The sequence below is a fragment of the Bacteroidota bacterium genome (assembly GCA_013696965.1).
In the GTDB taxonomy this organism is placed as follows: domain Bacteria; phylum Bacteroidota; class Bacteroidia; order JACCXN01; family JACCXN01; genus JACCXN01.
In genome coordinates, this window is sequence record JACCXN010000094.1 from 57,672 (window position 1) to 101,433 (window position 43,762).

At 33.8% G+C, this 43,762-nt stretch carries 36 protein-coding genes and 1 riboswitch (1 of these 37 running past the window's edge); of the genes, 18 read left to right on the forward strand and 18 right to left on the reverse strand.

Annotation, left to right across the window (positions count from 1 at the left end; all coding sequences use genetic code 11):
* The 3 genes from H0V01_14770 to H0V01_14780 all read left to right on the forward strand — a co-directional run.
* Window positions 1–12, forward strand: partial view of a histidine phosphatase family protein gene (locus tag H0V01_14770; GenBank protein ID MBA2584633.1) — the final stretch only. 495 nt of this gene lie to the left of the window's left edge; 12 of the gene's 507 nt are visible here — the last part of the coding sequence; its start codon lies off the left edge, out of view; the stop codon is at window positions 10–12.
* Window positions 13–161: 149 nt separating this feature from the next.
* Complete coding sequence (gene ppk1 / locus H0V01_14775) at window positions 162–2,228, forward strand: polyphosphate kinase 1 (protein MBA2584634.1); 2,067 nt, start codon at window positions 162–164, stop codon at window positions 2,226–2,228.
* Window positions 2,229–2,257: 29 nt separating this feature from the next.
* Window positions 2,258–3,142 carry an ethanolamine ammonia-lyase reactivating factor EutA gene (locus tag H0V01_14780; GenBank protein MBA2584635.1) on the forward strand — a complete coding sequence of 295 codons (885 nt, stop codon included), beginning with the start codon at window positions 2,258–2,260 and terminating at the stop codon, window positions 3,140–3,142.
* 379 nt (window positions 3,143–3,521) lie between these two features.
* On the opposite strand, the gene H0V01_14785 is transcribed toward H0V01_14780, so the two are convergent.
* Window positions 3,522–4,169 (reverse strand): hypothetical protein, encoded by a 648-nt coding sequence (locus tag H0V01_14785; GenBank protein ID MBA2584636.1) that lies wholly within the window; start codon window positions 4,167–4,169, stop codon window positions 3,522–3,524.
* 93 nt (window positions 4,170–4,262) lie between these two features.
* On the opposite strand from H0V01_14785, the gene H0V01_14790 reads away from it, so the two are divergent.
* A complete protein-coding gene (locus H0V01_14790; GenBank protein ID MBA2584637.1) occupies window positions 4,263–7,964 on the forward strand; it encodes a GHKL domain-containing protein in 3,702 nt (1,233 codons plus the stop codon).
* Window positions 7,965–7,979: 15 nt separating this feature from the next.
* On the opposite strand, the gene H0V01_14795 is transcribed toward H0V01_14790, so the two are convergent.
* From H0V01_14795 to H0V01_14805, 3 genes are all read right to left on the reverse strand, one after another.
* On the reverse strand, window positions 7,980–8,360 hold the full coding sequence (locus H0V01_14795; GenBank protein MBA2584638.1) for a TM2 domain-containing protein: 381 nt from the start codon (window positions 8,358–8,360) through the stop codon (window positions 7,980–7,982).
* Between the two features lie 77 nt (window positions 8,361–8,437).
* Window positions 8,438–9,043, reverse strand: coding sequence for a superoxide dismutase (locus H0V01_14800; GenBank protein ID MBA2584639.1), 606 nt, complete (start codon window positions 9,041–9,043; stop codon window positions 8,438–8,440).
* Window positions 9,044–9,205: 162 nt separating this feature from the next.
* Window positions 9,206–9,580 carry a MerC domain-containing protein gene (locus H0V01_14805; GenBank protein MBA2584640.1) on the reverse strand — a complete coding sequence of 125 codons (375 nt, stop codon included), beginning with the start codon at window positions 9,578–9,580 and terminating at the stop codon, window positions 9,206–9,208.
* Window positions 9,581–10,052: 472 nt separating this feature from the next.
* Between H0V01_14805 and H0V01_14810 the strand changes: the two genes are divergently transcribed.
* The 5 genes from H0V01_14810 to H0V01_14830 all read left to right on the forward strand — a co-directional run bounded on the left by H0V01_14810 (window position 10,053) and on the right by H0V01_14830 (window position 13,149).
* The gene (locus H0V01_14810) at window positions 10,053–10,697 is read left to right on the forward strand and encodes an ATP-binding cassette domain-containing protein (GenBank protein MBA2584641.1); all 645 of its coding nucleotides are present in this window, start codon (window positions 10,053–10,055) and stop codon (window positions 10,695–10,697) included.
* On the forward strand, window positions 10,694–11,878 hold the full coding sequence (locus tag H0V01_14815; GenBank protein MBA2584642.1) for an FtsX-like permease family protein: 1,185 nt from the start codon (window positions 10,694–10,696) through the stop codon (window positions 11,876–11,878). Before H0V01_14810 ends, H0V01_14815 begins: the two co-directional genes overlap by 4 nt.
* Window positions 11,879–11,955: 77 nt before the next feature.
* The gene (locus H0V01_14820) at window positions 11,956–12,405 is read left to right on the forward strand and encodes a hypothetical protein (GenBank protein ID MBA2584643.1); all 450 of its coding nucleotides are present in this window, start codon (window positions 11,956–11,958) and stop codon (window positions 12,403–12,405) included.
* A gap of 17 nt (window positions 12,406–12,422) precedes the next feature.
* Entirely contained in the window at window positions 12,423–12,848 is a 426-nt protein-coding gene (locus tag H0V01_14825) for a transcriptional repressor (GenBank protein ID MBA2584644.1), read from the forward strand.
* Window positions 12,849–12,936: 88 nt separating this feature from the next.
* Window positions 12,937–13,149 (forward strand): hypothetical protein, encoded by a 213-nt coding sequence (locus H0V01_14830; GenBank protein ID MBA2584645.1) that lies wholly within the window; start codon window positions 12,937–12,939, stop codon window positions 13,147–13,149.
* 195 nt (window positions 13,150–13,344) lie between these two features.
* Here H0V01_14830 and H0V01_14835 read toward each other — a convergent pair whose 3' ends face one another.
* The 5 genes from H0V01_14835 to H0V01_14855 form a co-directional block, all read right to left on the reverse strand.
* Window positions 13,345–14,976 (reverse strand): S41 family peptidase, encoded by a 1,632-nt coding sequence (locus H0V01_14835; GenBank protein ID MBA2584646.1) that lies wholly within the window; start codon window positions 14,974–14,976, stop codon window positions 13,345–13,347.
* A 9-nt stretch (window positions 14,977–14,985) separates the two neighbouring features.
* Entirely contained in the window at window positions 14,986–15,471 is a 486-nt protein-coding gene (locus tag H0V01_14840; protein MBA2584647.1) for a dCMP deaminase family protein, read from the reverse strand.
* Between the two features lie 201 nt (window positions 15,472–15,672).
* Window positions 15,673–16,260 carry a riboflavin synthase gene (locus H0V01_14845; GenBank protein MBA2584648.1) on the reverse strand — a complete coding sequence of 196 codons (588 nt, stop codon included), beginning with the start codon at window positions 16,258–16,260 and terminating at the stop codon, window positions 15,673–15,675.
* Window positions 16,260–18,884: a gliding motility-associated C-terminal domain-containing protein gene (locus H0V01_14850; GenBank protein ID MBA2584649.1), complete on the reverse strand. Its 2,625-nt coding sequence runs from the start codon at window positions 18,882–18,884 to the stop codon at window positions 16,260–16,262. The genes H0V01_14845 and H0V01_14850 overlap by 1 nt, the downstream gene beginning before the upstream one ends.
* Window positions 18,885–19,050: 166 nt before the next feature.
* Window positions 19,051–20,175 (reverse strand): CofH family radical SAM protein, encoded by a 1,125-nt coding sequence (locus H0V01_14855; protein ID MBA2584650.1) that lies wholly within the window; start codon window positions 20,173–20,175, stop codon window positions 19,051–19,053.
* 93 nt (window positions 20,176–20,268) lie between these two features.
* Between H0V01_14855 and H0V01_14860 the strand changes: the two genes are divergently transcribed.
* The 3 genes from H0V01_14860 (at window position 20,269) to H0V01_14870 (ending at window position 24,984) form a co-directional block, all read left to right on the forward strand.
* Window positions 20,269–21,714 (forward strand): leucyl aminopeptidase family protein, encoded by a 1,446-nt coding sequence (locus H0V01_14860; protein MBA2584651.1) that lies wholly within the window; start codon window positions 20,269–20,271, stop codon window positions 21,712–21,714.
* A gap of 78 nt (window positions 21,715–21,792) precedes the next feature.
* Complete coding sequence (pdxA, locus tag H0V01_14865; protein MBA2584652.1) at window positions 21,793–22,848, forward strand: 4-hydroxythreonine-4-phosphate dehydrogenase PdxA; 1,056 nt, start codon at window positions 21,793–21,795, stop codon at window positions 22,846–22,848.
* A gap of 279 nt (window positions 22,849–23,127) precedes the next feature.
* Window positions 23,128–24,984 carry a DUF4154 domain-containing protein gene (locus tag H0V01_14870; GenBank protein MBA2584653.1) on the forward strand — a complete coding sequence of 619 codons (1,857 nt, stop codon included), beginning with the start codon at window positions 23,128–23,130 and terminating at the stop codon, window positions 24,982–24,984.
* Window positions 24,985–25,036: 52 nt separating this feature from the next.
* Here the strand turns inward: H0V01_14870 and H0V01_14875 are convergent, their stop codons facing one another.
* From H0V01_14875 to H0V01_14890, 4 genes are all read right to left on the reverse strand, one after another.
* Complete coding sequence (locus H0V01_14875; protein MBA2584654.1) at window positions 25,037–26,245, reverse strand: ABC transporter permease; 1,209 nt, start codon at window positions 26,243–26,245, stop codon at window positions 25,037–25,039.
* Window positions 26,246–26,338: 93 nt separating this feature from the next.
* Window positions 26,339–27,145 (reverse strand): class I SAM-dependent methyltransferase, encoded by an 807-nt coding sequence (locus tag H0V01_14880; protein ID MBA2584655.1) that lies wholly within the window; start codon window positions 27,143–27,145, stop codon window positions 26,339–26,341.
* Window positions 27,146–27,148: 3 nt separating this feature from the next.
* Window positions 27,149–27,487: a 30S ribosome-binding factor RbfA gene (gene rbfA / locus H0V01_14885; GenBank protein MBA2584656.1), complete on the reverse strand. Its 339-nt coding sequence runs from the start codon at window positions 27,485–27,487 to the stop codon at window positions 27,149–27,151.
* A gap of 8 nt (window positions 27,488–27,495) precedes the next feature.
* Window positions 27,496–28,314: a glycosyltransferase family 2 protein gene (locus tag H0V01_14890; protein MBA2584657.1), complete on the reverse strand. Its 819-nt coding sequence runs from the start codon at window positions 28,312–28,314 to the stop codon at window positions 27,496–27,498.
* A gap of 246 nt (window positions 28,315–28,560) precedes the next feature.
* On the opposite strand from H0V01_14890, the gene H0V01_14895 reads away from it, so the two are divergent.
* Entirely contained in the window at window positions 28,561–30,387 is a 1,827-nt protein-coding gene (locus H0V01_14895) for an ATP-binding cassette domain-containing protein (GenBank protein ID MBA2584658.1), read from the forward strand.
* 144 nt (window positions 30,388–30,531) lie between these two features.
* Here the strand turns inward: H0V01_14895 and H0V01_14900 are convergent, their stop codons facing one another.
* Window positions 30,532–31,044 carry an acyl-CoA thioesterase gene (locus tag H0V01_14900; GenBank protein ID MBA2584659.1) on the reverse strand — a complete coding sequence of 171 codons (513 nt, stop codon included), beginning with the start codon at window positions 31,042–31,044 and terminating at the stop codon, window positions 30,532–30,534.
* 83 nt (window positions 31,045–31,127) lie between these two features.
* Between H0V01_14900 and H0V01_14905 the strand changes: the two genes are divergently transcribed.
* Window positions 31,128–31,676 (forward strand): CopD family protein, encoded by a 549-nt coding sequence (locus H0V01_14905; GenBank protein ID MBA2584660.1) that lies wholly within the window; start codon window positions 31,128–31,130, stop codon window positions 31,674–31,676.
* Between the two features lie 29 nt (window positions 31,677–31,705).
* Here the strand turns inward: H0V01_14905 and H0V01_14910 are convergent, their stop codons facing one another.
* Genes H0V01_14910 through H0V01_14925 form a run of 4 tightly spaced genes read right to left on the reverse strand, consistent with a single transcriptional unit; the run spans window position 31,706 to window position 36,754 of the window.
* On the reverse strand, window positions 31,706–32,746 hold the full coding sequence (locus tag H0V01_14910) for a hypothetical protein (protein MBA2584661.1): 1,041 nt from the start codon (window positions 32,744–32,746) through the stop codon (window positions 31,706–31,708).
* Window positions 32,743–33,756 (reverse strand): T9SS C-terminal target domain-containing protein, encoded by a 1,014-nt coding sequence (locus tag H0V01_14915; GenBank protein MBA2584662.1) that lies wholly within the window; start codon window positions 33,754–33,756, stop codon window positions 32,743–32,745. Before H0V01_14915 ends, H0V01_14910 begins: the two co-directional genes overlap by 4 nt.
* 57 nt (window positions 33,757–33,813) lie before the next feature.
* On the reverse strand, window positions 33,814–34,827 hold the full coding sequence (locus H0V01_14920; GenBank protein ID MBA2584663.1) for a DUF4465 domain-containing protein: 1,014 nt from the start codon (window positions 34,825–34,827) through the stop codon (window positions 33,814–33,816).
* 10 nt (window positions 34,828–34,837) lie between these two features.
* Window positions 34,838–36,754 carry a TonB-dependent receptor gene (locus tag H0V01_14925; GenBank protein MBA2584664.1) on the reverse strand — a complete coding sequence of 639 codons (1,917 nt, stop codon included), beginning with the start codon at window positions 36,752–36,754 and terminating at the stop codon, window positions 34,838–34,840.
* 97 nt (window positions 36,755–36,851) lie between these two features.
* Window positions 36,852–37,042, reverse strand: a riboswitch (cobalamin riboswitch).
* Window positions 37,043–37,269: 227 nt separating this feature from the next.
* Here H0V01_14925 and H0V01_14930 point away from each other — a divergent pair.
* The 4 genes from H0V01_14930 (at window position 37,270) to H0V01_14945 (ending at window position 43,242) form a co-directional block, all read left to right on the forward strand.
* The gene (locus tag H0V01_14930) at window positions 37,270–39,276 is read left to right on the forward strand and encodes a PAS domain-containing sensor histidine kinase (protein ID MBA2584665.1); all 2,007 of its coding nucleotides are present in this window, start codon (window positions 37,270–37,272) and stop codon (window positions 39,274–39,276) included.
* Between the two features lie 24 nt (window positions 39,277–39,300).
* Window positions 39,301–39,660, forward strand: coding sequence for a response regulator (locus tag H0V01_14935; GenBank protein MBA2584666.1), 360 nt, complete (start codon window positions 39,301–39,303; stop codon window positions 39,658–39,660).
* 269 nt (window positions 39,661–39,929) lie between these two features.
* Window positions 39,930–42,158, forward strand: a complete 2,229-nt coding sequence (locus tag H0V01_14940) for a bifunctional alpha,alpha-trehalose-phosphate synthase (UDP-forming)/trehalose-phosphatase (GenBank protein ID MBA2584667.1) — start codon at window positions 39,930–39,932, stop codon at window positions 42,156–42,158.
* Between the two features lie 4 nt (window positions 42,159–42,162).
* Entirely contained in the window at window positions 42,163–43,242 is a 1,080-nt protein-coding gene (locus H0V01_14945) for a mechanosensitive ion channel (GenBank protein MBA2584668.1), read from the forward strand.
* Window positions 43,243–43,762 lie beyond the last annotated feature (520 nt).

Sequence of the window (43,762 nt, forward strand, 5' to 3'; positions counted from 1 at the left end):
ATTTCAAATTAAGCCTTCGTTTTTTCTTTTTTAGAATGGCAGAAAATAAAAATTCACCCCGGAATAAGCTATTCCCACAATACAAAGGGCTAATTTATTTTTGACAATAAGCTGTTTCATAAAAACAAATTTTTATCTTCCCCATAAATTACACTAAAATTATGTCAACTAAAAAAGTTGAAGTCATTAACAGAGAAATTAGCTGGTTATCATTTAATGAACGGGTATTGCAGGAAGCATGTGATCCTACAGTTCCATTGATTGAAAGAATTAAATTTTTGGGCATATTCTCTAATAACCGTGATGAGTTTTTTCAGGTAAGGGTTGCAACGATAAAAAGAATGGCCAAAATTGGGAAAAAAGCACAGGAAATTATTGGCGAAAACCCTTCAAAAGTTTTAAAAGAGATACAGGAAATTGTAATTAAGCAGCAAAAGCTCTTTGAGAGTACTTACAAAAATTTATTAAAGGAGTTCGAAAAGCAAAATATCTTTATCATAAATGAAAGTCAACTTTCAAAGAAACAAGGCGAATTTGTAAAGAATTATTTTCACCAGGTTGTAAGGCCAACACTTGTTCCAATTATGTTGGATGATTCCCTTGCATTTCCTTATCTTAAGGAAAAAGCAACACATTTATTGGTAAAGTTAAACAGCCATAAAAAATCAATAAAAGCAAAGCATGCAGTACTCGAAGTACCTTCTTCTGCACTATCTAGATTCGTGGTTTTGCCAAGTGAACAGAACAAGCATTACATCATTATTCTTGATGATGTAATACGGTATTGCCTGAATGATATTTTCTTGATTTTTGATTTTAAAAGTATTGAGGCACATACCATAAAACTGACCCGTGATGCGGAACTTGATATTGACAATGACATTAACAAAAGCCTGATAGAGAAAATCACAAAGAGTCTTAAGAAAAGAAAAACGGGAGCCCCGGTAAGGTTGGTTTATGATGGAGAAATGGCACCCGATCTTTTAAATTTATTGACTACAAAATTGAAACTAAATGAAAATGATAATTTAATACCAGGGGGGAGATACCATAATTTTAAGGACTTTATGAATTTCCCGGATATTGGCCTTGCAGAATTAAGATACCAGGCTATGCCCTGTTTTGCTCATCCGGATTTTGCTAAAAAACATAAAAACATGTTTGAAGTAATTAGGAAAAAAGATGTATTGCTAACCTACCCATACCAATCTTTTGGACATGTAATTGATTTGCTGCGCGAAGCGGCAATTGACCCTGATGTTTTAGCCATAAAAATTTCACTCTACAGGGTGGCTAAGAATTCAAATATCATTAATACCTTGGTTAATGCCCAAAAAAACGGAAAAAGCGTAACTGTTATCCTGGAATTGCAAGCCAGATTTGATGAAGAGGCAAATATATATTGGGCAAACAAACTCCAGGATGAAGGAGTAAAGGTAATTTTTGGCGTTCCCGGTCTTAAAATTCATGCAAAATTATTTCTCATCACTCGAAAAAATGGAAGCAAAACAGAAGAATATGCTCACATAGGAACCGGGAATTTCAACGAAAACACCTCCGGGATTTATTCTGATCATAGCCTGTTAACAGCAGATAAAAGAATTACTATGGAAGTAATAAAGCTGTTTAACTTTTTTACAAATAATTTCAAAACCAATACTTACCGACATCTGATTGTTTCTCCATTTTCAATGCGAAAAAGGTTTATACAACTAATTAACAATGAAATTAAGAATGCAAATGCAGGTAAAAAAGCATTTATTCATATCAAACTAAATAATATTACTGATGCAGTGCTTATTGAAAAATTATATGAAGCAAGCAAAGCGGGAGTTAAAATTAAGATGATGATAAGGGGTGTATGTTCTCTTATTCCCGGAATTAAAAAATTTAGTCAGAACATTGAAGTAATAAGTATTGTTGACCGATTTTTGGAACATTCCCGGATTTTTGCTTTTTGTAATGAGGGTGAAGAGCTGTATTTTTTATCCTCAGCAGATTGGATGGTAAGGAGCATGGATCACAGGGTTGAGGTTGCCTGTCCAATTTATGATAAACAAATACAAAAGGAGATTAAGGATTTTATGAATATACAATTCAAAGGAAACATTAAATCACGTGTAATTAATGGGGAAAGAAACAATTCCTACCGCAAAATTGATTCAGATAAACCAGTGAGGGCTCAATATGAGCTATATGAGTATTTTAGAAACAAGCTGCAAAATTAATTTCATTCATTTATTTAATCCTTTTTAATTTGGTATTTGCCGCAATAGATATTGGTTCAAATGCAGTTCGATTGCTTTTTTGTAATGTATATGAAAAAGAACCAGCTCCAATAATTAAAAAATCATCACTTATTAGAGTTCCCATACGCCTGGGAGAGGATGTTTTTAAAAATGGGCTGATATCTGATGAAAAGGCAGACAGATTGGTGCTTGCCATGCAGGCGTTTAAAAAACTTATGCTGGTATATAATGTTGTGACTTTTAGGGCATGTGCAACATCAGCGATGCGTGAGGCAGTAAATGGGCCACAGGTTGTAAAAAGAATAAAAAAGGAGGCAGAAATAGATATTGAAATTATTAAGGGAGATGTGGAAGCTGAAATAATATTTTCAACCCACCTTTCTGATAAATTTAACGATAAAAAATCCTATTTGTATATTGACGTTGGAGGAGGAAGCAGTGAAATTACTCTTTTTTCTAAAAACAAAAAAACAGCCTCCCGGTCTTTTAATATTGGAACAATTCGAATGCTTCAGCAAAAGGATAACAAAGATGAATTCAACCGGATGAAAAAATGGATTAAAGTGCATACCAAAGATATCAAAAACACTATTGCCATTGGAACAGGAGGGAATATCAACAAGCTTTCCAAATTGGCAAATAAAAAGGATATAAAAAACATCAGTATTGAAAAACTCATGGAATTGGATGCATACCTTAACAAATTCACTTACCAGGAAAGGATTGAAACACTTGGATTAAATCCAGACAGGGCTGATGTGATAGTACAAGCAACCGCTATTTTTATTGCCATAATGAAAACTGCAGGAACTAAGAAAATATTTATTCCCCAAACTGGGCTTTCTGATGGCATTATAAACTTGCTTTATAAGGATTTTCAAAAGAAGAAATGATTTTTTTAGCAAGATTGTTTTTTAATAATCTTTAATACATTTTTTCCTTGCTAACCCAAATTCCGGGTGCAATAACAGGGGCAAATTTGTTTGATACCACTAGGGAAGCAATTAAGCGATAATAACAGAACAAGGTTTTTTTTAAAACAAGCCCTAATACATAATAATACGGCTTGTTTCAATTGTTTCCTTATGGCAACCCACATTAATCAAGAAGAAACTCTCCCTGATTAATTAGAGGCCACTGAAAAAGCTAATCCCGAAGGGATGATGCAATTATAGATTAATATTTTTAATTCCGTCCAACCCTGGAGGGGTGAAATTATTGATTGTTTATTTTTATGCCACCCCTTCGGGCTTAGCTTTTTAAGTGGCCTGATTAATTACCCCCGGCTTTTCGAAAATCTGACCAAGTGTGACATTTTGGATTGTCCCATTTATTTAACAACTCCTTTTCTATAACAACTCCTTTGCAATCAAGATAATTTCCGGATTTATCCTTCTTTATAATTTTCATTTCCCCTTTTAAAAGGTATTCAATTACTTTAATTTTTAATTCCTCCTCGTTTAGCTGCTTATACTGTTTACCTAAGTAAATTCCTACCTTGTTGTTCCAGATATCCATTTCAAAAGAAGCCTTATCAGGTAATGAACCATCTTCTAGTATCCCTTTTTGATATTGAATGTAATTTGCCTTTTCATGGGCTTCTCCTAATTGGCGTGCCTTTTTAGCAGAAATGGATTGGGCTAAAAGCGCCATCCAATAGGAGTGTTTAAACGCATCTGCCTGGCCACCCATTAAATCATTATCAATTGGAAATTCAGAAGCAATTGTTTCTACACTCCTTAACGCTTTGTGGGTGATACGGCTGGTTTTTTTGGCAATAAAGGGATGTTTAATAACCCAGAATTTTTCAGGACTGCTCAACTTAAAATACATACTCATTAAGGACTCCTGGGCCTTAATTACCACGGGAAATAGGAGTAAGCCAAATAAAAAAACTATTGTTTTCGTTTGTATTGTCAATGTCAAGGGTTTTTAGAACTATAATATCTTGCATTCATTATTCAGGCAAGTGTTTTTTTATATTTGTAAAATTAATTAATCACTCAATTTAAGTTGAAAATACTTTTATTCCGTTATCGCTTTTTGCTCCTTGCATTGATTTCTTTAATAATAGCTATTGTTGTAAATAACAGTGCCCTGCCTTTTTATTCAAAAGAATTATGCACAAGTAAATTTAACAAGGAACTTCAGAATAAAGATATTGAACTTGAAAAAACGGTATCTTATTTTGCCAATTTCATTAAAAACGCTAAGCCCCAAAAGCTTTTTATTCAAGAAAAGGATCAACTCGAGAAATTATACAATGAACAAGGAATCTCCATTTTTGTTTTTGAAGATGATTCAATGGCATTTTGGTCTCATAATGCTGTTCCGGTACTTAATTCTTTTAACCTATCTGAGCTGAGCGCAACAATTGTTCGATTACAAACAGGTTGGTACAGGGTAAATATCCAAAAAGAAAAGAATTTAACAGTTGCCGGCCTGGCATTAATTAAAAGCGAATATACGCACCAAAACCAATATTTGCAGGATCATTTTCAGAAGGATTTTTCATTGCCAGAGAATACACAGTTGAATTTTAACCAGCGCGCCTCAGAAAATCATGTATTTGATTCAAAAGGAAAATTTCTTTTTACCTTAATATATGACAGTGCAATACATTTTAATCAACTAAAAAATTACTTTGTAATAACTCTTGTATTACTTGTTGTGCTGTTTCTTATATTGTTTTTTCAGAATGAAATTGTAAGGCGACTTAAACAAAATCAAGGATTTTACTTCCTGCTTTTTTCAATTACACTGATTGTTGGGCGTGTTTTAACCATTCAAACCCAGTTTCCTGGAATCATTTATTCCCTTGATTTGTTTTCTCCTGTGCATTATGCAACTTCCTGGGCATTCCCCTCAATGGGCGATTTTTTAGTTAATGCTCTTTTACTGTGCTATTTGTTTTATTTTATAAATCAAAAAATGCCCTTAAAAAGCGCTTTTGTCGATAGGTTAAGCATTGCTAAAAAAGATTACCTTGGCTTGCTTGTTGTATTGCTAGTTCTTGCCTTTGCTTTGTTAATTACAATGTGGCTTTCCGGCCTTGTCTTGCATTCTGATGTATTGTTTAACCTAAGCAATATTTTTGAACTGAATTATTTGAGTTTAACCGGGTATTTTATTGCTTCACTCTTGTTGTTTGCCTTTTACCTGCTTTGCGATAAGGCCATGGGAGTTTTATTACTTTTGAAGATTAAAAACACAAGAATTGCGCAACTTGTTTTATTTGCCTTTTTGCCATTTGCTCTGCTTTCATACCAGGAGTCAGGTTCCTTTGATTTGATATTGTTAATTTGGCCGCTTCCTGTGTTATTCACTATCTGGTGGATTAAGACAAAACAAAATAAAATTTATAACTTTTCAACTGTATTAATCATTGTTCTAGTATTTTCAATTTATGCCTCCCATGTATTTAATTCTTTTTCATCTTTTAAGGAAATAGAAAACAGGCGAGTATTAGTTCAAAAACTTGCACGGGAGAAGGATCCAATTGCAGAATATCTATTCAAGGAAATAGAAGAGAAAATAAGTGTGGATAAAAAAGCAAAGTCACTTTCTTCTGAATATTGGAAAAACAGGGAGGAATTGGACACTTACTTAAAAGAAAATTATTTTAATGGTTTTTGGGACAGATATGACCTGCAAGTAACAGTATGTAGGGAACAGGATTCATTGTTTGTTGCACCAATGGAGCAACGGGTTAATTGTGCCGCCTTTTTTGAAAACCTGATTAATGTAACAGGAGAAAAGGTAAATGGTTCCAATTTGTATTTTCTTGATAACAACTCTGGCAGGGTTAGCTATCTTGCTAAACTTACAATTCATTCTCATTATCCCAATAAAAACACCCAATATCTTTTCCTTGAAATAGATTCAAAATTCAAGCCCGAAGGAACAGGATATCCCGAACTTTTATTGGATGCATCTGAAATTGTTCAAAGCGCGGATATTTTAAATTATTCTTTTGCTAAGTATAAGGATGGTAAATTGGTAAGTAAATCAGGGCCTTACCAGTATACTATTTTTTCCTCTCCCTATTTAAAAACGGAGAATGATTTGCACTTTTTTAAGAAGGAAGGTTTCGATCATCTTGTGTACTCTCCCGAATCTTCCACATCCATTATTTTAAGCCTCCCCTCGAGAAATGGCATGCACAGGCTTACTGCCTTCTCTTATATTTTTGCCTTTTTTAGTCTTCTTTTGCTTTTGGTGCTTTTTTTCAAGAACTCTCCATCAGATTATACCCTGTTTTGGTTTGATTTTAAAACAAGGATTCAAAGTGTTTTAATTGGAACTGTTATCCTTTCAATACTTCTTTTTGGAGCTGGAACGGTATATTACATCCAAAAACAATACAATCAGAAAAACAGTAATTTAATTAGTGAGAAAATAAGTTCTATAATTAATGAATTGGAGGATAAAATTGGCCTGGAACCTAAGCTAAATAACGAAATGGAGCATTATTTAAGCCTGCACCTTGTTAAGCTATCCCATGTTTTTTATACTGATATTAATTTGTACAGCCCCAATGGAGATTTATTAGCCTCTTCTCAAAATGAAATTTTTAATCTTGGCCTAAGTGGCAGGAAAATGAATACAAATGCCTTTTTCAGGATGGCGATTGAAAACAATACAGAGTTTATACAGGAGGAAAACCTTGGTAAATTGAACTATATTTCTGCCTATATGCCCTTATTTAACACTAATGGGGAGCTGATTGCATACTTGAATTTGCCTTATTTTGCAAAACAGAATGAATTGGAAAAGGAAATATCCTTTTTTCTTGTAACATTAATAAACATATATGTTCTGTTGTTTGTGATGTCCGTTGTAATTGCTGTTTTTTTATCTGGATTCATAACAGGGCCTCTTCAATTGATTCGGACCAAGCTCCGGGATGTTAAGCTTGGTAAATCAAATGAATTGATTGCCTGGAAAGGCAATGATGAAATTGGCAGCCTGGTAAATGAATACAATCAAATGATAGTAAAAATAGCAGAAAGCGCAGAAAGACTTGCGCAATCTGAACGGGAATCTGCCTGGAGGGAAATGGCAAAGCAAGTGGCCCATGAAATCAAAAACCCATTAACACCAATGAAACTTAGTGTGCAGCACCTAGAAAGGGCCAGAAAAGACAAAGCCCCGGATTTTGATAAAAAACTGGAAAGATTTACACAAACTTTAGTTGAACAAATAGATACACTTGCAAATATTGCCAATGAATTTTCCAGTTTTGCCAAAATGCCTGGTCAAATTCCAGAACCACTGGATATTAGCGAGCTTGTGCAAGGTTCGGTTAATTTATTTAAAGGCTCAGAAGAGGCCATAATTGAATTGGAAATATTAACGGAAATTGAATTGACTGTAAAAGCCGATAAAAATCAATTGTTAAGAGTATTTAATAATCTAATAAAGAATGCAATTCAATCTATTCCTTATGAACGGCAGGGTAAAATTGAAATCAAAATAGATTTGGAATCAAAAGCAAACAAGGTTTTGATTTCTATTAAGGATAATGGCTCAGGAATAAGTGCCGAGCAGAAAGAAAAAATATTCACTCCGAATTTTACAACAAAAACAAATGGAACAGGACTTGGACTTGCAATAGTAAAGAATATTGTGGAGGATTCAGGTGGTGAAATATGGTTTGAAACAAAAGAGATGATTGGAACAGTTTTTTATATCAAGCTACCTTTGTTGAATTAAAAATTATCATGGGATTTACTCCATATCTATCCACATGAAATACTTAGAGTTGTTTTCAAACTTCCCCAAATCTTTGGTAGCTAGTATCATTATTGCGTCAATTAAAGGAATAAATCCGAATCCACCACCCATTGTTAGAACGTATGTGATTGGAACGATTGGCTTAGTTCCTAAATAAAGCCTGTGAACCCCAAAATGACCTAGGAAAATGGCAAGTCCAAAAGCTGTTATTCTTTTATTTTCCTGGGTTTTTAAGCGGAACATTTCTATGTGTTCCGGATTATTAAAATCAAAACGGAAAAGCTTTATTTTCTTTTCGGAATTTACCAGGGAATTTATTTCTGGTATGCTATCTGAAAGAATAAAAAAGACGGGCTCATTAGCAAGTTTTGCCATTGAGTCCGTCTTTAAAAAAACAAGCTGGATTAAAAGAACTGCAAAAAATTTCAAAAAATAATTTTGCATAATTTTAATTAAGCGCTTTTAAATCTTCTGTTTACTTCATTCCAATTTACTACATTCCAAAAAGCTCCTATATAATCAGGTCTTCTATTCTGGTAATTAAGGTAATATGCATGTTCCCATACATCCAGGCATAAAACAGGAGTGCCTTTTACATCAGCCACATCCATTAAAGGATTATCCTGGTTAGGAGTTGAACTAATAACTAGTTTTCCATTTTGCACTACAAGCCATGCCCAACCTGAACCGAAACGTGTGGTAGCAGCCTTAGCAAATTCATCCTTAAACTCTTGAAAAGAACCAAAGCTTTCATTGATTGCCTTGGCAATTTCTCCCATTGGTTGGCCACCTGCATTAGGTGCCAAAATTTCCCAAAAAAGATTGTGGTTGTAAAATCCACCCCCGTTATTTCTTACTGCAGCACTTTGAGTCGAAATATTTTTCAAGATTTCTTCTATAGATTTTGATTCCACAGGCGTACCTGCAATAGCGTTATTTAGATTGGTTGTATATGCCTGATGATGCTTGCTGTGATGTATTTCCATTGTACGCGCATCAATATGCGGTTCAAGAGCATCATAAGCATAAGGCAGTTTTGGTAATTCAAAAGCCATTATATATAATATTTAAAGGTTAAACAATGGTTTCAAAAGTAAGAAAAAATTACATGTATAACCTGAGTAATCCAAATTAGCTTACATTACATTAGGGAATAATAGGTAGAACTGCTAAATATTAGTTGGAAAATACGGAAATAAGAAGCAGGCAGTACTTGCAAATTAACAGCAATGCTGTTTGTTGTAACGGATATTTAATACATGGCTAATTATTAATCCTGCTGAGCCAATGTACATGATATATTGAATAAAAGGGGAATAATCATGGAATATTATTGCGAACGTGCAAATAAGAAGGAATATCCATAATGAGAATTTAATGAAAGTAGAACTGGTTTTTTTAGTAGTAAAAAAAACGGCTACAATGGCAATGGACAAAAACAGGTAATCATAATTAAATCCGCCATGGCCATGGCTATGGCCCGCACTACTATCGCCTATATATAGAAATGCTGCAGGCAAAGCCAAACAATGAACCAGACACAAACCCGAACTTAATATTCCTATGATGTCAGAATTAGGAGTTTTTTTCAACATGAAGCAAAGATAGAAAAAATATGCAACATTGTTGCAAGAAATATTATTCTGCTTTTATTTCTGATTTTTTTCAAATTAAGCTCAAAAAAATTCCGGCATTTTTTTTGTAACAACATCGTTTTTAATTATTTAAGCAGAATAATAGAATTTAAGGAGCAAAGAACAAAAATATTTTTCTTTTATTGAAGTTCTATTTCAAGAGTTAAATTCAAAGGTCCTGAAGAATAAACGGAGAACAATTTTAAAACCGGAATTTGTATTAGTAATTTCAAATCAACTATTACTCCTTGCGAAAAAACCCTGCATTCTTTGGATTAAATTTCAATTCTGCTTTTTTCCCTCACAAAGAAAGAATAATTAGAAAAGACGCAAAGAAAAAAATGACTTAATATGAATCCAAATTGAATTAATCGGATAATATCAACAAAGCCTTTTTTGTATTTGTTATATTTGTCACCTTAAGTAAAAATAAATGATTGAATTCCGCTCTCTTAAGCATCAATACGCTAATTCAGCAAGCATTGAATTTAGTGATACCCGAATTGATTCTGGAGACCAGGTTTTAATAACTGGGAAATCAGGCAGTGGAAAAACTTCTTTGCTTCATATAACCGGAGGATTATTAAAACCAACCTTTGGAGAGGTAATAATGGAAACTACATCTATTTACAAACTTAGTCCCAGAAAACTTGACTCATATAGGGGAAAAAACATTGGAATAGTTTTTCAAAGACCTTACCTAATCAAAAGCCTAACAGTAATAGAAAACATTTTAGCGGCATTGTATTTCTCAGGTAAAAAAGTAGATAATGCAAAAGCCTTACTTCAATTAAGAGCTTTAAATATAGAAGAATTAAAAGATAAAAGACCTTTTGAATTAAGCCATGGACAAGCTCAAAGGGTTTCTGTTGCCCGTGCAGTAATTAACTGTCCAGAAATAATTCTTGCAGATGAACCAACCTCCAGCCTTGATGATGAAAACTGCTTTTCTGTTATAAAGCTGCTTCAGCAAACGGCAAAAGGAATCAATGCTTCCCTTTTGGTAACAAGTCATGATAACAGGTTGAAAGCTTGCTTTGAAAAAGGAATCCATTTGGAAATGCAAAAAACGCTATGAACCTTATTTCAATTGCCTGGAAGAATATAGTTTCCCAAGGAGGAAAAAAAACGTTAAATGTTATTTTATTGGCAAGTGGTTTGGCAATAATCAATATAATACTGCTTGTAGATTTTCAAATAAAAGAAAAGCTTGAAAATCATGCAGGAAAAGTTGATTTGGTAATAGGGGCAAAAGGAAGTCCCTTACAATTAATATTATCAGGAATTTACCACATTGATTTTCCAACCGGAAATATTAATTTAAAAGAAGTACAGCAACTTATTGAGCACCCCTACGTGCAAAATTCAGTGCCTCTTGCAATGGGAGATAGTTACAATGGATTCAGAATTATTGGTACAAATCACAATTACCTGAAATTTTATGATCTACCCTTAGCGGAGGGAGTAATATGGAAAAAAGAATTTGAAGCAATTGCGGGATCAAATGCTGCAAGGGTTTTGAATTTGAAAACGGGTGATGTTTTTTATTCCTCACATGGGTTAACACCCGGGGGAAATGTACATGCAGATAAATTCAAATTAACCGGAGTTTTAAAACCAAGTGGTACGGCATCTGATAATATAATTCTAACCGCTCTGGAAACAATATGGCATTTGCATGAGCATTCGGATCAACAAAACATTCAATCCACTGAAGAAAGAGAAATAACAGCATTGCTGATTAAATATAAAACACCCCTTGCGGTTGCCATTTTCCCGCAAACAGTAAATAATATTGGTGCTTTGCAGGCTGCATCCCCTGCTCTTGAAACCGCACGATTGTATGCATTAATTGGATCAGGTTTTGATCTTATTAAGGCTTTTGGCGTTTTAATTATACTGCTTGCCGGTTTTAGTGTATTTATTGTTCTTTATTCTTCGTTATCTGAAAGAAAGACTGAAATCGCAATATTAAGAACAATGGGAGCAAGCGCTTCCAAAATATTTTTATTAATTCTTTCAGAAGGAATTATAATTACATCAATTGGCACTAGCTTAGGTTTACTTTTATCACATTTAATATTACAGGGGGCCGGAATTTTCCTGTCGCTTAGTAGTATTTCATTAACAGGAATTGTTTTTATTCCTCAAGAATTAATGGTTTTAGCATTTGGAATAATTGTTGGAATTGCCGCCTCTGTAATACCTGCAATGCAGGCATACCGTACAAATATTTCAACAATATTGGCTAAAGTTTAAGGCTTTTTGGAATAATTGCTAATGCATGGTAATTAGAAATTAATAGATTTAATTAAATTCAGGATTTGAGTAGAGAAATGAAAAAAATACTTTGGACTGTTATCTTTTTATCGTTTTTCTCGCTTGTTCAAGCACAGGAACATGAAATAATTCACAATCGAATTACTTCAGAAGTATGGGATAAAATAGCAGGTATTAAACACAGGGTAGTGGATGATTATGAATATTATCCGATATTTGAAGAAAAGTTAAAAGCTTTGGATGGAAAGGTAGTAACACTTAAAGGTTACATTGTTCCTATAAAGGAAGGAGTTGAACATTCCTCTTTTTTGCTTTCGGTACTCCCAATTAATCAATGTTTTTATTGTGGGAAGAATGGCATACCAATGATGGTTGAGGTAAATACAAAAAAACCAGTTCGTTATACTGAAAACATAGTAAACGTAAAAGGCACATTGAAGCTTTACAATGTAAATGCTGCTTTTGCCTGTCCGGTTGTTTTACAACAAGCTTTAGTATCAGAATAAATTCAAGTTATAAATTAATGGAAAAAACAATAGAAATTACAAAGCTTTTAGAAAAATACAAATTGCAAAAAACTCCTTGTAGAAAGAGTATATTAAATTTATTTCTTAACACGGCCCATGCACTTTCTCACCAGGACATTGTAAATGGGTTAAAAACTGAATTTGATAGAGTAACCATTTACCGCACCTTTAACTCTTTTGAGGGAAAAGGAATGATTCATAAAGTTATTGATAGTGAAGGCACTGCAAAATATGCTTTATGTGCACATGATTGCACTTCCGAAATTCATAATGACAGTCATTTACACTTTAGTTGCTCGAAATGTCAAAAAACCATATGTATTGAAAATTGCAAAATACCTGAAATAAAAATTCCGGAAGGTTTTCAATTGCAAAAACTTAGTTTATTGGCCGAAGGCATATGTAAAAGCTGTAAAAAATAAAAAAATACAATATTGTATTGATTATTAGGATGATTAATTGTACCTTTGTTTCCTTTAAAATAATATTAACCAATAAAATCACACAAAAATGAAAAAGTTTTTAACATTATTTGCAGCTGCTGCTATGTTTTCTTTAGTAGCTTGCGGACCATCTGCAGAAGAAAAAGCAAAAGCAGAAGCTGAAGCACAAGCTGAAGTTGATGCTTTATTTCAGGAATTAGAAACTGAAATGGAAGAAGTTGTTGAAGAAGTTGCTGAAGAGCCAGCTGTTGAAGCAACTGAAGAAACAAAAGCTAATTAATTCTTTTTAATCAGTATTTTATAAAGGAAGCCCAAAAGGCTTCCTTTATTTTTTTATAGCATTTACTCTTAAAATCAGGGTTTGATTAGCTGAAGAATTCAACTAATAATTTAGCATTAAAGGTTTGACAAAAGAGAATTTATTGCTGTTTTTGTAAAAATTCACAAGCTGTTTTTTGAAACCCCAAAAAGGATATTATTTTGGCTGTTCAGCCAATACTCCTTTATTTGAGAGAACGGATAAAGCTTTTTGGAATGTATGGTCTAAATCATTAATAATAGGATAAAAGCCTTCGTTTTTCCATTGCTGCCTGGCAATATGTGCTTTTAATCTTGTCCGAATTAATTTTCCTGATTTTTTCAAACCTGTGAAATCAGTTTTAACTCCATTTTTTTCGGTAAAATCCAAAAACTCATTAAAAAGCTTTTCAGATATACTAAAGGTTTTGTTGAAGTGTTCAAAATTTCTGTACTGCTTCATTCTTTCCCTGTTAGAATCAACATATTCAAAAGCAAACTGACTCACCAGGCTTAGCTGAAATAATTCAGTTAAAAACAAAGAAGCCTCTGTTGTATCAAGAGGTATGAAATAATCAGGCATAATGCCACCACCCCCGTATACTATTCGTCCTGCGGAGGTGTAGTACTTTAGTGAGTCAGGGAAGTGAATACTATCTTTTTCCATTAATTCACCTCTTTCAAACCTGCCATAAGTTTCCTTATAATAATCTTGCTTTCCATTGCTATAGGTTTTCTGTATGCTTCTGCCGGTGGGAGTATAATATCTTGCAATAGTAAGTCGGATAGCGGACTTATCAGGCCATAAAACCTGTTCTTGAACTAATCCTTTTCCAAAGGTTCTTCTGCCAATGATAACTCCTTTGTCATTATCCTGAATTGCTCCTGCTAAAATTTCACTGGCAGATGCAGAATTTTCATCTACCAATATTGCCAATCCAGTGTTTTTGAAGTTCCCTTCTTTTGTAGCATAATAAGTGGTTCTTGGGCGCGCTTTCCCTTCGGTATAAACGATTAACTGTTCTTTTTCAAGAAATTCATCTGCCAGTTTTATTGCTGAATTTAAGTATCCACCACCATTTGCTCTCAAATCCATAATTAAATTTTCCATTCCCATACTCTTTAATTTTAGTGCATGATCTAAAAATTCCGAGTGTGTGTTTTTAGAAAATCTGCTGATTTTTACATACCCTGTGGTTTTGTTTACCATATAAGAAACTTCAACACTTTTAATTGGAATGGTTGCTCTTTTAACATTAAAATCGATGAGCTTTTCACTTGATCTTCTTAAAACACTTATGGTAACCATTGTTCCTTTCCTGCCTTTTAATTTGGAAACAATATCTTCATTTGCAATATTTATTCCGGCAATTGTTACTCCATCAACTTTAATAAAACGGTCTCCTGCAATAATTCCTGCAGCTTCGGAAGGCCCTCCGGCAATGGGAGTAATTACGGTAACGGTATCCTTTTGCACACTGAATTCTATACCAATACCTTCAAAGTTGCCCTCCAGAGGATCATTGTGTGCAGCTAATTCTTTTGGTGAAATGTAATTGGAGTGGGGGTCAAGACCTTCAAGTAAACTGTTAATTGCTTTTTCAACCAACTCCTCCTTACTCACTTCGTCCACATATTCTTGTTCAATAAAATTTATGAGTTCATTTAGTTTATTGAAATTTTTGGATGGCATAGCAAAAAGTTGCCTTCCTTCTGTAACATAATCCAATTTCAAACCAATCCAAATCCCTAGTATTACAAGCAATGCAAATATCAATGGCAAAAATGCCGGCAATCCCCTTTTCTCCATAATAAAATCTCAAACGTTTTTAATTCTGCAATATTTTGCTATTTCAACTCCAAATTTCTGAAGGAATACTAATCCCTCATCAATTTCTATTCCTTTATAAGCAGCATAGGAATTCAGATAAAAAACTTTTTTAATACCCATAGTAAAGATAATCCTGGCACAAGCAAGACAAGGAGAAAGTGTTACGTACAATGTTCCTCCCTCAAGTGAAACCTTGTTTTTTGCGGCATACAATATGGCATTTTCTTCCGCATGAAGGGCAAGTGAGCAACCTCCTCTTTCACTTCTTGGACATCCCACTCCAGGCCATACTTCATCGCAATTATGAGTTCCTGCAGGCGGACCATTATATCCTAGGGAAACTATACGTGTATCTTTAGTTATTACTGCCCCAACTTTCATTTTTACACAATGTGATCTTCGGGCAAGGTTTTCTGCCAGATCCATGTAAATGTCATCAAAACTTGGTTTTATATCTTTTTTTATGGAATGCATTTTAAATGTGTTAATTCACAAAGATCGAAAAACATTGCAACTCATGGCCAGTATTCACAAGAAAATAATAACCAATTGTTTGTTATTAACATCCATGTAAAGAATGAAAATTCATGCCTTAGCAAAAATTGTTCTGAAAAGAAAACAGTTTGTATATAACTTGCCTATAAACAGTAAATTCTCCTGTATTTAAATTGAATACTATTTATTTTCAATTAATTTGGCAATGTATTTACCAATAATGTCAAACTCAATGTTAACATAATCACCTGCTTTAAGCGTATGAAAGTTGGTGTGTTCAAAGGTATAAGGGATTATTGCAACTGAAAACAATCCTTTTTCTGAATTAACAACAGTTAAGCTTACCCCATTTACACATACAGAACCTTTGGTTACAGTAATATTTCCTTTTTCAGGATCATATTCAAAAAAGAACATCCAACTTCCGTTTTCTTCTTTTATTTGAGTACATCTGGCAGTTAAATCAACATGTCCTTGTACAATATGTCCATCAAGCCTATCATTTAGTTTAAGACACCTTTCCAGGTTAACAAAATCACCTTTTTTTAAATGCCCCAAATTTGTTTTTGATAAAGTCTCTTTTATAGCAGTAACTGTATACGTATCCTTGTGTATTTCAACAACAGTAAGACAAACGCCATTGTGGGCAATGCTTTGGTCGATCTCCAGTTCATTTGTGAATGGAGCATTAAAAGTTAAATGAAGATTTGACCCGGCTTGTTCTAAATTTGCAACTTTGGCTAATTGCTCAATAATTCCTGTAAACATTAATCTTGTGTTTGTGGGATGACATTGGCATTCCTGAAAAGATGAAAAAAGCCTTTTAATACACGGGGTTCAATGCCGCTTAACCTAATTTCGTTAACTGTGCAAATGTAATAATATACGCCCTCAGAACAAGGCTTATTGGTAGTAACGTTTACTCCGTTCCAGTTAATTCCTGGTTTATTGGTTTCAAACATCAACTGCCCCCAACGGTTCATGATTTTTAAATCGATTGATTCCACAAATCGATAAGGAAAGGGCTGAAAATAATCGTTTATATTATCACCGTCCGGGGAGAAAACATTCGGAAGTTCATACACAGGGCAATTGTCTACACAAATTGAATCGATATACTGGCTTTCATTGTTGTACTCATCTGTGGCAGTAATAAAATAACAACCAGCAATACTGTTTGACCTTTCATGAATAAATTCAACGGGAATATTTCCTTCTATTGTTTTTATTTTCTCAAAAGGTCCCTCTAAAAAGGGCTTAAAATAAACTGTATAGGAAACAGCGTCATTTAAACAATCTCCTTCAATTAATTTCCAATTCAATGTGTTTTTTATAAGATCACAATCACCAATAACTGTGTATGCGGGAGAACAAGGAGGTTCAGTGTCCTTGGGTTGTCCGCAATTTTCCTGAGATAAATTTATTAAGGGCTTATTTATGCCATCAATAGAATATTCACCCCTTGATTTGATATAATAACAATATGATCTATTGTTAATTAAACCAGTATCGATATAACTTGTTGCGGTAGTTGTGCCAATAGAATCAAAAGACAAAGAGCTTTCATTGTATTTAAATATATCATAGCTATAATTTAGCCAGGGAACATTAACTTGCCAACTTAAATTTAAGGCATTTCCTGTAGAAACTGGAGTAACCTCAAGCCAAACACTTGCAGCAGGATGAGTGTAGCCAATTTGGTAAAACCCATTAGGCGATAAATTCCTGTTTACAAGCTCCACTTTATAGTTATTTGGATTTGCAAAAGTGTTTACTTTTATGTCCGTATAAATGGTGTCATAAAAATTTGTGCTAAGGGCTGTGGAATCAATTAATTGATAGTTAGAACCAGACATCCCTTCTGATCGGTGAATCAAATAGCGGTAGGGTCCGGGATGTTGGATTGTATCAACTTCATCAGGAGCAGACCAGGCAGTATAAATACGACCATTTAATGCAGTTTGCTCCACACTAACATTAGTCATAATTGGAACATTCTTTTTGAGTTCCGAACAAACTTCTTCAGATGCATAACTTTCAGCACCATCAGGAAATACGGCTACTATCATATAGCAGTATTGCTGTCCATGAACAAGGTTAGGGTCAAGATAGGAGTTATTAGCATGACCCTGTACTGTTGCAACGAGTGAAAATCCGGTATAAAAAGGAACACCTAATTCGCAATGACTTGGAATAAACCCATAACTTCCTGTCCTCCTATATATTTTATAGCTTGTTACTTCACTACAAATACTCACATCCCAATTTACAAGAATGTTATTTCCTGAAGGCCCGGCAGAAGGGTTTTTTGGTGAGGGGCCAACTACTTTGATATTAAATGATTTATAATCGGATAAGCTCGGTACTCCATTATCAAAGGCCTTAACCAATACTGTATATGGAGCATTTCTGACATGGCTGCACTTTACCTGCCAGGTTAGGTTAGCAGAAACATTGCCTGTATTTGTAACCCCCTGTTGAAATTGGGCTGGGTTTTGAACTATAAAAGGTCCTCCAGTAGCCTCTAAGGTTACGGTATTTCCATCAGAATCAGTTGCTGAGATATTGTATTCCAAAAAAGTATTGGCATTAACACAAGTGTCTATTAAAGAAGAAATTACAGGTGGATTGTTATTGCATGGGCTAACATTTACCTGAAGATCCCTTACAACCGAACCGATTAACTTGACACTGTTGCCATTTTTCCTCCATTCCTTTATTATAAAAGCAAAGTTAAATTCACCGATTACACCAGGAACATTCCAGACAAGATCACCGGTAACTGCATTAATGGATACGTTTGGAGGAATATAATAACCTGTTACCACTACTCCCGCATCTTGCCTTACGTCTATTAATTCATAAGACAAACTGTCTCCATCGGGGTCAGTTGCCCCTGCATTATGAATAAAAAAACGATTCAAACAAGCATTGTCAACAGGAGGATTTAATAGCAGCGGGGAGTTGTTGTAGGATCCTGAACCGAAAGGGCTTATAATTAAAGTTGATTCTATGTAAAAAGCAAGGTTTACAGAACCAATCATATTAACAATTTCACTGTTCCTGTTTGGATCCAACATGGAAATAATGTATTGTCCGGGACCTGGATATACATGAGTGCCAATGTATTTGTTCATTTTTATGTCATTGCCAAGGAGAACTCCATTGCCATTGTCCCTTTGCAGAATATCTGTTAGTCCATCACCCCAGGCAATTTCCAGTTCCGTACGATCTGCAGCCGTAGAAGATTCTTTAGTATAAGTTGTTATGGTAACCTCGTAATTTAATCCTGAAATGTGTTTATAGGTAATTTCTCCGGCTCTATTATGCGTTGCAAAAGCCGAATAAACAGATAAGGTAAATAAGAAAAGAAAAGTTAAAACCTTTTTCATCACAATATTGTTGAAACATTAACTCTAATATACGAAAAATATTTGATTTTTTTTATTAATTTAATGATGAAGTACAAATTGATAAATAAAGAATCCCTTACACTTCTTTTTTAACTCATCCCCTTTAGTGATCCAAGCGATTTTTAACTAATTGACTTCCTTTTTGTTAATAATTAATTGTTTGTTGTTCCATTGTTTGTGGGATTAGCCTGTTTTTATATTGTTGATCACGTAATTGAGGCTCAAATCCAGCCTCCCTTATGGCCTGTTGAATTGCATTGGAGGTAAAACGATGAGGTGCACCAGCTGCTGAAACTACATTTTCCTCAATCATAATTGATCCGAAATCGTTTGCTCCAGCATGTAAACAAGCCTGAGCAACTTTTTTACCTACAGTTAGCCAGGAAGCCTGAATATTTATAATGTTTGGAAGCATTATCCTGCTTATTGCCACAGTACGAATATATTCATCTGCAGTTACATTGTTTGTAACACCTTTTACTCTTTTTAATAGTGTTCCGTCATCCATAAAAGGCCAGGGGATAAAAGCCAGAAAACCATTTGCCCCCTCAGGCTTTTCACTCTGAACCTGCCTTAGCCATACAAGGTGCTCAAACCTCTCCTCAAGGGTTTCCACATGGCCAAACATCATTGTGGCTGAGGTTGTGATATTTAGTTGATGGGCAGCCCGCATTACATCCAGCCATTCTCTTCCCGTACATTTTCCTTTAGAGATTAATCTTCTTACCCGGTCATTTAAAATTTCGGCACCTGCACCTGGCAATGAATCTAAACCAGCCTGCTTTAGCGCAGATAATACTTCAGTATGAGATTTTCCTTCCAATTTGCTAATGTGTGCAATTTCGGGAGGCCCAAGGGCATGTAGTTTTAGGGTTGGGTAGAGCCGTTTTAATTCACTAAAAGTATCGGTATAAAATTTCAATCCGAGTTCCGGATGGTGCCCTCCTTGTAGCAATAATTGCTCCCCTCCTAACCTAAAAGTTTCTTCTATTTTTGGTATATATTGTTCAATTGTTGTGGTATATGCCTCTTTATGCCCTGGTATTCTGAAAAAGTTACAAAATTTGCAATTTGCAATGCACACATTTGTAGTATTTACATTTCTGTCAATGATCCAGGTTACTTTGTTTTCGGGTTTTTGAATTTTTCTTAATTCATTTGCCACATAAATTAATTCAGTAAGGGGAGCAGTGGTAAATAAAAATCGTCCTTGTTCTGCTGTAAGGAACTCAAAATCAAGGGCTTTTTGGAAAAGTTTTGCTGCATTCATAAAAATCGGACTATGTTCAATAAACAGGCGTGATTCAAATGGAATAAGTGTTTCTATTTCATTAACTTTGCCGCTTTCAAATATATGAATTAAATGAATACCACAATTAAAAAAACGATAAAGGACGAGGTTAAAAACTATACTGTTTTTATATGTTCTGCAGCTACTAAACCAGAAGATTTGGGTTTAAATGAAACCGAAATTACAGCGTTAAAAAAAGAAATGGCTAAGGATAAAAAACTCCTTCCTCTTAGTATTGAAAATATTAAAACCTTTGTTTATTTTATTCCCGAGAACAAGGATGTTTTTAAAACCTTAGAAGCCTGTAGGGTACAAGGAAATTCCTTGCTAAAAATATTGAATGAGGAGAAAACCAGCGAAGTAACTCTAATCGATTTTTCCGGGTTTCCAGAAGAGGTAATTGCCTTTGCAGAGGGAATAGTTTTGGGTAATTATCAATTCCTGAAATATTTTTCTGACTCTAAAAAGAGAAAAAACAGCCTGAATAAAATTTTAGTTTTTGGTGAAATGATCACCGATGAAAAAATTAGGGAGCTACAGAATTGTACTGATGCCGTATGTTTTGCAAGAGATTTGGTAAATGAGCCTGTATGTTTTTTAACAGCCGAGAAATTTTCGGAAGAAATCAAAAAAGCAGGTAAGGCAACTGGATTTAAAGTGGAAGTTTTTAATCATACCAAGATAAAAGCATTGAGAATGGGCGGATTACTAGCGGTTAATAAAGGCAGTATTGATCCTCCTACTTTTACAATTATGGAATACAAGCCAGCAAATGCAAAAAACAAAAAGCCTTATGTTTTAGTAGGAAAAGGTGTTGTTTATGATACTGGGGGTGTAAATATTAAAGTTCAGGGAATGGAATTGATGAAGTGCGACATGGGAGGTGCTGCTGCAGTAGTTGGAGCCATCACAGCCATTGCGTCAGAAAAAATACCTATTCATGTAATAGCCCTTGTGCCAGCAACAGATAACCGGCCAGGTGGTAATGCATATGTTCCGGGAGATATAATTACTATGTTTGACGGTTCAACAGTAGAGGTTTTAAACACAGATGCTGAGGGAAGAATGATTCTTGCTGATGCCTTGAGTTATGCAAAAAAGTTTAAGCCGGAATTGGTTATTGATGTGGCAACACTAACAGGGGCTGCATTAAGAGCAATTGGTATGCATGGGATGGTGGCAATGGGAAATACTCATGAAACCATGGATCAATTAAAAGAAAGTGGAGAAAAAGTATACGAAAGATTGGTTGAATTTCCATTGTGGGATGAATATGCCGATGATATTAAATCAGCAATTGCAGATATCAAAAACCTTGGAAACTCAGGATATGCAGGAGCCAGTTCGGCAGGTAAATTTCTTGAGCATTTTACAGATTATCCATGGATGCATTTGGACATTGCCGGTCCTGCATTTTTTCCAAAAGATGATCATTACAGGGTTTCAGGAGGTACGGGTTATGGAGTTAGGCTTCTTTATGATTTCTTGAAAAAACAGGTTACAGAAGAGGAAAAGTAAGCTTATCAATAAGTGCAAAATTAGTTGTGTTTTGTAAAACAGTATTGGTGCAAAAATCAATAACATTAAAAAAAAACCATGTCAGACATTAAACTTAAGGTTGGGATTACAGTCGGGGATATTAACGGTATAGGAATAGAAGTAATAATAAAAACTTTTATGGATCCCCGTATGTTGCAGGTTTGTAATCCAATTATTTATGGTTCTGCCAAAGTAATTGCCGAACATAAAAAAATGTTAGGAGCAACGGATTTCAATTATTCCATTATTAATAATCCCGAACAAGCTAATGGCAAACAAGTTCAGGTAATTAATTGCTGGGAAGAGGATGTTTTTTTAGAGATCGGTAAATCCACTGCAACAGGTGGAAAATATGCCTTGCTTTCTCTTGAAGCTGCAACTTCCGACATTAAAAATGGAAAAATTGATTTACTTGTTACTGCCCCAATTGATAAAAACAATATTCAGTCCGATCAATTTAAATTTCCTGGTCATACTGAATATTTGGCTCAACAATTTGAAGCAAAAGATTGTTTAATGCTTCTAGTAAGTGATAATTTAAGGGTAGGAGTTGTAACAGGGCATATTGCCCTAAGCAAAATCTCTTCCCTATTAAGTTCTGAACTAATATTAAAGAAATTAAAAATCCTTTCTAAAAGTTTACAGGAAGATTTTGGGATCAGAAAACCCCAGATTGCAGTTTTGGGTTTGAATCCGCATGCAGGGGATAACGGGCTTTTAGGCAATGAGGAGGAAAGAATTATTATACCTGCACTTAGAAAGGCTAAGGAAAACAGTATAATGGCAATTGGCCCATATTCTGCTGATGGTTTTTTTGGCTCTGGGAATTTTAAAAAATTTGATGCAGTTCTTGCCATGTATCATGATCAGGGATTAATACCTTTTAAAACCATATCCTTTGGCAGCGGAGTAAACTTTACTGCCGGACTGCCTATTATCCGCACATCTCCTGACCATGGCACTGGTTTCGATATTGCAGGAAAAAACCAGGCTTCAGAGGATTCCTTCCGTAATGCTATTTATGCGGCTTGTGATATTTATGAGAGAAAGAAAAACTATAAAGAAGTTTATATTAACCCCCTTAAAATATCTCATTTAAAAAAAGAAAATTAATTTGCTTTGAATTCTTGGATGAATTTTTCCGCTGGAAAACCTTTTTTTAATTGCAGTCATAAACGTTTTTTGTTTTCCGGTTTTTAAATAAATAAATCTATATCTATATTTACTTAAAAGTCTATAAATAGTGGTTTTTATAGACTTTCCTTTTTACTTCTTTTTTTATTGAAAAGGAATTTAAAAAATGCAAGGAATGCTAATTGTATTATTTACTGAATAAACTAGAATTAGTTGTAATGGAAAATGGTTTTTTATAATAACGCCAATATTTATTAGATGAGAAAATTAATAATGCTGTTTTATTTGTTTGTTCTTGCTAACACAATTTTGATTCCCGCTTGTTTTGCCCAGGAAAATTCCAAAATGAAAGCAGCCTTCATTTATAATTTCCCTAAATATATAAATTGGCCCAATGAGGAAAATTTTAAAGAATTTAGTATAGGTATTCTTGGCAAAAAAAACATAAAACTTCAGTTAGAATTAGAGCGTATTTCTGCCTCAAGATTAATTAATAATCTTCCAATTAAAATAAAAGTATTCAACAGCATTGAAGAGATTATTCCAACCCAAATGTTATATGCAAATGGGGCAGATGGATTTGACCAGGAAAAAATCTTTAATAAAATAACAGGAAAAGAAATATTATTGGTTGCAGAAAATCTGGAGGATTTTAATTTATCGATGATAAATTTTATTGAACAAAATGGCAAGCAGGTAATTTCAATCAATCAAAAATCAGTTGAAGGAGAAAACATTAAGATTAGCCCTAAATTAATTTCACTTTCCATATTAAATGAAAAGGAATGGAATGATGTTTATTCCAAATTCAACGATTTGCTAAAAACAGATAAGAAAAAAATAGAAGTCACAAAAAAGGACATTGAAAATGCAGTGTTAACAAATGAGATACAGAAAAAAGAGAATGAAGAATTGTTAAAAAATGTTCAAGCAAAAATACAGGCACTTGTAAAGCAAGAATCGGAAATAGGAAAACAGTCAAAAAATCTTACTTTACAAGAGTTGGAAATTGAGAATCAGTCACAAAAACTCGTACAACAAGAATTAGAAATTCAAAAACAGACAGAAAAAATAGAATCGCAACTTATATATGTTAATCAACAAAAAGAAGACATACTTAAACAAAATATTGAAATAGAGGATCAAAAAAACACATTAAAAATTCAATTATCCCAAATAGAGGCTCAAAAAGTTATGCTTTATCAGTTTGTAGGAGTATTGGTGCTTTTTTTATTGTTGGTGTTTTTTATATACAGAAGTTACAGACAAAAGAAAAAAGCAAATTCTGATATACTTGAACAAAAATTATTGGTGGATGAAAAGAATAAAATTGTTGAAGAAAAGAACAAAGAAATAACAGACAGCATTAATTATGCAAAGCGAATACAACAGGCAAAATTACCCAAGCGTGATGAAATATATTCTTCCTTTCCACAAAGTTTTATTCTCTTTAAACCAAAGGACATTGTAAGTGGGGATTTTTATTTTTATCACAAAAACGAAAATTCGGCTATTATTGCTGCCGTTGATTGTACCGGCCATGGTGTTCCCGGAGCATTTATGAGTATAATTGGTTCGGAAAAATTAGATGATGCTGTTTCATCAACTACGGACACTTCAGAAATATTAAAACTTCTAAATAAAGGAATCAAAACATCCTTAAGGCAATCAGAGAATATAGAATCAACCCGTGATGGAATGGATATTGCCTTATGCTGCATGGAACTACCAACGGCTGAAGGAAAAGTAGGATTAAAATTTGCCGGGGCAAACCGTCCAATTTGGATTGTTCGCAAAGAGAAAAATGAAATTGAAGAAATAAGAGCAACTAAAAAAGCCATTGGTGGCTTTACCGATTACAACCAGAATTTTAATACGCATGAATTGCAGTTAGAAGGTGGCGATACTTTTTACATTTTTTCGGATGGTTACGCAGACACTTTTGGGGGAAAAAAAGATAAAAAGCTAACTACAAGAAAATTTAAACACATGCTGCTTGAAATACAACATAAAACTATGTATGAACAAGAACAACATCTAAATAATTTTATTGAAAACTGGAAAGGGGAAACTGAGCAAATTGACGATATTTTAGTTATCGGTGTGAGGGTTTAATTGTTTTTTGCCAATTGAATGCTATTTGTATTTATAAAAACACAAGAAAGAGCTATTGATTATTCCTGGTAATTTGTCTTGCAGGGAACCAGGCGGCAAATGCCCCAATAACTAATACAGTTAGAAACACAGCAACAAAATCCTCTATTTTCATTGATATGGGATAAGCCTCCATTACAAATGTTCCTTCAAGCTTTATAAGTTCGAAGTTAATTTGCAGAATGCACAGCAGAAAACCTGTTAACAAACCAATTACTGCTCCAATCATAGAAATAAGTATACCTTCAATAAAAAATATTTTACGAATTTCACTTATGCCCGCTCCCATATTAGATAATATGCCAATATCCTTTTTCTTATCAATAATGAGCATGGTAATGGATCCTATAACATTAAAGGTAGCAATAATCAAAATAAATGTTAGTATGAGGTAAATAGCCCATTTCTCTGATTTCATAATACGATAAAGCATATCGTGTTGCTGGAAACGATCTTTAACATAAAATTCATTTCCTAATATTTCCTGTATTTGCTTTTGTACCTGGCTTACTTTATATCCTTTTGCAATACCAATTTCAACCCCTGTTATCCTGTTTTTATAATCCAATAATTCACTTGCCATTTTAATGGGAACAATGATGTATTTTGTGTCAAAATCATGTTGAATTGAAAAAACACCGGCAGGATAAACAACACCAGTTTTAAAAGCCTTGTCAGGGGTTAATCCAATTTCCTTTGTTCTGCGAGGCACGTATATTTGAACAGGGTTTACAATGCTTAACAAGTTTATGCCAAGTTGAACAGCAACACCCTGGCCTAAAACTGCATAATCTGTTCCCTTTTTTTCAAGTAGAAATTCACCATCAATTAACATTGTATCAAGCCTACTCATGGAAACAAAATTTTCTCCAACTCCCTTTATTTTGGCAATATATTGCTTTTCCTTGTATTTAAGCAGGGCATTTTCTTCAATTACTTCAGTATAAAAAGCAACTCCGGGAAGAGCTTTTATTTTTTTCATTGCGTTGTTATCCCTGTTAAAGGTTTTTCCTTCAACTGCAGTGATTTTAATATCAGGATCAAAAGCGTTAAAAAGGGAAACAACAAGATTTTCTATACCATTGAATGCAGACAACACCACAATAAGGGCCATTGTGCCAACAGCAACACCAGTAATCGCAATTTTTGTAATAATATTAATTACATTTTGCGATTTCTTACTTATTAGGTAACGTTTTGCTATGAAAAAGGGAAAATTCAATTCTTGTTTAAATTGATTCAGTAAATGTTTTTTGTAATTCAGTTGTTTTCTGACAACTATTTTAATAAAGATTGTGTTTTATAAGCAATTAAATTATTTCCAAGCCCTTACAATAAGACCTGTCCCCGTTTTATGGATCATATTTGTGTCCATATAATTAAGCAGATAGGCAACAGGAAAGGTTACAAAGTAATAAAAAGGCAGAACGATAAAAAACAATTTAGAAATTCCAAGCATTTGAATAGGATATTTCATTGAAAGCTTCCAGGAAATTTTCCCTGGATTTCCGTAAGAATATCTTGCCGAAACTCTTGTGAATCCTACGCTTTTTAGTTTTTGTTCTATCTCGCCAATATTATAACCGTCTCTAACATGTTCTTCTATAAAAGAGGATTCTCCATCCTCTGAAACGTCTGAGCCACCTTGATCTGATGGAGTGGAAATTAACAGCATACCCCCTTCTTTTAAAGAGGCATGAAAATTTTTAAAAACCAATACATCTTCCAGTATATGTTCCATTACATCCACGGATAAAATAAGATCAAAAGAACCAGGTTTTTGAAATGTAGTCAGGTCTTCAATTTTAAATAAAACATTATCCTTTTTAATGGTTCGGAAAAATGTATTGCAATCGCATACTTGCTCTTCCTTTACATCAACCGCAAGTATGTTCCATTTTGGATTAATTTCAGATAAAAAGTAGGAATACTGTCCAAATCCAGCACCGGCATCAAGAATGGTAGCATTGTCTGGAATTTTTAAAGCCCATCTTTTTATTTCCTTTTGAATGTGCCATGAGCGTAGTAGCAATAAGCCCAGAAGCTTGTAAAAAACTATTCTTAAATTCGAGGAACGGTTAAAAACATTTCCCAAAACTCGTTTAATTGGATCGTAATGCATTTTTTATTTTTTCAGTAAGTTATCAATTTTTTCAGCATAGTCAAGAGAATCATCAATGTGAAAATCAAGATTTGGAACTATACGTAATTGTTGTTTTATTCTTTCCCCAAGTTTTGTACGTATTTCTTTGGTCTGTTTTTTTACATTTTTCATCACAAGATCTCTGTCTTTAACAACAAAAATGCTTAAATAAGTTTTTGCAACAGATAAATCAGGGCTAATTCTCACCCCGGTAACAGTAATAAATGCGCCACCAAACATGGTATTGCTTTCACGCTGGAAAATTTCGCCCAACTCTTTTTGCAGTAATCGTGCAACTTTTTTTTGTCTTGTAGTTTCCATCTCTTCTCTTACAATATTATTTGCTGTAAATATAACGTTCTTTCTTTTTCACTCCACTTTTCATCAAATGTGATCAAATTGGCCGAATCCTTAAAAACAGGAGGTTTTGATTTAGCTGTAATTCTGATAAAATGATGGTTAAAAACCCCAAGGGAAATATGCATAGGCTTTATATCCCCCTTTTCAAGGCTTCTTTTTTTACTACGCATAAACAGATCAAAATCTCCAGCCTGTATCTTTTCATCCCATAAACCGAGCAATTCGATGGCCTTACGTGACATTACCACAGTATTTCCAACAAATCCCTCAATCACATCCCTGCCAAATTTCTTTTGCCTTTGATCTGAAAACTTTTCCCAATTGCCATACATTAACCGATGCATAATGGAAAAAGAAAGCTCATTACGAGCTATAACGCCAATTCCATATTTGATCTTATGCCAGCGCTTTCTGAATTTTTTTGTCGTCACAGGATTTTCAGCCTGTTCAATACCACAACAGGTTATTATATCCAATTGGTGGTGTTTCATGGTATCCAGTAAATTCAAATCCCAATTAGGAGCAACAATAATATCATTGTTCAAAAAGGCAAGAATTTCACCTCTGGCAATATTAATTCCTTGGTTTTGACAATAAGGATAAGAATAATTTCCGTCATTTTCAATAACAACTGCACCTACACTTTTAAAAAACTCCCTGCTGCCATCATTGGAATTATTATCAATGATAATAAGCTCAAAAGGGCCATGTGTGTAGTTGACAAGGTTTTTATAAAAAAGCCTGTTGAGTCCAATTTGATTGTATATGGCGGTAATAATGCTGATCATAACGGACATCAAATGTACATACTTTATTTTTATTCAATACCAGTTGCAGGTATATTGTAACACGCATTACAAAATATAAAACTTAAATTTTTAAAAAAAAAAGCATATTTATTCTGTTTTTTCTTTCCAACGCTTGTATCAAATGCTAAAATAGGAGTTTTAATAAAAAGCAAGTTTTAAGGAATCTTAGTTTTAATAACAGAAGAAAGCGTAAAAAAATATAACTTGCAACGATTTTATCCAACAATGAAGACCTATTTCAGAATACTGTCATATGCAAGGCCTTTAAATAGGTTTGTTCCGGCCTATGCCATCCTGGCTATTTTTGCTGTTGTATTTGGATTGATAAATTTCACCTTGTTGATTCCTCTGCTCAATGTGCTTTTTGATACAGCACCAGTAAATATTGAATTAGTAAAACCAGAATTTCACTTCAATATTCTTTATTTCAGGGATCTTTTTAATTACTATTTTGGAAAAATACTTCTAGATCATGGAAGAGTAGGGGCTCTGCAGTTTGTTTGTGTAGTATTGGTTTTTTCTGTTTTTGCGGCAAATGTATTTAAATATACCTCTCAAAGGGTTATGAGTTCCATGCGCACTACCACTGTATATAATATTCGTAGAAATTTGTTTGACAAGATTACTGATTTGCATTTGGGATATTTCAATAAACATCAAAAAGGCCAGTTGATTTCCAGGCTTACTAATGATGTAAATGAAATTGAAAATTCAGTGGTTAGTTCCGTACAGGTGGTTTTTAAAGAACCCCTTATGATTATAGGGTACCTTGTGCTCTTGTTTATTATGTCGGTAGAGTTGACCATATTTACCTTAATGGTTTTGCCTTTATCCGGGTTTTTTATTTCAGTTATATTAAAAAAACTTAAGCGGGAATCAAGACAAATTCAGGAATTGCTTGGAACTATTTTAAGTGTTATTGAAGAAACAATTTCAGGAGTCAGGATTATTAAAGCATTTAATGCCCAACCCTTTGTTCGAAAACAATTTAAAAAGCAAAATATCAAGCACAGAACAGTACTTAAATCCATGTGGAATAAAAGGGAACTTGCTTCACCTGTTTCGGAATTTGCGGGGGTTCTTGTAGTTGCCCTTGTGTTGCTTTATGGGGGAACCTTAGTTTTGGAGAACAATTCCGAACTTTCTGCAAGTGAATTTATTACCTATATTATTCTTTATTCTCAAATCCTTGTTCCTGCAAAAAGCATATCCACCGCAATAAGCAATATACAAAGAGGGATAGCTTCTGGAGAAAGGATTTTTGAAATAATGGATACGGATATTTCTATAAAAGATCATCCCAGGGCTAAGTCTTTTGAAAAGTTCAACAATAAAATTGAGTATAAAAATGTCACTTTTGGCTATGAAAGTGAAATGGTATTAAAAGATATAAGTTTTACGATTCCAGAAGGAAAAATTACTGCTCTTGTAGGTTCATCCGGATCAGGGAAATCAACTATTGCAGATTTATTGCCGCGCTTTTATGATTCTAAATCAGGTGAAATATTAATGGATGGCATTCCAGTTCAGGAAATAAAGCTTAAGGATTTAAGAAAGCAATTGGGAATAGTAACACAGGAATCGATTTTATTCAATGATACGGTTTTTAACAATATTGCTTTTGGAGTGGAATCTGCAAGCGAGGATGCTGTGATTAAAGCGGCCAAAATTGCAAATGCACATGAATTTATTATTGCCATGCCCGAGGGTTATCAAACCAATATTGGGGATCGAGGCAGCAAGTTATCAGGAGGGCAAAGGCAGCGAATGAGTATTGCAAGGGCAATATTTAAAAATCCACCTATCCTGATTCTTGATGAGGCCACCTCTGCATTAGATACCGAATCAGAACGTTTGGTTCAGGAGGCTTTACAAAACCTGATGAAAAACCGCACTACACTTGTGATTGCACATCGCCTTTCCACAATTCAACATGCAAATGAAATATTGGTGATTGATAAGGGGGAAATTGTTGAAAGAGGCACCCATGATCATTTATTAGAGAAAAAGGGAATTTATAAAAAACTATACGATTTGCAGAGTTTCATTTAAGAAAAACCCCTATTGTATTTTTTCCTTAAAAAAAGGCTAAAAAATAAAAAAACCACCGCTATTCATATTTGGGCCATATAAGGCAAAGAACCTTCAAGAATTTTTAATAAGCAATGAAGATAAAGAATTTTTTTAGTTGAATTTTTAGGCAAACAAGGCTTTTAATTCATTTGCATCCTGAGGTTTCATTTTCCCAGCCAATATAAGGCTAAGCTGCTTTCTTCTTAATGCGCTTTCATATCTTGCTTTTTCTTCCTCAGTTTCAGGAATTAGATCAGGCACCGAAATAGGATTTCCTAACTGGTCAACGGCAACAAAGGTGTAGATAGCTTCATTGCATTTTGTTTTTAATCCTGTAGAATGATTCTCAACATACACATCAATAAAAACCTCCATTGAAGTGCTGTAAGCCCTTGAAACTTTAGCTTCCAAAGTTACAATATCAGCAAGCCTGATTGGGAAATTAAAGGAAACATTATTTACTGCTGCTGTAACAACTACTCTTTTACAATGCCTGTGAGCAGAAATGGCAGCGGTAATATCCATTAAATGTAAAAGACGCCCTCCCATTAAATTGCCAATTGTGTTGGTATCATTTGGAAGTACAATTTCAGTGGATATTGTATGGGATTCTTTTGCGGTTTTTGACTTAGCCATTGGTTTATTTTTAAAAAACAAAGATATTAATAGTTCCCGGTTCTCTTAAATATGTTTCTATTTCTTAATTTTGGCCCTTATTTATTCCTATGCTTTATTTAAAGGCCTTACATATTATTTTTATTGTTACCTGGTTTGCAGGCCTGTTTTATATTGTCAGGTTATTCATCTACCATACTGAGGCGCAAGAAAAACCGGAACCTGAAAAATCAATATTGCAAAAACAGTTTAAATTAATGGAAAAAAGACTCTGGTTTGGCATTACCTGGCCATCTATGATTTTAACCTGGATTTTTGGTTTGTGGCTAGCTTTTACAATGTACGGATTCAATGTTTTTAATTTTCCTGCCTGGTTAACCATCAAACTTGGTTTTGTTTTAGGACTCACCATTTACCACTTAACTTGCGGAATTGTTTTTAACAGACTTAAAAACGACAAAATTAAATTAAGTTCGTCTGCATTAAGAATATGGAATGAAGTTGCTACTTTATTTCTGGTGGCAATTGTATTTTTAGTGGTATTAAAAAGCTTTTTTGATTTGTTTTGGGGATTGGCTGGATTTATTGTTTTTTCACTCTTGCTTTTCCTTGCAATTGCAATGTATAAAAAGAATAGAATAAAAAATCAATAGTTATCTCAGTTAAACCAGATTAAAACAAGTCATTCTAAAAAATAAAAATCACCTGGAATAATGCCGGCATTAAAGGAATTAATTAAATTACCTTCTTTGCTGTACCTCATTATTTTCCCCTTTTGAACATAATCAATTGCATCAGCAATATATATTATTCCTGTTTTTGGTTCAACTCCCAATCCATAAAAATTTAAATTGTTTTGGACAATGAAAGGCTGCGTGTCCAGCTCAATATTATTGATGCTTGCCCTACAAATACCATTGTTTAAGAAATACAGCATATCCCCCTCGCTGTTTATTCTTAATTTAAAGGGATTTTGATTTGCATTGGGAAAATGGACAGAATATTCAACGAGATTTGTTTCAGGATTTACTCTATGAATGCTTCCCGGTATGCCCCCGGTGTTCTCTCCACTGCAAAGTATCCATAGTTTTCCGTTTTTATCTTTTCGTATAGAGTTTGAAGCATAACCAGTTTTAATGCTATCAGTTAAAAGGTCTGTTATTGGGTTAAAAACATAGAGGTATTCACTTTTTAAATTAGTCACGAAAACCTTTCCACTTGAAAAAATCAACTCTTCTGTAAAACCTCTGCATGGAATTGTTTTAATTACCGTATTGTTGGTTAAATCAAGCACCGAAATTACATTAGAAGCATAATCTGTGACATAAGCCTTGGTTTCGCTTACAGCCTTAATATATCTTGGAGAAGTTAAGCCATTTATACTTGCAAGTGATTTAAAATCAGAAAGATTTACTACCTCAATTTTACCAGAATTATTTACTACCAAATAAGCCTTGCTGCCAATTATTTCCATGGATTGAAATACATCCCCAAGGGGACGGTCATTGGCTGTTTTAAAAACATTAGTTGAATATGAACTATCGGCATTGTTGTAAAAATCAATTGAAGCATTGCCCCACTGGTAATTGCCTTCATTAAGAATGAAAACACCTCCTTGTGGAGTAATTTGAATTGGTTTTTCAGGATCAGGCTTAATAGGCTTGTCCTTTTTACAGGATAAACAAACAAGAATAATAACCAATGTAAATAATCTGTACATCATTTTAAAAGTATAACTTTTTGATTTTCCATGTTTTTTTCACCCCTAAAATTCAGGATATAAAGACCATTTTGTAATGCTTCAATATTTACCGAAATACTATAATCGCCAATTTCTTTATATGCATCTTCAAAAATACGAACCTCAATGTTATCAGTTCTCCTAAGACTTATTTTTATATTCCCTGGTTCTTTTATGCTATATTTTATTGTTATATTATCTTTTACGGGATTGGGAAAAGAATTTATACTAAAAAGACTGTTTTTTTGCTTTTTAACACTTGTTCCCGGCACTTGATTAATAACTCCCACTGCATCTAAATCAAAACCACCTTGGGGAAATGGAGTTGGAAAAGGATCATTAATTTTATTGTTCTGTGCATCCCTAGTGGCATATTGATCGTTTAAAGAACCTACTACATCAATAATTTTAACATGGGTGATATGGTTTACATCAAGACCGGGGATATTTGTCATCTCCTCCAAATCAAAGGGTGTTCCATAAAAAAGCTTGTATTTTCCCGCCAGGTTGTTAAGTTTGCTAGCTTCTGATAAATCAAATGTGCCTAATTGAGTGTTAGTGTCGGTAAGGCAAGTAGCAGGGAAACGGAAAAAAGTTTGTCCATTGGAACTTACTTCCACAAATGCCAGTTCCAAAAAGGAACCATCAAATGAATTTTCAAAAACTGCAAAATCATAACCGGGGCCATTGATAATAGGCCCTTCAAAAGTAAGTACAGCCGTTCCCCCATCCCCAAGACTAACAGTTCCACTTGTTCCTGATTTTCCAATTGCCATCTGAGCTTCTCCCGCTGATGCATATCCTATTGAAGCATTGGAAATATCTTGTAATCCTCTTGTTACCTGGCAAGCTATTGCCCAATTAATAAAGATGATGCTATCCTTATGAATTGCTGCTGATCCTGGTTGCCCAGCCCCAGGAGAAAACTGCGCAAAAACGCCAGGTAAAAAAAGACAAAAGCCAGGCAAAAAAGCAAATATTATTTTTTTCATACATTTGATCATAAAATCAATAAAACCTGGAATTCTGTAAGGTTTTATTCACTGCAATTAATTTTTAATAAAAATAGTTCGTTCAATAAAATGATCAGAATTAGATACCTCAATAATGTAAGCTCCTGAAGGGTATCCCGAAACATTAATTTTATATTTATCGGTGTTTTCAATGTTCTCTTTAAAAAGTTCTCTTCCTGCAAGATCCCTTATGCTGATAAAGGTATAATTTGAGCTTGTAAATGAAACATTTAATTGATCACCTGCAGGATTTGGGTAAAAGGCAAACAGATTTTTTTTGAAGTGGTTTTCTACCAATAGAGGCGAATCCATTGTAGTGAAATCATCTACGCAAAAATATCCTGGAGTATTCATTCCCCAATCTCCATTGTCAGAAGAGGAAAGATGAAAGATAAGGCTGTCTAAATTGCCTAATGATTCCAAATTAACCCACTCCCAGGTGGTAACTATATAATTTTGCGATGCATTGGAAAAACGATAATCTGCAAGATAAAAATCAACGGTGTCATTGATGGGAGCATTGTTGTAAAAACCAGTTATGCTTAATTTGTACCAATCTTTGCCTTGAGTGCCATCAATATCGCCATTTGCTCCATAAATTGAACCGAATTGCTTACCTATGGCATCTCCTTGAAGCATACTGATAGCCGCATAGGTTGAATTTGTAACGTACATTCCATTTACAATTCCTCCTTTTGCAGCATTTTTCAGATGGATAACAGCGGCATCCATACCAATAGCATAATTAGCAGAATTGTAGTATCCGCTTGCAGTTCTGGCGCTGTATAAATTTGTAAATCCTGCCGTTGTGCTGTCCTTCATGTTGGAATATGCAAAGCCTTCACTCCAATAACCTCCCCAGGTTAAATCAAAAGTATTGGTAAAAAAGGCATTTCCGCTATTAAATCCCTGCGATAAATCGCTTCCTTCCCAATAAGAATCTGCATTAAGCGAAAGGTTTTCATAATCCGAAACTGTTTGTGCATTGGAATACACAGTAATTGACATTAAGATTTTAAACAGAATTAATTGAGTTGCTCTTGTTTTCATAAAATTTAAGTTAATTGAATTTAATTGTTAACCCGGCTTGATAATTCCTTCCGGGCATAGGTCTCCAGGCCATTACCTGGTAATTGGAATTAAAAAGATTGTTTGCACGAATAAAAAGTTCCGCCTTGTATTTATTGATTTCCATAATTCTTTTTAAAAAAAGTCCGGAAAGGTAAAAAGGAGGTAGGAATTCTGAATTATCGGAAGTTGTATATCTATAACCAGTATAGGCTTGACTAAAATTAAAATGCCATTTTTTATGAGAAATGGCAAAAATTCCTGTCCCACTATAAAGTGGAATATATATCAATTGCTTTCCAAGTGAGGCATCATTGGCATTTTTGGCCCTTTCATTTGTTGAAATAGTGTAATTTCCAAGGACGGATACTTCAATATTCCAATTTCCACCTTTGTATTTGACTTTGGCGCTCGTTTCTGTACCACGACTCCATACTTCCATAATATTTTGTGGGACCCAATAATTTTCCTGGGGCAACCATATTATCCAGTTTTTAATGTTTCTGTTAAATAGCGTAAACTCGGCATTGCCAACATATTTATCTCCATCTTTATTAAATACAATTCCCGCTTCCTGATTCCATCCTGTTTCAGGTAAAAGGGAAGGATTTCCTCCCGGATACCAATATAAATCATTCAAAGTAGGAATTCTATAGCTTCTGGAAAAATTGGCTTTTATTTTTACATTTTGCCACAAATTGCTTTCAACTCCTGCAGCTGGGATAAAAGGAAAAAATTTATTTTCCGATACCTCCTGCCTTGCACTAAACAAAACATTCCATTTTTGTTTTTTATTCCAATGTTTAAGAGATGCAAAAAGGGCTGTTCTGTTTCTATCAGGATTAAATTGATATCCATCAGAAAAGGCTTTGTTGTAAGTATTATTCACTCCCACATTAAGCAATTGCCTATCCCTTAGTATTAAATTAACTTCAGCTTCGGATATAAGGCTTATTACTTTAGTTTCAGAAAATAGTGCAGTTGCCTGATCACTATATTCAATAGTTTCATTAAACCATGCAGAACGGATAAAATAGGAAGCCAACTTATTTTTTTTGGACCATTCCGAACTAGCCCTGATTGAATTGTCCAGCTGGCTGGAAAGGGAAAGCTGCTGTGACATAACTGGGGGAATATTTCTGTTGGTTTGCTGATACCAAAACCTAAAGTTAATGTGTTGATTTCGTGAAAGTTTAATGTAATTTTCCTGAAGAAATCCTTTTTGTACAAGTTCCGAATTGCTTTGTTTTTGTATAGGACTTCCTTCAAGGGTTGAATTAACGAAACTAAAATCATTCAATGCTGAACGATATTGAAGGCGTGCCGTAGTGGTATATTTTTCACTGGTTTTTACGGTAAAATTTATTTGCTGCTGCCTTTCTCCAAAACTTCCTGCAACTGAAGTTGAGCTTAGTGCAAATCCTTTAGCCAAAGAAGGTGTGTTTTTTAAATGGATTGCTCCTCCAATAGCTCCGCTTCCCCAAAGGGTTCCATTGCTACCGGACTGAAGTGAAACAGCATCAATAAAATTCACAGGGATCAGTGAAAGATCAACAATGCCATGGGATGGGCTTTGCAGGTTAAATCCATTCCATAAAACTGCGGTGTGAGCTGCTCCTGCTCCCCTAATGGAACTACTTGCTAGGCTGCCTGCTCCATATGATTTTACAATTACTCTGCTTTGGGTACTTAGAAGTTCATCAAGTGAAACTGTTTTATTAATCATTAAGCCAAATGAATCAACATCTTCAGTTTTTCCACCAGTTGAAAATTTAACTTCTCTTGAATCCTTTATAATAAATGTTTGCAAGGTTATAATGGAGTCAATAGCTGGTACCTGCCCACTACACTGGTTTATAACCAGTGTAGTGAACACAATTAAAACAACCAACGGTTTCAAATAATTCATTACAAACGATTAAAGCATTAGCTAAAATCATCTATAACAAACGGCAAAAATAAAGAGATAGAAATACAGGTTCTATTCTTCGCTTTTTCTCCGAAAGCTACAAATGTCTATTATTGGCAGGTCTTCTGACTTTGCTCGTTCTCCGAGGCCTTCCCGTTGATTTTAATTCTACAGTGGCAATAATCCGAAAAACATTAATAAGCATTACAGCAGCGGGAACTGTTAAGGATTTTCACCTTATTCCCTTTTCATTCCTTATAAAAGGAAACCGATAATCCGGTAAAAGTACTAAATTTTTATATTTTACCAGAAAGATTGTGTTGAATTTTTAAGGCCATGTTTGTTTTTATAAAATTATTTTGTGAAAGTGGCGTAATTATTTTCATTTCAATTGAAAAGTTCAGGTTTATTTGTTAAATTTAATTTAATAATTAATTTTACCTTAGAAATAACAAGAGGAATCTGCCTTTAGGTTTTGTATTTTAAAAGTTGATAAAGAGAAAATGCCTACATTTATGAAAGTAGAAAAAGGACAACTTTTTCAGAACAAAAAAAACAACAACCCCGTTGATCCTGTTTTTTCAGATACGCACTATATTGCTGAAAACAATAGATTAAATAATTTATTAATGGCAGTAATAAATTCATCTGAGGGCAGTGTATTTATTTTTAATTCTGTTAGAAATAATTCAGGCGAAATAGTTGATTTTAAAGGTGTGGTTTCAAATCTGAAATCAAAAGAAATTATTAATATTGATTCAAAGGATTTCCCTGGAAAGTATTTAAAGAAAAACAAACTCATTCGCATATTTTTTCCTGAAGATTTTATTAATGTTGTTGAAACATCGAATGATTTTTCTATTGAGTTCCAGGAGGCGCATGACAATTCCATTAAGTGGTACAGGCTATTAGCTGTTAAGGAAAGCGATGGAATTGTTGTTACACTTACCGATATTACAGAAAAAACATTTTATTTAAAGAAAAAACAGAGTGATTTTGATGATCTTGTTGAAATAAACGGGAAGATTGTTAAAATGAATTCAAAGCTTGAAAACAGGATCAGGAGAAGAACAAAGGAATTATATTTGAGTGAGGAGCGGGTTAAATTGTTGTCAAAAGCAACAAATGATGCTGTTTGGGATTGGGATCTTTCAAGAGGCAGAACATGGTGGAATGAAGGGTATTATGCCCTTTTTGGATATAGTGATCAATATGTTCAACTTGGAAACAATTCATGGTTTAGTCTTGTTCATCCTGATGATTATCATCGTATAACAGGTGGGATTAAAGCTGTGCTAGAGTCCTCGGCAGATCAATGGAATGGTGATTTCAGATTTTTGAAGGCGGATGGAAATTACGCTTTTGTGTTGGGCAGAGCCTATGTTCTACACGATAAAAATGAAAAACCAATCAGGATTGTAGGTTCTATGATCGATGTTTCAGAAATAAAGCAGGCGCAGGATGAAATCATTCAAAGTGCTGAACGAACAAGGCTTATTGCAGAATTAATGCCTCAAAAAGTTTGGACTGCTGATAGCAAGGGAAACATGAATTATTTAAATCCGCGCTGGATGGAATATACAGGACTTGGATTCGATGAGTTAAAAAACTGGGGCTGGCAAAAGGTAATTCATCGCGAGGATTTGTTTGAAACAACCCGACTATGGAAACATTCAATTGAAACTGGACAGGATTTTCAAATAGAACACAAAATGGCAGCTCAAAATGGCAAGTTTTACTGGCATTTGACAAGGGGGGTGGCATGCAGAGATGTAAATGGTAAAATCATCAACTGGGTAGGAACAAATACGGATATTCATGATAAAATTGTTTCAGAGGAAAGGAAAGATGAATTTATTGGGGTGGCAAGTCATGAATTGAAAACTCCTCTAACCAGTTTAAAGGCATATACGCAGTTGCTTGAAATAACCATTGATGAGGAAAACATTAAAGATTCTAAAACTTACATTAAGAAAACCAATACTTTTATTAACAGATTGGATGAATTAATTTCTGATCTTTTGGATATTTCTAAAATGCAAGCAGGAAAGCTTCAATACAATATGTCAGAATTTAAGTTTGATGATCTGATAAAAGAAAGTATAGAATGCATTAAGCAGACACATAAAACCCATAAAATCATTGTTAATGGAAAATCACGAAAAATTATAAATGCAGATAAAACAAGGTTAGAGCAGGTATTTGTTAATTTTTTATCCAATGCGATTAAATATTCACCTAAATCAAACAAGGTGAACGTGGATATTTTAGCCAACAAGGATGGAATAACAGTAGGTGTAAAAGATTATGGAATTGGGATTGATAATGAAAAGGCAAAAAATGTTTTTCAACGATTTTACAGAGTAGAGGGTATGTCGCATAAATTTCAGGGACTTGGACTTGGGCTTTATATTTCTGCCCAGATAATTGAAAGGCATGGTGGAAAGTATTGGGTGGAAAGCGAAGAAGGAGTAGGATCAACGTTTTGGTTTTCTCTGCCATATACCTGTTTATGCAATTAAGGAATAGTTAACAAATTCAAAAACATGAAAAAATGTATACTCATTTGTGATGATGATATTGACATATTAGAGGTTACAAAAATTGTTCTTCAAAAGAGCTTTAAAGTTGAAACACTTACGCATTGCAATGACATTTTCAAAAATTACGAGAAGTATAAGCCTGACCTTATACTAATGGATTTGTGGATACCTGATATGGGTGGAGAAGCAATTACAAGATTGTTAAAAAGCAGCAGTAAAACTAAAAAGACTCCGGTTATTATTTTTTCGGCAAACAACGACATAGAAAAAGTTTCTTTTAATGCTGGTGCAGATGGCTTTTTAAGAAAGCCTTTCGATATTAAAACCTTAAATCAGGCAATAAATGATTTTTTAACTATTTAAAAATCACTCCTTTTTTTGCGTGTAATTTTACCACAAGTACGGGAAAAAAAATACGCTCTTTTTCCCTAAATTCTTTTTCTTTTTTTTTCAAAACCTTGCCTCCACTTATAATAGAATAACTTGGAAGGGGAAATGCAATATTGGCAGGGTATTTTCTTTAATTAGGATTGTAGTTATTCACAATCTATGGTATTCCTTTTTCCATTATTATTAGATGCTTTTTACCCAAGTTATGGATCTAAAGTGGGAGGAAATAAAGAGCTCTATAAATGAAAAGATTAATTATTGTGGCAAATCGTTTGCCAGTTACTGTTAAATCAAATAAATCAGGAATAGAATATTCCCCCAGTGGAGGTGGGTTGGCCACTGGAATGGCTTCACTGCAAGGCAAATATGAAAAACATTGGTTAGGTTGGCCTGGCATGTATCCCAAAAACGATCAAATTCGGAAAGAAATCAACCAAAAACTCGAAAAAGACAACATTCACCCAGTTTTTCTTTCAGAAAAAGAAATCCTATTGTATTATGAAGGATTCAGCAATAAAACAATATGGCCTTTGTTTCATTACTTCACAGAATTTGCCGTTTATGATCAAAAGTTCTGGGAGGTTTACCAGAAAGTAAATTTGAAGTTTTTCAACAAAATAAAATCCATCATCGAACCCGATGACATTATATGGGTACAGGATTATCACCTCATGTTGCTTCCTGCATTGTTAAAAAAAGAGTTTCCCAATATTCGAATAGGTTTTTTTCTTCATATTCCTTTTCCTTCCTATGAATTATTTAGAACTCTTCCCTGGAGAGAAGAAATTCTGGATGGATTAATGAGTTCTGATCTAATAGGTTTTCATACCTATGAATATATGCGCCATTTTTTAGTTGCAGTTCATAATATAAAAAATCTGGAACCCAGGCTTGGAGAATTTTTTTACAAAAATCATCTTTCCTATGTTGATGCATTTCCAATGGGCATAGATTATATTAAATACAACAAAGCAGTTAAAAGTAAAAAGGTGCAGCAAAAAATCAAGTTGTTTAAAGAAAATTACGGCAGCAAAAAACTTATTTTATCGGTTGATCGTCTTGATTATTCAAAAGGAATACTGCAAAGATTAAAGGCTTTTGATGAATTACTTACTCAATATCCTCAATACAAGGAACAAATTTCATTGATGATTGTTGTAGTGCCTTCAAGATCTGAAGTTGATAAATACAGTACTTTAAAAGTTGAAATTGATGAAGCAGTAGGTTATATAAATGGAAAGTATGCCAGTATGGAATGGAATCCTGTTCATTATTTTTACCGCAACTTTCTATTTAATGAACTCATTGCCCTTTATCATATTTGTGATATTGCATTAATTACCCCTTTTAGGGACGGAATGAATTTAGTGGCCAAAGAATTCCTAGCCACGAAAACAGAAGGCCAGGGGGTACTGATTTTAAGTGAAATGGCAGGAGCGGCTATTGTTTTGAAAAATGCATTGATGATAAATCCAAACGATATTAATGATATAGTTAAGGCAATTGTTAAAGCTTTGAATATGCCTATAATAGAACAAAAGAAAAGACTTGATCAAATGCAAAAGCAACTTCAGGAAAACACTGTGCAAAAATGGGCAAGTTCTTATATCGAAGAATTGGAGCGAATTCATCGATATAAAAAGAGCATGGAAAGCAAAGAGTTCACTCAGGAAAAGCAAGCTTGTTTTATTAATGCCTTTAAAAAAGCTGGAAAAAAATTGCTTTTTTTAAATCATGACAACTCCATATTTCCATTTATTGATAATGCTGATTATGATTTTCTGGATAATGAATTTTTCAGATTAATTAAGGAACTCTCTGAACTGGAGGGACTCACAATAGTTGTTATGAGCAATATGAACCATGTAAACCTTAACAAATGGTATGGATTATTAAAAGTGGATATTATTGCAGAATACGGAACCTGGGTAAGAGAAAACAATCAATGGAACCAATCACAAATATTACGGGAGGAATGGAAGGAAGAAATTTATCCTGTATTAAATGAATTCATGATAAAAACTCCTGGTTCTTTTATTGAAGAAAAGCCCTATGCCCTTGCCTGGCACTTTCACTCCTCCGATACATTCTTGGCCGATATGCGGTTAAAGGACATGATTAATAGCCTTATTTATCCTTGCACAAAACATAAGTTAGAAATCATTGATGGAAATAAAAAGATAGAAATAAAGCCTGTGGGTGTAGATAAAAAATCGGTTACCAGACATTGGCTTAATAAACAAAACTGGGATTTAATTCTGGCAATAGGAAATGACAGAAATGACGAAGATGTTTTCGAAATATTGCCCGATGAGGCTTTTAGTTTAAGAGTTGGAATAATGAAAACAAATGCAAAATTCACCCTTAAAACTCCCGATGAAGTTATAACTTTTCTAAACAACTTGAAGAATAAGTCGAAAATGGATAAAAAGAAAAAGTCTTTTTTGGTTGGTTCTATAGATACGCCTTAAAAACATGTCTTTAGCTGATTATTTTCGTGATCTACTCAAGGATAATGATCCCCTAAACACAATTGGAGTTTGGCTGGGTGTATTAGTTCTTGCCTTAATATTCCATTTCATTTTATTTCGTGTTTTCAGATATATTGCAGATAAATACAATTCAAGGTTTTTCTTCATGATAACTGAGAAATTAAAAATCCCTGTGCTGCTATTATTTATGATCATTGCCACTAATTTGTTGGTTCCATTCCTTGGGTTTTTCTCTCCAATGGAGCGAATTATAAGGCAAACACTATCAATATTGGCAATTGCATTTGTAGCATGGCTTTTTATTTTATCAGTTTCTGTAATAAGGAAGTTTGCTTTACGAAAGTATAAAATTACGGAAAAGGATAATTTACGAGCAAGGGTAATAATTACCCAATTTAATATGATGGAGAAAATCCTTGAATTTATTATAATAATAATTGCCATTGGAATTGCTTTAATGACTTTTGAACAAATAAGGAAGATTGGAATGAGTTTGTTAGCCTCTGCTGGTATTGCTGGTCTAATTATTGGTTTTGCTGCTCAACGAATTATTGCAACCATGCTTGCAGGTTTTCAAATAGCCATTACACAACCAATCCGAATAGATGATGTTGTAATTGTAGAAGGTGAATGGGGATGGATTGAAGAGATTCATCTGACTTTTGTTGTAATAAAAATATGGGATAAAAGAAGGCTAATTGTTCCAACAACTTACTTTATTGAAAAACCTTTTCAAAATTGGACCAGGACTTCGGCATCAATAATGGGAACAGTGTTTATACACACAGATTATAACATGCCCATAGATAAATTAAGAGAAGAATTAACACTAATTTTACAAAGTACGCCTCTTTGGGACGGGCAAATTAATGTATTGCAGGTAACAGATGCCAAAGAGAAAACAATTGAATTAAGGGCATTAATGAGCGCTGTTGATTCCCCCTCTTCCTGGGATTTAAGAGTATATGTTAGGGAAAAGCTTGTTGAATATGTTCAAAAAAACAACCCTGAATCATTTCCACGATACAGGGTTGAAATTACAAATAAATCAAATGTCATTTAATTGCAAAAACGCTTATTGTTTAATATATTGTTCTAACGCAGTATGATAATATGTTTTATTCTTAAAAATCTCTGCGTTTATCAATGGAAGTACCGAATGAATTTAAATTATATTTTCTTTTTTGATTGCATCATTTATTAATAAAAAAGAAAAGAAAAAAAGAATTTAAAAATAATCGTTTTCCTACTTATAATGTTTTTAATGTAAGATTAGAACAAATGGAACTTTTAGATTGCGAGTAAATACTAATTTTAATCTGTGAAAATAAAATCGATATAAATAGTTTAAATAAGAGAATGTTTGAGATAGTTATTTTAATTGGGTTTATTAATTTTAAATAGTTAAAAACAAAAAACCCTGAATCTCTTTTGGAAATTCAGGGTTAAATAAACAAAAAAAAGGAGATTAATAAAGCAAAGTTATATTTCCTTTGTACTCATATTTTTTACCTTTTAGGTCTTTCAATTTAATTACATAAATGTAAACACCATTTTGTGCTAATACTGCGTTTTTAGATTTT

What these genes read in the sequence shown, in the direction of transcription:
- H0V01_14870 (MBA2584653.1), top strand. Translation starts at nt 23,128, where the DNA reads ATGAGAAAATTAATAATGCTGTTTTATTTGTTTGTTCTTGCTAACACA.
- H0V01_14940 (MBA2584667.1), top strand. Translation starts at nt 39,930, where the DNA reads ATGAAAAGATTAATTATTGTGGCAAATCGTTTGCCAGTTACTGTTAAA.
- H0V01_14930 (MBA2584665.1), top strand. Translation starts at nt 37,270, where the DNA reads ATGAAAGTAGAAAAAGGACAACTTTTTCAGAACAAAAAAAACAACAAC.
- H0V01_14925 (MBA2584664.1), bottom strand. Translation starts at nt 36,754, where the DNA reads ATGAATTATTTGAAACCGTTGGTTGTTTTAATTGTGTTCACTACACTG.
- H0V01_14845 (MBA2584648.1), bottom strand. Translation starts at nt 16,260, where the DNA reads ATGTTTACAGGAATTATTGAGCAATTAGCCAAAGTTGCAAATTTAGAA.
- H0V01_14815 (MBA2584642.1), top strand. Translation starts at nt 10,694, where the DNA reads ATGAACCTTATTTCAATTGCCTGGAAGAATATAGTTTCCCAAGGAGGA.
- H0V01_14830 (MBA2584645.1), top strand. Translation starts at nt 12,937, where the DNA reads ATGAAAAAGTTTTTAACATTATTTGCAGCTGCTGCTATGTTTTCTTTA.
- H0V01_14855 (MBA2584650.1), bottom strand. Translation starts at nt 20,175, where the DNA reads ATGAATGCAGCAAAACTTTTCCAAAAAGCCCTTGATTTTGAGTTCCTT.
- H0V01_14895 (MBA2584658.1), top strand. Translation starts at nt 28,561, where the DNA reads ATGAAGACCTATTTCAGAATACTGTCATATGCAAGGCCTTTAAATAGG.
- H0V01_14805 (MBA2584640.1), bottom strand. Translation starts at nt 9,580, where the DNA reads ATGTTGAAAAAAACTCCTAATTCTGACATCATAGGAATATTAAGTTCG.
- pdxA (MBA2584652.1), top strand. Translation starts at nt 21,793, where the DNA reads ATGTCAGACATTAAACTTAAGGTTGGGATTACAGTCGGGGATATTAAC.
- H0V01_14850 (MBA2584649.1), bottom strand. Translation starts at nt 18,884, where the DNA reads ATGAAAAAGGTTTTAACTTTTCTTTTCTTATTTACCTTATCTGTTTAT.
- H0V01_14840 (MBA2584647.1), bottom strand. Translation starts at nt 15,471, where the DNA reads ATGCATTCCATAAAAAAAGATATAAAACCAAGTTTTGATGACATTTAC.
- H0V01_14915 (MBA2584662.1), bottom strand. Translation starts at nt 33,756, where the DNA reads ATGAAAAAAATAATATTTGCTTTTTTGCCTGGCTTTTGTCTTTTTTTA.
- H0V01_14820 (MBA2584643.1), top strand. Translation starts at nt 11,956, where the DNA reads ATGAAAAAAATACTTTGGACTGTTATCTTTTTATCGTTTTTCTCGCTT.
- H0V01_14935 (MBA2584666.1), top strand. Translation starts at nt 39,301, where the DNA reads ATGAAAAAATGTATACTCATTTGTGATGATGATATTGACATATTAGAG.
- rbfA (MBA2584656.1), bottom strand. Translation starts at nt 27,487, where the DNA reads ATGGAAACTACAAGACAAAAAAAAGTTGCACGATTACTGCAAAAAGAG.
- H0V01_14910 (MBA2584661.1), bottom strand. Translation starts at nt 32,746, where the DNA reads ATGATGTACAGATTATTTACATTGGTTATTATTCTTGTTTGTTTATCC.
- H0V01_14835 (MBA2584646.1), bottom strand. Translation starts at nt 14,976, where the DNA reads ATGGAGAAAAGGGGATTGCCGGCATTTTTGCCATTGATATTTGCATTG.
- H0V01_14810 (MBA2584641.1), top strand. Translation starts at nt 10,053, where the DNA reads ATGATTGAATTCCGCTCTCTTAAGCATCAATACGCTAATTCAGCAAGC.
- H0V01_14825 (MBA2584644.1), top strand. Translation starts at nt 12,423, where the DNA reads ATGGAAAAAACAATAGAAATTACAAAGCTTTTAGAAAAATACAAATTG.
- H0V01_14795 (MBA2584638.1), bottom strand. Translation starts at nt 8,360, where the DNA reads ATGGCAAAACTTGCTAATGAGCCCGTCTTTTTTATTCTTTCAGATAGC.
- H0V01_14945 (MBA2584668.1), top strand. Translation starts at nt 42,163, where the DNA reads ATGTCTTTAGCTGATTATTTTCGTGATCTACTCAAGGATAATGATCCC.
- H0V01_14900 (MBA2584659.1), bottom strand. Translation starts at nt 31,044, where the DNA reads ATGGCTAAGTCAAAAACCGCAAAAGAATCCCATACAATATCCACTGAA.
- H0V01_14890 (MBA2584657.1), bottom strand. Translation starts at nt 28,314, where the DNA reads ATGATCAGCATTATTACCGCCATATACAATCAAATTGGACTCAACAGG.
- H0V01_14860 (MBA2584651.1), top strand. Translation starts at nt 20,269, where the DNA reads ATGAATACCACAATTAAAAAAACGATAAAGGACGAGGTTAAAAACTAT.
- ppk1 (MBA2584634.1), top strand. Translation starts at nt 162, where the DNA reads ATGTCAACTAAAAAAGTTGAAGTCATTAACAGAGAAATTAGCTGGTTA.
- H0V01_14880 (MBA2584655.1), bottom strand. Translation starts at nt 27,145, where the DNA reads ATGCATTACGATCCAATTAAACGAGTTTTGGGAAATGTTTTTAACCGT.
- H0V01_14920 (MBA2584663.1), bottom strand. Translation starts at nt 34,827, where the DNA reads ATGAAAACAAGAGCAACTCAATTAATTCTGTTTAAAATCTTAATGTCA.